The following is a 57,671-nucleotide window of genomic DNA, read 5'->3' as shown; positions in this document are numbered from 1 at the left end:
GGGTTTTCGAATCGAAACGTCGGTCAGGGGACCCCCCTTCTTCTATCTAAGAAGATTCTAAAGATGAGTTGTTGAAGTGGTTGGCACGTTGGTTGTCGGGATTATGCGGCTCTCCCCGATATGCCAACACGTTGACTCATGGGGAATCGCCGATTCAACGGGATTCGGATTCATGACCCCCGTAACTCACAGACTGTGGAAAAGAATCGGGCCTGTGAGATTCATTGTGGACGAATCATCGGTTATCCACGCGCCTCCCCCCGCTTGGCCGGCCTGCCGAGTTACGCTACCGATTCTTCCCATGTTATCCACAGAGTCATTCCGTTGCCGATGACGACACGGCTCCACCTCCACCTTTTGTCCGATTCCACGGGCGAGACGCTGGAGAACATCGCCAAGGCGGCGCTGGCCCAATATGACGATGTGGAAACCGTCCGGCATTTCTGGCCGATGGTCCGCACCGAAAGCCATTTGGAGCGGATCCTTCAGGAGATCGCGCAGAATCCGGGGCTGGTGATCTACACGCTGGTCAACCCGACGACCCGGCGGGTGCTGGAGAGCCGCTGCCATGCGCTGGGCCTGCCGACGGTGGCGCCGCTCGACCCGGTCAATGCCGCGCTGTCGGGGCTGCTCGGCGTCCAGGCCAAGATGCGCCCCGGTCGCCAACACGTGCTCGACGCCGCCTATTTCGCGCGGGTCGATGCGATCCAGTTCACCATCGCGCATGATGACGGCATCGCCTGGGAGGAATGGGAAGAGGCCGATATCGTGCTGGCCGGGGTCAGCCGTTCGTCCAAGACGCCGACCTCCATCTATCTCGCCAATCGCGGGTACAAGACCGCCAACATCCCCATCGTCGTCGAAAGCCCCCCGCCCCCGTTCCTGTTCAGCTTGAAAAAGCCGCTGGTCGTCGGGCTGACCACCAGCGCCGATCGGCTGATCGCGATCCGGCGCAACCGCCTGCTCTCGCTCAACCAGGCGCCCGACACCGATTATGTCGAGCAGGAGGCGGTGAACCGCGAACTCACCTATGCGCGGCGGATGTTCGCCGACAATGACTGGCCGGTGATCGACGTCACCCGCCGCTCGATCGAGGAAACGGCGGCGGCGATCATCTCGCTCGTCAATCAAAGAAGGTCCGACCCATGATCATCCTCGCCTCGCAAAGCGCCTCGCGTCGGGCGATGCTCGACGCCGCCGGCGTGGCCTATGAAGCCCTGCCCGCGCGGGTCGATGAAGCCGGCGTCAAGGCGGCGATGGCGGGCGCCTCGCCCCGCGACCTGTCCGACGCGCTGGCCGAGATGAAGGCGGTGAAGGTGTCGGCGGGTGCCGGGCCGGTACCGGTGCTGGGATCGGATTCGATCGTGGCGCTCGCCGACGGCACGCTGCTCGACAAGCCCGAAAGCCGCGAACAGGCGGCCGATCATCTGACCCGGATGAGCGGCGGGAGCCACGAATTGTGGAGCGCCGCCGTCATCGCCGAGCATGGCCGCCCCGTCTGGCGGCATGTCGAGCGGGCGAAACTCCATGTCCGGCCGCTCTCGCCGGCGTTCATCGATTCCTATCTGGCAAAGGAATGGCCCGCCCTATCGGGCTGCGTCGGCTGTTTCCGGATCGAGGGTCCGGGCGTCCAGCTCTTCTCGCGGATCGAGGGGAGCCATTTCACCATTCTCGGCATGCCGCTGCTCCCCATATTGGGCTATTTGCGCGAGCGCGGCTGGATGCCCGCCTGACAGGAATTATCATGACCAAGCCCTATGCACCCCTCCCTTATGCCGAGGTGATTGGCGACCCGATCAGCCATTCCAAATCGCCGCTCATCCACAATTTCTGGGCCAAAGCGCTCGGCCTCGATGTCGATTACCGCGCCGTCCACGTCACGCCCGAGGGGCTTGCCGCCTATTTCGCCGAGCGTAAGGCGGACCCGAACTGGCGTGGCTGCAACATCACCGTGCCGCACAAGGTGGAGGCGCTGGCGCATGTCGAGGATCGTGGCGACGTCCGCGCGACGATCGGCGCGATCAACACCGTGATCCGCGCCGAGGATGGCGCACTGGTCGGTACCAACACCGATGCGGCGGGCTTCTATGCCCCGCTCAGCGGGCTCGATCTGGCGGGCCAGCCGGTGACGGTGATCGGGGCAGGGGGTGCGGCGCGCGCCATCCTGTTCGCGCTGTCGCGGATGAGCGTCGGCCCGGTCACTGTGTTCAACCGCAATGTGCTCAAGGGCGCAGCCCTGCTCTCCTCCTTCAAGCTGAAGGGCCAGGCCTTGCCGATCGGGGCGGCGGTTCCGCCCTCGGCGCTGGTGGTCAACGCGACCAGCCTGGGCATGACCGGCCAGCCGCCGCTCGACCTCGACCTGTCCGCCTTGCCGGAGGACGCACTGGTCTATGACATCGTCTATGCCCCGCTGGAAACCGGGTTGCTGGCGGCGGCACGGGCGCGCGATCTCGACACGATCGACGGGCTGGAGATGCTGATCGGCCAGGCGGCGGTGGCGTTCGAACTGTTCTTCGGCGCCGAGCCGCCGCGCGACCGTGACGAGGAATTACGGAGCATCCTGCTCGGATGATCGTGCTGGGGCTCACCGGCTCGATCGGCATGGGCAAATCGACCGTCGCGCAGATGTTTCGCGACGAAGGCGTGCCGGTGTTCGATGCCGATGCCTGTGTGCATCAGCTGCAGGGATCGGGCGGGCGGCTGGTGTCCGCGATCGAATCGGCCTTTCCCGGCACCACCGGCCCTGCGGGGGTGAATCGCGCCGCGCTGGGTCAGGCGGTGCTGGGCGATGATGCGGCGATGCGGCGGCTGGAGAGAATCATTCATCCGGCCGTCCAGGCGGAACGCGCCGCCTTCCTCGACTCGCATGCCGACTCTCCCCTGGTCGTTGTCGACGTGCCCTTATTGTTCGAGACGGGCGGGTATAAGGCTGTGGATAAAGTGTTGGTGGTATCAGCAGAACCCGCCGTGCAGGAGGCGCGGGTGTTGGCAAGGCCGGGCATGACGCGGGAGAAATTTGCCGCGATTCTAAGGCGTCAGCTGCCCGATGCCGAAAAGCGCGCCTGCGCCGATCATGTCATCGCGACCGATATTCCCTTGGACGAAACAAAGGCGGCGGTTCAGCGGCTGATCGCTTGCATGCGGGGCAGCGAAGGCCGATAGTCCTCTTATGAGAGAGATCGTTTTCGACACCGAAACGACAGGGTTCAAATTTTCGGAAGGCGACCGGCTGGTCGAAATCGGCTGTGTCGAACTGGTCAACCGGGTCGAGACCGGGCGCACCTATCACGCCTATTTCAACCCCGAACGGTCGATGCCCGCCGAGGCCCAGGCCGTGCACGGGCTGTCCGACGCGTTTCTGAAGGACAAGCCGGTCTTTGCCGAGGGCGTGGCCGAGTTTCTGGATTTCATCGGCGACGCGCCGCTGATCGCGCATAATGCGACCTTCGACTTCGGCTTCATCAATGGCGAGCTGGGCGCGCTGGGCTTTCCGCATGTCTGCGAAAAGACGCGGATGGTCGACACGCTGGCGATCGCGCGCAGCAAGCATCCGGGTGCCAAGCACACGCTCGATGCGCTCTGCTCGCGCTATGGCATCGATCGCTCGCACCGCGTGCTCCACGGCGCGCTTCTCGACGCGCAGCTCCTGGCCCAGGTCTATGTCGAGCTGATGGGCGGGCGGCAGATCGGCCTGGGTCTGCTCGCCGATGATGCAGGGCAGGGGACGCAGACGATCACCGTCACGCGCGCGCCTGCAATCGTGCGCCCGCCACGGGTTTTCCGCCCCAGCGATGCGGAACTTGCCGCGCATGCCGCGTTTCTAAAGGGGATCGCCGATCCGATTTGGGGGGCCGAGGCGTCCGGTTGACGCCACGGGACAGGCCAAAAGGACCGTCCCAGTCGAGTAGTTGAGGAGAAAGTGATGGATATCCGGATTTCTGGTCATCAGGTCGAAACGGGCGACGCACTGCGGACCCATGTGACGGACCGGCTTCAGGGTATCGCCGAGAAATATTTCGCCCGCGCCATCTCGTCCGAGGTGACCTTCGGCAAGGGTCCGCACGATATCGGTTTCAAATGCGATATCGTGATGCACGTGACCCGGGGCCTCGTCCTGAAGGGCCGCCATGATGCGCAGGATGCGCATCTTTCCTTCGACGGTGCTGCCACCAAGATCGAAAAGCAGCTCCGCCGTTATTCCCGCCGCCTTAAGGACCGCAATGCGGGCCAGGCGATCGAACTGGCCGAGGCGGGCGCCTATGATGCGGGCTATACCCTGTTCGCCGAGCAGATTGATGAAGACGAGGCGGGCGATGCACCGCTGATCATTGCCGAAACCCGCGTCGATATTCCCGATGCCAGCGTGTCGGATGCGGTGATGATGCTCGATCTGCGCAATACCGCAGCGCTATTGTTCAAGAATTCGGGCACCGGCTCGTACAACATGGTCTATCGCCGGGGCGACGGAACCATCGGGTGGGTTGAACCACAACGGGGCGCTTCGGAAGTATAAGCCCTATCGTTCTTCCGCGCAGGCCGCTATTGGCGCGGCTTGCGCGGGGGCGCATCGGATAACGAGCATGAATGATTTCAGCGACCTGTTGCGCCACGATACGGTGCTGGCCGGCGTTTCGGCGGCCAACAAGAAATTGCTGTTCCAGACCATCGCTTCGGCGGCGGCTCGCGTGGCGGAGCAGGACGCCAAGACCCTGGCCGATGTCCTGATCGAGCGCGAGAAGCTGGGTTCGACCGGTTTCGGCGGCGGCATCGCCATCCCGCACGGCAAGGTGCCGGGGTTGAAGCAGATCGTCGGTGTCTTCGTGCGTCTGGCCCAACCGGTCGATTTCCAGGCGGTCGACGACATGCCGGTCGATCTGGTCTTTGCGATGTTCTCGCCCGCCGATGCCGGCTCGGCGCATTTGAAGGCACTGGCGCGGGTATCGCGGCGGCTGCGCGACAAGGGCTTTGTCACCAAGCTGCGCGGCGCCGGTTCGCCCGACGCGATCTGGGCCTTGCTGACCCAGGACGAGGCGCGTGACGCGGCCTGAAGGCGAGGCGGCGCATTTCCGGGCCCTCGAGGCGCTGTATGCCGAGGCGCCGATCAACCGGCTGTTCGACTCGACGCTGGAAATTCCCGAGACGGGCGTCGCACGCATCCGTTTCCAAGTCGACGAACGCCATTATCATGCCGCCAGTGCCGCGCACGGTACGAGCTATTTCAAGATGCTCGACGATGCAGCCTTCTATGCCTGCAACAGCCTGGTCACCGATCGCTTCCTCCTGACCACCCAGTTCAACCTGCTGCTCACCCGCCCGATGAAGGCGGGCGCGGTGGTGGCGGAGGGGCGCTGGGTCAGCGGGCGGCGGCGGGTGTTCGTCGCCGATGCGCGGTTGATCGATGCGAGCGGCGAGGAAGTCGCGCGCGGCACCGGCACCTTCATGCGCTCGCAGATCGCGCTGGCCGGGCTGCCCGGTTATCGGACCGCCTGACGCCATGGACGGCCGTCTTCCCAGCGGCATGCTGGTCACCGCGTTGTTGCGCCGGATGAACGATAGCGGCGGCATGGGCATGGTGCTGGCTAAGGGCGATCCGCAGGGTGGCGGCATCCTGGTGATCGTGATCGATGCCGATCGGCGCGAGCGTGTGCTGGAGCGGGGTCTCGGTCTGGACGGCCGAACCGTGCTGATCGATTCGACCCCTGCAAACGATATTTTAGGCTATTGGCAGCGGCGCCGCGCACGCGATCCCGATCTATGGGTGATCGAACTGGATGGCGCTGCGGCAGAACGCTTCGCCGCTGAAACGATCCTGCAACATTGACGAACGCGGCCGGATCGGCCACGAGCGCCCCGTCTTAAATTCGCGTTGTGCTTATCGGGTGCGATCCGATCGGTTACGCAGTCGGGGGGAAGCCCGGACGAGCGCCTTTCCGGCAATGCTCGGGTCCGTGATCCAACCGCATGTCTGTTTGTATGGATGACGGTTTTCAAGCGAGTCGCGGCGTCTGCGGCCATGGCTCTTTCTTTGGCGGGTCTTCTCGCCACCAGCACCCCGAGCTTGGCGACCAATACCGCCAGCGGTGCTGTCCCAGCCACCATGATGGCTGTTTCCGGAATCAACGCCGCCGATCTGGCGATGGTTCCCCAGAGCGCCCGGGCCACCATGTCCGCGCTTCCCAATTTTTCCCAGGTTTCCGAAACGCCTCAGGCTTTTGAATCGGATGAGGACGGCGAGTATGAATCGCTGGCCGATGCCGTGGCCGCCCAGGACGACATCGCGTCGAGCGAAGAGCTTCGCTGTCTGGCCGGTGCGATCTATTTCGAATCCCAGGGCGAACCGCTCACCGGCCAGCTGGCCGTCGCCCAGGTGATCCTGAACCGCACCAAATCGGGCCGTTTCCCGACCGGCGTGTGCGACGTCATCAAGCAGCGTGGCCAGTTCAGTTTCGTTCGCCACGGCCAGATTCCCTCGGTCAGCCCGTCGCGCAGCGCCTATCGTACCGCCGTCGCGGTGGCGAAGGTCGCCTTGGCTGAAGCGTGGGACGGTCCGGCCGGCAAGGCGCTGTTCTTCAACACGCCCGGCAATCGCCCGGGCGTGCGCGTGCAGAAGGTCGCTGCGATCGGCAATCACATCTTCTATCGCTGATGGCATCGGTCCCGCTATTGGCGGGGCTTTGCGTTTGTTCGTCAAATGTTCTAAGCGGGTGGCATGTTGGACATGCCGCCCGCTTCGTGTGTCGAGGACCCCAGCTCTCCGCTTTGCGCCGCCGATGTCGCGCGCGGCGTCACGCGGATGCTGCTCCGCCACGATCTGATCACCATTCCCGAAGTCCCGTTGGAAGGCGGCCGCCGCGCCGACCTGATGGCGCTGGATGCGCGGGGGAATATCGTGGTGGTGGAGATCAAGGTGTCGCGCGCCGATATGCTCGGCGACGGCAAATGGCCCGATTATCTGGCGCATTGCGACCGCTTCTACTGGGCGGTGCCGGCGGGGTTCGACTGGTCGCCGCTGGAAAGCGCGGCTTTTCTCCCTGAGCGGACCGGGATCATCGTCGCCGATCGCTACGACGCCGCGATCGTGCGCGAGGCGCATAGCGTGCCGCTCCCGGCGCATGTGCGGAAAAAGGCGACGCTGAACTTTGCGCGGCGGGCGGGGCGGCGGATGATCGGGCTGACCGATCCGGATGCGGGGATGTGAAGATGGTGGGCCCGGCAGGACTCGAACCGGCAATTTAGCGGTTTGAATAAGGTTTCCCTTGGCCTTCGACTGCGCTCAGGCTGAACGGAGGTTGGTATAAGCCCGAGTTCCCCCAAACGCCGTTCAGCCTGAGCGAAGTCGAAGGCCACGACCCTCACCGCGTCAGAATCAACGTCACGATCGACTGCGGCGGTGCGACCTCGCCCGCCATCACCGCCGCCTTGTGCATGGCATCGGTCACGATCATCTGCCGTCGCCAAGGCCCCGGCACCGCGACGCTCAGCGGTCGCGGTGACAGGCCCGGATTGACGTGCACGAGCACCAGCCGCCGTCCATCGGGCGACAATGCCCCTACCGTGTCCATGTCATCCACAGGCACCAGCCGATCGCCCGGGCGGATGTACCGGCTGAACTGCGCTATCGCCCAATATTTGCCGGTGACATGGATCGCATGGGGCTTGTCCACCGCGCCTTGCAGATCGGCCTTGACGATGCCCCAGTTGGAACCCTTCTGGCCGCCGCGTGCGCTCAGATCCTCGACCGCCTGCCAGAAGACCCAGGCGGCGGGCTCCAGCCGCTTGAGATCACCGACCACATGCTCGGCAAAGGCCAGCGGCGTCGCCATGCCGGTGAAATCCTCCGGATCCTTGGACAGCGGCGTATCATTCTCGCTCATCCACAGCCGGATGCCCGAGGCGCGAGCGATGTCGCGCACCGCCGTCTGGTGGACGGTGCCATAGCTATGGACGTTCAACTGCCCGATTGCCCCGCGCGTGGCCGGCGGATAGGCGGCCCAGTCCTCGACGAACAGGTGGGAGGCGGTTTCATCCGGTGCGGCGATCACCGTCGCGAGCCGCGCGGCCTTGAGCGCGGCGGCGGTGGCGTCGATCATCTGCGCCTGGCGGGCGGGGGACCAATGCGCGCCCTCCTGCGTGTTGGCGGCGAACCAGTAATCGGTGTTGGGCTCGTTGACCGGCGACAGGGTGCGGAAGGTGATGCGATGCCGCCGCTGCAACTCGTCGGTGACCCGGACCAGATAATCGGCAAAGGCCTTTTCCTGGCCGGGGCGCAGATTGTCGTCGGTGCCCTTTTCCGCCCCCGATACCCGACCGCTGACCGTCATGAACCAGGGGGGCGAGTTGGAGAAGGCCTCGAAGATCGGCTGCTTCACCCGCTTGGTGATCGCATCCAGCCACCAGCGCTGGTTGGCGTCCTGGCTCCAGTCCCAATGCCGGGGATTGTCGGCGCGCCACCAGTCCTTGCCGCTCACCCCCGCCGGCTGCCGCCAGAAACCGGGCACGGCGCGCCCGACCTTCATATAAGGCGGCGTGTCGGCGGCATTGCCCCCGCCGATATTGTAGCGGGCGATCGTCCAGCCCAGGCCGTCGGCGCCATAGAAGAGATCCGCCAGCCGCGTCCGCTCCGCCTCGGGCCAGCCGCCGGTGACATGCGCGAACCAGGCGAGCGCGGTGCCCCATCCTTCGAAGACGGTCGCGGGGCGATCGATCGCCGGTCGCAGGGTCACCGGTACCGGCCGCTCGACGGGAGCAGAGGGCTGGGCGACCGGAGCCTGCGCCACCGCCGCGCCGCCCAGGGTCAGCCCCGCGATGGCGGTCAGTGTGCGCCAATGACGGCCGATCCCGGCGGAAGTCCGATTGCGCCCCATCCATCCTTCTCCCTGCCAAGCGCGCTTGGGCGTCGCCAAACGTCAGACTATAATCGCAGGTCGGATCGCGCCGTCAATCCGCCGAACATGATGGAATGGCCTGTCATTCGCCAAGCCGAGGCCGGCCCTCTCGCGTTAATTTGCCCTTGTGACGGAAAATTCATCTGCCTATAAATCAGACAAAAGATCGGCGGTCTCGTGCAGGATCGTGGACAGGATAAGGGGATGGGCGATGAAGTGGCAATGGATGACCGGTGCGGCCGCGATCGGGCTGGCGGCGGCGGCTTCCGCGCAGGATTCGGGCCCGCGCGTCGCAGCGGTCCAGGTCGATCCCAGCCGCCCGGAATGGGAAAATCCCGCGATCAACGCCCGTGGCACCCGGCCTGCGACCGCCACCGCCTTTCCCTATGAAAGCCGCGCGCTGGCGCTGGCCGGCGATCGGTCGCGGTCCAGCCGCTATATCAGCCTGGACGGCCCCTGGTCCTTCGCCTTCTCGCCCTCGGTCGATGGCGCGCCCAAGGGGTTCGAGCGACCCGATTACGACGTGTCGAAGTGGAAGACGATTCCGGTCCCCGCGATGTGGCAGGCCGAGGGCTATGGCCAGCCCAAATACAACAACATCACCTATCCCTTTCCCGCCAATCGTCCGCTCGTCCCGCATGACGACAATGAGACCGGTTCCTATCGCCGCGACTTCGATCTGCCTGACGGGTGGCGCGGCCAGGATGTGATCCTTCACATCGGTGCGGCGGGATCGGCGTACCGGGTGTGGATCAACGGGCAGGAGGTCGGGTACGCCGAGGACTCCAAGCTGCCGTCCGAGTTCGACATCACGCGGTTTCTGAAGCCCGGCCGCAATGTCGTGGCGATCCGCGTCCATCGCTGGTCGGACGGCAGCTATCTGGAAGATCAGGATTTCTGGCGCGTCTCGGGGATCGAACGCTCGGTCTATCTGCGCGCCGTACCCCAAGCGCGGATCGATGACCTGTTCGTCCATGCCGGGCTCGACAAGGCCTATCGCGACGGCACGTTGTCGACCGAACTGACACTGCCGGCTTTACCCCAGGCGATGACAGCGCGGATGACCTTGCTCGATGGCGAGCGGGCGGTGGTGACGCGCGAGGTCGCGCTGGCCAAGGGCGTGACCTCGGCTAAGCTTGACGCGACGGTGCCGGGCGTGCGCGCTTGGTCGGCGGAGACGCCCCATCTCTATACGTTGCTGGTCGAACTGGTCGATGCGAATGGCCAAGTGGTACAGGCCACGCCACAGCGCATCGGCTTCCGCACCGTCGAGATCAAGGACGGACAGGTCATGGTCAATGGCCGCCGCATCATGATCCGCGGCGTCAACCGGCACGAGCATGACCCCGTCACCTTCCACGTCATCTCCGAAGAGTCGATGCGACGCGACCTGGAGCTGATGAAGCGCAACAACTTCAACGCGATCCGCACCTCGCACTATCCCAACGACCCGCGCTTCCTGGCGCTGGCGGACGAGTACGGCTTCTACCTGATGGACGAGGCCAATATCGAGAGCCACGCCTATATGGAGCAGGGCAACCGCCACGCCGCCGAGCGGGCCAAATATCAGATCGGCTTCGACCCAGCCTGGGAAAGCGCGCACGTCTCTCGCGTGATGAACATGGTCGAGCGGGACAAGAACCATCCCTCGATCATCTTCTGGTCACTGGGCAACGAGGCGGGGATCGGGCCGAACTTTGAGAAAGCGGCGGCGGCGATCCGGCGGCGGGATCCGGCGCGGCTGATCTCCTATCTCGGCTGGGGCACGCTCGACTGGAGCCACCAGCCCAATAGTTATGTCGACATCTATGCGCCCATGTATGACGACATCGAGAAGATGGTCGACTGGGCCGAAGACCCGACGCGCACCCAGCCGATGATCCAGTGCGAATATGCCCATATGCAGGGCAATTCGGGCGGCAATTTCAAGGATTATTGGGACACCATCTACGCCCATCGCAAGCTGCAGGGCGGCTTCATCTGGGATTGGGTCGACCAGTCCATGTATCGCTATACCAAGGACGGACGACGTTATTGGGGCGATGGCGGCGAATATGGCCCCAATCCGGGCGGCGATATCGAGTTTGGCGACGGGCTGAATCAACCCGACCGGACGCCCAATCCGCAGCTTTACGAGGTGCAGAAGGTCCAGTCGCCGATCCGCTTCGATAGTTATGATCCGAAGACGGGTAGGCTGACTGTGCACAACCGTCATGACTTTATCGATCTGTCGGGTTTCACTTTCGACTGGGTCGTGGAGAAGAACGGCGTCGCAGTCGCGTCCGGCGCTTTACCCTCCCTGACCACCGCCGCCGGGCAGGTGCAGACGGTGGCGCTTACGCCCAAATTCACGCGCGAGCCGGGGGCGGAATATCTCCTGACCGTCCGCGCCCATGCCAAGGAAGGCACGATCCGCGCGGTGCCGGCGAACTCTGTCATCGGCTGGGAGCAATTCGCGCTCAGCGACGCACCGGCCCTGCCCAGTGCGGCCAAGGGCAAGGTCGCGGTCGTCGATAGCGCCGACAACGTCACCTTGTCGGCAAATGGCGCCGAACTGGTCATCGATCGCAAGACCGGGCTGGTCGAGCGCTATACCGCGGGTGGGCGTCTGCTGGCCAAGGGCGGCCAGCCCAATTTCGTCCGCGCCGAAACCGATAACGACACTGCCAATGGCACGGTGGCGCAGCAGGGGCCGTGGTTCACGATGAACGGCCGCTATCAGGTGCGCCGCATTTCGGTCGGTCCCGACCAGAGCGTGACGGTCGATCATGAAATGGGCGCGGGCGCGGCGCGCTTCGTCACCCGGTATGAAATGGCGGGCAATGGCGCGGTCGATGTCGACGGGCAGTTCGTGCCGCTCAAGACCGACCTGCCGCCCCCGGTTCGCATCGGCCTGTGGTATACCATGCCCACCGCCATGAAGACGGTCGAATGGTATGGCCGGGGTCCGCATGAAAGCTATGTCGACCGCAAGAGTTCGGCCGCGATCGGCTTGTGGCGCGGGGCGATCGCCGAGCAGAATCACGATTACATGCGACCGCAGGATACCGGCAACAAGGTCGATGTCCGCTGGATGGAGCTGTCGGGCCAGGGGGCAGGGCTGCGGGTTCGTGCGGACAAGCCCCTGATGATGCAGGCCTTGGCCTTCCCCTATACCGATCTGTATCGCCGCGCGCCCGGTACCTGGAAATCGACCGATATCGTGCCGCATGGCGAGACGACGCTGATCGTCGATGCCGCTCAATGGGGTGTCGGCGGCGACACCACCTGGAGCCATGTTGGCCAGCCGCATATGAAATATCGGACCAGGCTGGAGCCGACGCGCATCGCTTTCCGCCTGGAGCCCTTCACCGGGGAAGGGACAACCCCCGACAAAGCGAAGCCCGCTCGCGCGACCGAACCGCAATAGGGCTATTCTTTACTCGGACAATAAGCCATCATGCCGCAACAGGCAGAGGAGAATCCATGAAAAGGGCAACCAAATTTCTGATCGCGGCGGCCGCCGCCACGCTGTTCGCCGGAACCGCGACGGCGCAGACCGCGCCCGCGACCAATGGCGATACGGTCGCGGTGCATGGCGACCGTCCGGGTCCCGTCTATAACCGCCACATCTTCGGCCAGTTCGCCGAGCATCTGGGTACCGGCATCTATCCGGGCATCTGGGTGGGCAAGGGCAGCAAGATCCCGAACATCAACGGCTATCGCCGCGACGTCATCGACGCGCTGAAGGCGATTCGCGTGCCGGTGATCCGCTGGCCGGGCGGTTGCTTCGCCGATGAATATCACTGGCGTGAAGGCGTTGGCCCGCAGGCCAAGCGCCTGACCAAGGTCAACACCAACTGGGGCGGCGTGACCGAGGACAACAGCTTCGGCACCAACGAATTCATGAACTATACCGAACTGGTCGGTGCCGAGGCCTATGTCTCGGGCAATGTCGGCTCGTCCGCGCCGTCCGAAATGGCCGAGTGGGTCGAATATATGACCTTCCCGTCCAAATCGACCTATGCCGAGGAGCGGCGCAAGAACGGCCGCGACAAGCCGTGGAAGCTGGCCATGTTCGGCATCGGCAACGAGCTGTGGGGCTGTGGCGGCAATATGCGCCCCGAATATGCGGCCGATGTGACGCGGCGCTATTCGACCTTCCTGAAGGTGCCCGCCGGCGAGCGCCTGATGAAGATCGCCAGCGGCGCGAACAGCGACGATTACAACTGGACCGAAGTGATGATGCGCGAGGCCGGCGGCGCGTTCGACGGTATCGGCGTCCATTATTATACCATCCCCGGCGACTGGTCGCGCAAGGGCGCGGCCACGGGTTTCGACGAGGAAGCCTGGGCGCGGACGCTCTCCAAGACGCTGAAGATGGAGGAACTCCTCACCCGTCACTCGGCGATCATGGACAAGTACGACCCCAACAAGCGGGTCGCGCTGCTCGTCGACGAATGGGGCACCTGGTATGATGTCGAACCCGGCACCAATCCGGGCTTCCTGTTCCAGCAGAACTCGCTTCGCGACGCGATGGTCGCCAGCCTGAACCTCGACATCTTCGCCCGCCATGCCGACCGCGTGCGCGGTGCGAACATCGCCCAGATGATCAATGTCCTTCAGGCGATGATTCTGGTCGATGGTGCGCGCATGGTGAAGACGCCCACCTATTGGGTGTTCGACATGTACAAGGACTATCAGGACGCGACCGTCCTGCCGGTCGATGTCCAGTCGCGCTGGTACAATAAGGACCAGTGGACCATGAAGGCGGTCAGCGCTTCGGCGGTGCGGGACAAGGCGGGCGTCGTCCATGTCGGCCTGACCAATGTCGATCCCAACCAGCCGGCGACCGTTTCGGTCAAGCTGGACGGGGTGACGGCAGGTCAGGTGTCGGGCCGTATCCTGACCGGTGCCACGATGGACGCGCACAACACGTTCGATGCGCCCAACCAGATTGCGCCGCAGCCCTTCCAGGGGGCGACGCTGTCGGGTGGCACGCTGACCGTGCAGATCCCGGCCAAGTCGGTCGTGATGCTGGACCTGCGCTGATGAAGACCCGCGTCGGGGCGCTGCTCGCCGCCGTTCTCCTTGCCGGGGCGGCGGGGTCGGCCGCGCCCCGGCGCGACATGATGTGGAACAGTCCGGGGGCGGGCAATCCGCTGCTCCCGGGCTATTTCGCCGACCCCTCCATCGTGCGCGATGGGGGGCGTTGGTATATCTTCGCCACGGTCGATCCGTGGGGGGATGACCGTCTGGGTCTCTGGACCTCGGACAATGGCCGCGACTGGACCTTCTCGCAGCCCAACTGGCCGACCAAACAGGCCGCGACCAGCCCGACCTCCGGAGACTCGAAGGTTTGGGCACCCTCGGTCGTCAAGGCGGCGAACGGCCGCTGGTATATGTATGTCTCGGTCGGCAGCGAGGTGTGGGTCGGCTCCGCGCCCTCCCCGGCGGGGCCCTGGGCCGATGCCAATGGCGGCAAGCCACTGATCGCGCGCGACTTCGCCCCGCAATATCACATGATCGACGCCGAGGCGTTCATCGACACCGACGGCCAGGCCTATCTCTATTGGGGATCGGGGCTGAACTGGGTCAACGGGCATTGCTTCGTCGTGAAGCTCAAGCCCGACATGGTTCACTTCGACGGTGAGCCGAAGGACGTGACCCCGGCCAACTATTTCGAGGGCCCCTTCATGGTGAAGGAGAAGGGGCGCTATCTGCTGATGTACAGCGACGGCAACACGACCAAGGACACCTACAAGGTTCGCTATGCGGTCGGTTCCTCGCCGATGGGGCCGTTTACCGAGGCGGCGAACAGCCCGGTGCTGGAAACCGATGCGGTCAAGCAGATCATCAGCCCCGGTCATCATGCGGTCTTCGCGGACAAGGGGCGGTCCTACATACTCTATCACCGCCAGGCCCTACCGTTCGTGATGGGGAGTGAGCGGGTGTTGCGGCAGGTGTCGGTCGACCCGTTGACCGTGAAGGCGGACGGTACGTTGGAAAAGGTTGTACCCAGCCATGATCCGGTGATCCCGGCCTTTGCGGCGCATCGCACGCGCGGCCTGCACTGGACGGGGAAGGGCGCGGCGGCGCTGGCGGCGGATGACAATTATGCAACCGTCTGGCGGCCCGGGGCGGGGCAACCGCCGGTTCTCACCGCCGATCTGGGCGCGGTGCGGGATGTGCGCGAGAGCCGGATTCGCCCGGCCTTCGTGATCCAGCCGCAGGATTTACGGATCGAGGCGTCGCTGGACGGCCGAACCTGGCGCGAGGTCGCGGCGGAGACGGGGGTGAGCGGTTCGCCCATTACTCTGCGCCATCCGGGCAAGGCGCGGTTGCTGCGCATGATGGTGACCGCGAAGGAACCCGCGATCCTGGAGTGGTCGATCTTTTGACGCAGGCCGGGGGCGTGGGCTTCGACTGCGCTCAGCCTGAACGGAGCGTTGAGATGGATCCCTTACAACCGCCGTTCAGCCTGAGCGAAGTCGAGAGCCAAGGGAAGCCCTAAACCCCCTTGGGCAAGGCGAACGCCATGGTATAATCCCCATAACGCGTTCCCAGCGCGCCATGCCCCCCGGCGGTGATGACGACATATTGCCGCCCATCCCGCCCGCGATAGGTCATCGGCGTCGCTTGCGCGCCCGCCGGCAGGCGCGCCTTCCACAGCACCTTTCCGCTCTTCAGATCATAGGCGCGCAGATACTGATCGGTCGTCGCCCCGATGAACACCAGTCCCGAGGCGGTGATGATCGAGCCGCCTAGATTGGGCACGCCCGTCTTGATCGGTACACCCACATGGCTGCCGAACAATCCGGTATCGCGCGCGGTGCCCAGAATCTTTCGCCACACCACCTTCTTGGTGTTGAGGTCGACCGCCGTCAGATGGCCCCAGGGCGGTGCGTTGCACGGCGCGCCGAACACGCCGATCCAGGCGGCGACGACCGCGACATAGGGCGTGTTATACTGGGTCTGGAGATTGGGCTCGCGCGCATTCTCGCCGCCCTTCTTCTTTTCCATATAGGATTTCACGCGCGGATCGTCGCGGCGCATCAGCCAGATCTTGAACGGCATCTCCATCGTATTGACCGTGAAGACCTGCCGTACCGGATCGACCGCGGCGCCACCCCAGTCCGTAACGCCATCGAACGCGGGGTGGCCGATGATCGGCTTCAGCCCGGTTGGTTGATAGATGCCCGTCCCCTGCGCACGGCGGATGTCGATCCGGCAGAAGAGCTGGTCGATCGGCGTCGCGCCCCAGGTCGATTTCTCGGTCGGCGCGGGCGGGGTGAAGGAAGGTAGGCCGACCGACCATGGCTGGGTTGGGGAAACCTTGACCCCCGGCGTCGCGCCGTCCTGCCGCGCGGGCCGCTCGACGATCGGGGTGATGGGGGCGCCAGTGAGGCGGTTCAGGAAATAGACCTGGCCCATCTTGGTCGTCTGGATCAGCGCCGGGATCGTCCCGCCACCCGGCGCGCGATAGTCGAACAGCGAGGGGCCGATCGGGATATCCATGTCCCACATGTCGCGGTGGACCAACTGGCGCACCCAGCGCAGCTTGCCCGTGGCGATCTCCAGCGCGACGATCGCCGAGCCGAACCGGTCGTCGAACGGCCGCCGCCAGCCGATCCAATAATCGGGCGAGGCATTGCCCGTGCCCAGATAGACGAGGCCGTTGGCCGGATCGGCGGTCATCGCGCCCCAGACATTGGGTGTGCCGCGCGTATAGGTCTCGCCCGCCGGCAGCGGTGGAATCGCGTCTTGCGAGCGGCCGACATCCCAGGCCCAGATGCCCGCCCCCGTGATCGGATCATAGGCACGCACCACCCCGCTGGGGATGTTGCGGTTGACGTTGTCGACGATCCGCTCGCCGACGATCAGCCGGCCATTGGCGACGACGGGGGGCGAGGTGCTGATCTGGTCGGCGGGGCCCGACACGCCCATATTCTGCCGCAGGTCGATCGCGCCGTTCGTGCCGAAGCCGGGGCAGGGCTGTCCGGTATCGGCATCCAGCGCCATCATCCGCGCATCGAAGGTCGGTGCGAAGATGCGGCGCGGGCAGGGCGTGCCGGCCGGTGCCTGATAGAAGGCGACCCCACGACAGACGAGATAGCTGTTGCCCTGGCGGCTGGCCTGATCCTTCCAGCTCCACTTGGTCCGCCCCGTCGTCGCGTCGATCGCCTGAACGATCGAATGCGGGGTGCAGGTATAGAGCGTGTCGCCGATCTGGATCGGGGTCGCCTCGGAATGATATTCGCGCTTGTGCTCGACCGACTCGGCGCGGTCGGGCAGGTCGCCGGTCCGCTGGGTCCAGGCGAGTTCCAGCTTCTTCACATTGTCGGGCGTGATCTGCGACAGGGCGGAGTAACGCTGGCCCGACAGGGTACCGCCATAGTCGGTCCAGTCGCCCACCGGGGCTTGTGCTGCGATCGGTAGCGAGGGGTCCTGAGCCTCGGCCGCGCGGGGCCGAACCATGGGCATGGCCAACAGCAAGGCGATGATGCCCAGCGCGGCCGGCACCGCCCGCGACCGGGTCTTGGGCGTGTACATCGCCCGGCTGATCCAGGGCAGCGCGACGAGGATCAGCAGCACCGTCGGCGCCACCACGCGTGGCACCAGTTGAAGCCAGTCGAACCCCACTTCCCAGATCGCCCAGACCAGGGTCGCGACCCAGATCGCGACATAAAGCCAGCGCCCGCGCGGATCGCCACGCCCGATCAGTGCGCCGGACAGGATCATCGCCAGACCGGTCAGGACATAATAAGGCGAGCCGCCCAACAGCGCGAGATAGGCGCCGGCCACCGCAAAAAAACCGCCCAGCAGCGCTAATAGCCAGCCCAATATCTTCGCAAAGGCGCGCCCGACCATCGCCGTCCCCGATGTTGTGACAAAAGATTGCTGGCGGATGAACGCGTTTCAAAGGCCTTTTGGTCCATGGCTTGATGGAAGCCCGTGAATTTGGAAGGGAACGGCGTTCGCTTTGCCCGATGCAGAGGATGCGTATGGCCATTTCCCGATCCTGGCCCGCCGATTTGCCGCTCGCCCCCTGGCTATCGCCCTGGGTCGCCCCCGATGGCTGGACGCATCGGCGTTATGATCGGCCACGCGTAGCGGGTACGGTGCGGCGTGGCCGGTTGCTGTTCCAGACCGGACGCGCCGACATGATCGAGAAATATGGCGATGCGATCGACCATTTCCGGGGCCAGGGATGGGATGTCAGCGCGTTCGACTGGCGCGGGCAGGGCGGTTCGGGGCGGCTGGCGCAGGATCATACCGGCCATATCGATCGGTTCGACCGGCTGATCGACGATCTCGCCGCCTTTCATGCCGACTGGATCGCCGAAGGGGAGGGGCCGCATGTCGTGCTCGGCCAATCGATGGGCGGGTTCGTGACGCTGGCCGCGCTGGCGGCGGGGCGGATCGCCCCACACGCGGCAATCCTTGTCGCGCCGATGCTCGCGTTACGCTCGCCGATCGGACAATGGGCGGGCAGCCGGTTCGCGCGGTGGCAGGTGCGCCGGGGCGATCCCTTACGCCCCGCCTGGCAAAGGCTGGAGACCCCTGCCGCCGCGTCGGCGCGGCAGAAGAGGCTGACCCATGATCTGGCGCGCTTCGCCGATCAGCAGGCGTTCCGGCGGCAATGGCCCGATCTGTGTCTGGGGTCGCCCAGCTGGCATTGGGTGGCGGAGGCGTTTCGCGCGACCGCGGCACTGCGCGACGATTCCCGTCTGGCGCAGGTCGAGACGCCGGTGCTGATGCTGGTAGCGCAGGTCGATCGTCTGGTTGACGCGCGCGCCACCGGGCGAGTGGCGGCCCGCTTGCCACGGGCCGAGCTGGTCGCCTTCGGCCAAGGCTGCGCGCATGAAATCCTGCGCGAGGCCGATCCGGTGCGCGCCAATGCCTTTGCCGCGATCGACTCGTTTCTCATGCGGCGGGTGCAATCATAAGGCGGGGTAATCGGCATTTCCCTTATCCTCCCCTGTAAGCGGAGGTGGCAGGCCGCAGGCCTGACGGAGGGTGTCGCCGTTCGTGAGGGAACACCGGCATCGCCACCAAGGATACCTCCTATGGGGGGATATCGCGAATCCGCTATTTTACCGGACACCACAGCGGATTTGCCCGCTACCCTGCTGGAGGATGCGGCATTTGGGCGATCCCTCGACCGTGATCCGGCCCAAACCATTATTGGTGATGGTCGCGCCGTAGCGGGCGTGGGCGCTGATATCCCCCGCACCGTCGAGTGCGATGGTCACCTCGCCCGTATCCAGTCCTGCCGCCGCCGTCACGCCCGGGCCGTTGGCGGTAAGGCGTGCCTTGCCCACCCGGCCGCCGGCAATGGTCAGCTTGGTCGCGCCAAGCGAGGTCGCGGTTAGTTGTTCGCCATCGGCGCGGTCGATCCGGATCTCGCCCGGCCCGTTGATCGCCAGGGTGATCGTAGTCCCGCGCACCGCCTGCGCCGTCACCAGCGCCCCGCTGATCACCGTGATCCCGGACAGTGGCGGGGCGGCGATGGTCAGTTCCACCGGCCCGCTCCCTTCGCGACGCGGCGCTCCGTCGCGGACCGTGCGCACGACCAGGGTGCGTCCGCTGATCGCCGCCTCGGTCTGACGCAACGCCGCCGGATCACCGGTCATGACCCCACGTGGCGAGGGGGCGATGGTGAGATGAACGATGAACGCCCCCTCGACCCGCAACGCCTCGAAGCTGCTCAGGTCGATCCGCCGCTCGGCCGCGCCGGCGGTGCCGCTCAAGAGGGCGCAGAGCAAAGCGGCGGACAAAGAGCGGGTAAGCATGGTCTTATCGTCGCGTCATTGCCGGGGAACGGCAAGCGCGGTCAGCCGCCATGGGCATAGCGTCCGCAACGGGCGCTGCCCGAACCGGTCTTGCCGACGGTGCAGACCGAATTGGGCCCCAGATCCGCGCTTCCCGATCCGGTCAGGCCGACCTGGGCGGGACCATCGACCTGCACCTTTACGTCGCCCGATCCGGTGATGCCGACCTTGGCCTGCCGCGCGCGAAGCCCTGCGCCCTGGATATTGCCTGAGCCCGCCACGCCGACCTTCAGCGTATCGGCCGATCCGCTCGCGGTGATCGATCCCGATCCCGCCACACCGAGATCGGCGTGGCCGACCCGCATCGCGCCGATGACCAGATCGCCCGATCCCGCCACGCCAGCGCGGAATTGCGGCCCCTCGACCCGGTCGACCGTCACCCGACCCGATCCGCCGACGCCCGCGCCGGTCAGGCGTGGCAGCGTGACGGACACGCGAACGTTCTTGCGGTTGCCCCAATGCACGCCCTTCTTCAGCCCGATCACCAGCTTGTCGCCATCGCGCGCAATACGCAGCTGGTCGAGGTCCTTGGCCGCGCCGTTCGCGCGTACCGAGAAATCACGCCCGGTATGGACATCGACCGAGTCGCTGCCCGTCGCCTCGACCGCTGTGAAACCGCGCACGGCATAGCTGCGCACGTCGCCCGAGCCCTGGGGCGCGATCTCCTGCCCTTGGGCGTCGCTTTCGAAGGAGCAGGCGGCGGTGGGGATCGCGAGCGCGACGATGGCGAGCAGCGAGGGAAGAACGATCAACGGCTTCATGAGCGACCTCCTGTGTATTGCGAATACAATACACATGGATGAAGGCTCTACGCAAATGAAAAGGGGCGGCTCCACATGGGAGCCGCCCCTTGTTCGTCTCGGCAAAACCGGACGGCGTCAGGCCGCCGGCTTTTCCTTGTTGTAGATGGCGGCGGCGGCGCGCAGGATTTCCAAGATCTTTTCCTGGGCGCGCTGTTCGTCCACCTCTTCCATCGCGGCGAGTTCGCGGGCGAGGCGGCTGGTCGCCGCTTCGAAGATCTGCCGCTCGGAATAGCTCTGCTCGGGTTGGTCGTCGGCACGGAACAGGTCGCGGACCACTTCGGCGATCGACACCAGGTCGCCCGAATTGATCTTGGCTTCATATTCCTGCGCGCGGCGCGACCACATGGTGCGCTTGACCTTGGGCTTGCCCTTCAGCGTTTCCATCGCCTCGCGCATGGTCTTGTCCGAGGACAGTTTGCGCATGCCGACCGACTCGGCCTTGTTGGTAGGAACGCGGAGCGTCATGCGCTCCTTTTCAAACCGCAGCACATAGAGTTCGAGCTGCATCCCTGCGATTTCCTGCTTTTGCAGCTCGATAACGCGGCCCACGCCATGCTTGGGGTACACGACATAGTCACCGACGTCGAAGTGGAGCGCCTTGGCAGCCATTGGGGGCCTTTCCGGATCAAAGGCCTTCGCACGAGCGCCGGACGAGCGGAAATGGGTCCACTGTTCTCATCGGCCTCGGGAAGGAAGGGTCGAACACATCAAGGCGGGCGGTCGCAAAAACAGCTAAGCCCGTCGCGGAACCATATAGCATGGTCGCAACAAAATTACCAGCATATCCGCGAACATCGGAACCATTCGCCACACCGTGCGCCGGCATGGCCAAAAGCCCTGTGGTCGATCGGCCCCTCGGCCGGCGGGATCAGTCGCCCTTGCCGGGTTCCGGGCTGAAGAACTGTTCGTACTTGTTCTCCACGCCCTTCATCGCGTCGGCGTCGGGTGGCGTCTGGTCCAGCTTGCGGGTGACGTTGGGCCACTGGGCGGAGAAGGTGGTGTTCAGCTCCAGCCACTGTTCCAGCCCGCTCTCGGTGTCGGGCAGGATCGCCTCGGCCGGGCATTCCGGCTCGCACACGCCGCAGTCGATGCACTCGGACGGGTTGATGACGAGCATATTCTCGCCCTCATAGAAGCAGTCGACGGGACACACCTCGACACAGTCCATATACTTGCAGCGAATGCAGGCATCGGTGACGACGTAGGTCATGACAACTCCCAAGGTACGAACGCGTGCTGCTATGCCGCGTGCGGCGATCCGTCAACGCTTGAAACCCGGGAAGTGACCAGATCGCAGTAACAGGCACGCCCCTCGGCCGGCGGACCGCGCCGCACAGGCAGCGATTCGACGCGCAGGACACGCACCTGGCCATGCTGCGCGAAGGTCAGGATGCTGCCGATCCGCACCGGTGCATGGGCGCGATCGATCGCGCGGCCGTCCATCCGGAAATGCCCGTCACATGCCATCGCCTGTGCCGTCTCCCGCGACTTGGCGATCCGCGCCCACCAGAGGAAACGGTCGAGCCGCATCGACTCGAGGGCGGCGGGGGCGCGGGTGGTCATAGGGGCAGGCGGTCCTTTCGGTGTGAAAAACTCATAATAGTTCCACCCCGGCGGAGGCCGGGGTCCAGGCGCAAAATGGCCCGGTGGCGCAGCATGACCGTCACGGCCACTGGACCCCGGCCTCCGCCGGGGTGGTAGCGTAAGTTATGGTCACGGCGTTCGTCCCCAATCGGCGAGCGCGGCGAAGGCGTTGCCGGGACGCGCCTCGACCCGCGGCGCCGGGCGGGCGGGCGGTCGACCGCGCCAGATCCAGCGCACCGCATCGTCCTCGCCAGCCGGCTTGACCTTGCGAAAGCCCAGATCGCCCATCAGCCGGTCGAGCGTCGCGGGCTCCAACCCGATCGAGGTGGCGAGGGCCACGTCGGGGGCAAAGGGGCCGCGTCCCGTTCGCGCATCATGGGTGGCGCGCGCGATCCGCTCGACCAGATCGATCCGCACCGCCTGTTCGCCGAGCGGACGAAAGCCCGACGCCACGGTCCGCCCCGGCTCATCGCGGCGCAGCGTGGTCGCGCCGACCCGCGCCAGTTCGGGGCTCTGCCCCCACAGCGCCATCAGCGTGCGGCGCCAGCCGGCAGGACCGGGCTTGAGCAGCCGGGGGTCGAAGATGTCGAGCGTCCCGATGGTGATCCCCAGCCCGCGCAACCGCCGCCGCTCGTCGGGCGACAGCGCGTCGATCATCAGCCGCAACGGCTGACGCGGCACGATCCCGCCGGCATCCTCCAGCGCGGCGGCGATGGCACGTAGCGCGGGCGACGCCTTGGCCTCCCGCGCCAATTGCGCGAGGCGGACAAGGGCGGGTACCTGCCGATCCAGCGACCGCGCCATCCAACCATCGAGCCGCGCCTTCACCTTTTCGCGCAACGGCGGCGTCAGGCAATCGAGGTCGCGCTCCAGCCGCACCACCGGCCGCCCCAGCGAAGGCCCCGCGACCAGCCGGGCGATACCATGCCCCTCCCAGACCAGTCGATCCTCGACCAAGGCGATCGCGTCATGCTCCGCCGCGATCAGCGCGTCGGCCCGGCGCGCGCGTTCGGTGCCCAGCCGCTTTTCGGCCGCCGCGAGCAGCAGCCGCTTGTCATTGGCGCGCGCGCCCGCCTCGACGGTGAAGCGGAATCCCTCCAGCCGGCCAATGGCATGATCCTCGACCAGCACCTCGCCCTCCGGCCCGATCGTGACGGGCAGGGCACCGGCATCCGCGCCGATGCGACGGATCAGCGCAGTGGTGCGCTTGTCGACGAACCGCTGGGTCAGGCTGGCATGGAGTCCGTCGGACAGCCGCTCCTCGATCTCGCGGGTCCGCTCGGCCCAATGTTTGGGGTCGGCCAGCCAGTCGGCGCGCTGCGCGATATAGGCCCAGCTGCGGATCGCCGACAGGCGACCCGCCAGCGTCTCGACATCGCCCGCCATGCTGTCCAGCCGCGCGATCTCGTCGGCGAACCATTGATGGGGCACATGGCCCAGCCCCTCGGACAGATGGCCGAAGACGCGCGATGCGAACCGCGCATGCGGATCGATCCCCACTTTGCGGAAATCGGGAATGCCGCACGCCGCCCAGAGCCGCGCGACCATGGCGGGGCGCTGTACCCGGTCGCGGACCCAGGGCTCGTCTGCCAGGCGCTTCAATACCTGGAGATCGGTGGCGAGCGGCGCGGCGCGCAATACGCCGGGTTCGGGCTTGCGCTCCAGGCTGGCGATCAGTGCGTCGATGCTCGACAGGTCGGGATCGCCATCGCGCCAATAAAGATGGTCGAGCCGGGGGAAGCGATGCTCCTCGATCGCCAGCACTTCCTCGGGCAGGAAGGCCTCGGGCCCTTCCTCCGCGAGCGCGCCGAAGGTGCCGTCACGGTGGTGGCGCCCCGCGCGGCCGGCGATCTGCGCCATCTCCGCGACGGTCAGGCGGCGGCGGCGACGCCCGTCGAATTTGTGCAGCCCGGCAAAGGCGACATGCGCGACATCCATGTTGAGCCCCATGCCGATCGCATCGGTGGCGACGAGATAGTCGACCTCGCCCGCTTGGAACATCTCGACCTGTGCGTTGCGGGTGCGCGGGGAAAGCGCGCCCATCACCACTGCAGCGCCTCCGCGCAGACGGCGCAGCATTTCGGCGACCGCGTAAACCTCCTCGGCCGAGAAGGCGACGATCGCCGAGCGCTTGGGCAGCCGGCTGATCTTCTTGGCGCCCGCATAGGTCAGAGTGGAAAAGCGCGGCCGCGCGACGATCTCCGCGTCGGGGACCAAGGCGCGGATCATGGGCTTCAGTGCTTCGGAGCCGAGGATCATCGTCTCGTCCCGGCCCCGCGCATGCAGCAACCGATCGGTAAAGACATGACCCCGCTCCAGATCGGCGCCCAGTTGCGCCTCGTCGAGCGCCACGAAGGCGACGTCGCGGTCGGGCATGGATTCGGCGGTGCACAGGAACCAGCGTGCGTCGGGCGGGACGATCTTTTCCTCGCCGGTCACCAGCGCGACCGTGTCCGCGCCCTTGAGCGCGACGACGCGGTCATAGACTTCGCGGGCCAGCAGGCGGAGCGGGAAGCCGATGATGCCGCTCGAATGCGCGCACATCCGCTCGATCGCGAGGTGCGTCTTGCCGGTGTTCGTCGGCCCGAGAACGGCCGTCACATTGCCCGATACGCGGCTGGTCATATCCCTTACATTGGGCTTCGCGCGGGCCGTTGCAACGGCCTGAAGCAAGACGGCTGGCCAATGGCGGGATTCGGCCCGATGCGGCCACGCCCCGTCGCAGCAGGGCGGCTGGAAAGGCCCGCACGGTTTGACTTTGACCCCTTGCGCTTTCACCCAGCATGGCGTGCGCCGGGGGGAATCGGCGACGCTGATCGAAGACATTCACGGACGCACCGATTTTCCGCATGTTCTTGGCTACCGACGACGCTTTGCATATCTCCGGCGGTACCGCCGCGCGCCCGCTTGGCGGTGCCCTTCGGCCGGTGGTGCCGACGGGGCGGTTCGCGACATGGCGTCAGGTCGCGCGAGAGATCGACTGGGTGCCCGATCTGGGCGCGCGGATCGGCAGCCGGGATTGGTGGCGGGGGCTGGCCACCTGCGCCACGCTGTGCGCGACGACCTTGGCGCTGGCGCCCGGCCTGCATCGCCCGATCATCGGCGCCTCGCCCGCTCCCCTGAGCGGGGAAGTACGCAACAATGCCCGGGCCCAGGCGATCGCACCGCTGGCGTTGGGTGCCGATACGGGGCGGCGCATGGCCGCCAACGAGATGGTCGTGCATCTGGCCGAGGCGCCCGAGCGGCCGATGATGGAGCTGTCCGCCACCATCGGTGCCGGTGATCGGCTGGCCCGGGTGCTGCAGCGCGCCGGCGTCGCCAAGGTTCAGGCGAAGACCGCCGCCGATCTGGTCGAACAGGCGGCCGGTGGCGGCGACATCGCTTCGGGCACACGCGTCGCGCTGACGCTCGGCCGGCGGCCCAGCCGGATGGTGGCGCGGCCACTGGAACAGTTGAAGCTGCGCGCGCGGTTTGATCTGGCGGTGACGCTGAACCGCGCCGGCACGGGGTTCACCATGACCCAGCAGCCGATCGCGATCGACCGCACCCCGCTGCGCCTGCAAGGGCTGGCGGGGTCGAGCCTGTACCGGTCGGCGCGCGCCGCCGGGGCGCCCGCCAAGGTGGTCGAAAGCTATATCAAGGCGCTGGCCAGCCGGCTGTCGGTCGGGCGCGACGTCAAGCGCGCGGACAGTTTCGACCTGATCATCGAGCGCGAACGCGCGGCGACCGGCGAGACGCGGCTCGGCCGGCTGCTCTATGCCGGGCTGAACCGTGGCGGCCGTAAGGTGCAGCTGGCGCGGGCGCCCGGCGAGGATGACGGCGAGTGGTATGACGTCAACGGCCAGAGCGAGCGGCAGGGCGGGATGAGCATGCCGGTCGCGGGCCGGATCACCTCCTCCTATGGCAAGCGGATGCACCCGATCCTGGGCTTCATGCGGATGCATAAGGGCACCGATATCGGCGCCCGCTATGGCACGCCCATCCATGCGATCATGGACGGCGTCGTCCAGTTCGCCGGCCGTTCGGGCGGCTATGGAAATTTCGTCAAGCTGGTGCATGGCGGCGGCATCGCCAGCGGCTATGGGCATATGAGCCGCTTCGCCGTCCGCTCGGGCACGCGGGTGAAGCAGGGGCAGGTGATCGGTTATGTCGGCTCGACCGGCATGTCGACCGGCCCGCACCTTCACTGGGAAGTGTGGAAGAACGGCGTCACCGTCAATCCGCGCAGCTTGAAGCTGTCGAGCGTCGCGGTCCTGTCGGGCGCGAAGCTGCGCGCGTTCCGCCGCGAGGTGCAGCAATTGCTCGCGGTGAAGCCGGGGCGCTGAGGCGCCCTTCGGGCCGTTTGAATGGCAATGACGGGGACGGGTTAGCGTCCGCCCGAACGCCAGCGTGCCACGGTCTCGGCCAGCGATCCTTCGCCCGGTGACCGGTCCGCCCAGAGCGCGGTGATCGGCATGTCGGCGGAGGCGGGGCGTTTGCCGTCCTCGAGATTGTCGAAGCTGGCCCGGACCGGAAAGGTCACGCCCTCACCGCATAGGATCGCCTCGCGATTGCGCAGCGCCGACATGGTGTCGAGCAGCCCGCGCCCGCCCTCCGGCATGGCCGAGCGCACCATGGCCTGGTCGCGATCATTGTTCAGCCGCATGGCGATGATGGTGCCGCATTGCGACAGCACGCCCTCGGCCAGGTCGGACGGACGCTGGGTGACGAGACCCAGCGAGACGCCATATTTGCGCCCTTCCTTGGCGATGCGCGACAGGATTCGGCCGACGGCCGAGCTTTGTTCGGCGCGGGCCGGAATATAGCGATGCGCTTCCTCGCACACCATCAGCACCGGGCGGCGCTCTTCGGGTCGCGACCAGATCGCCTGGTCGAAGATCAGCCGCGCCAGCACCGCGACGACGACGCTCGTCACCTCGGAAGGGACGCCCGACACGTCGATGATCGATATCGGCCGCCCGTCGCCCGGCATGCGCAGGATGCGGCTCAGGAACGCGGCCATGGTATCGCCGACCAGCATGCCGGAGAACATGAAGGCATAGCGGGGATCGCCCTTGATCTCGTCGACCTTGGCCTTGATCCGCAGATAGGGGGCGGTGTCGCCGGCGCGCTCCAGCTTGCCCATCTCCTGGCTCAGCGCGCTGGTCAGGTCGGACAGCAGATAGGGAATGGGCGTGTCGACCGTGACTCGCGGCACCTCGGCGGCGGCCCGGCTGCGCAGGCGGGCGGCGAGCAGGCATTTGGCCAGAATGTCGACCTCGATCTGGCGATCGTCGTGGTTCGCCGACAACAGCATCTCGCAATGCTCGTCAAAGGTCATCAGCCAATAGGGCATGCGCAGATTGCCGACGTCATGCACCTCGCCGATGGCGCGGAAGGCGGTCGCATATTCGCCGTGCGGGTCGATCATCACGACATGGCCGCGCGGTGCCAGTTCGCAGATGCGGTGGAGGATCAGCGCGGTCGCGGTCGACTTGCCCGTGCCGGTCGAGCCGACCAGCGCGAAATGCCGGCCGAGCAGCGCATCGACTGTGAGCGTCGCGGGTACGCTGCGCGCCGGATAGACGGTGCCGATCCTGATGCTGGTGCTGGTCGGGCGATCATGGATGGCAGCCAGTTCGGCATTGGTGATCGCATGCACCGTCGCGCCGGGCAGCGGATAGGAGGTCACACCGCGCCGAAAGCCGTGGAGCGCGCCGGTTTCCGCCTCGCGCAGGCCTTCGCCGACCAGCTCGATCTCGGTCTGTATCGCGGAAGGGTCGCTCGACGGGTCGAGCGACAGGGTACGGATCGTGCCGATGATCCAGCGATCCGCGCGCCGGATCTTCACTGGCATCGCCACCTGCCCCGCCGCCGCCAGCACCGGATCGTCCTGACCGGCGAGCGCCGCCACCGCCTCGCGGTCGAGGACGATGCGCCCCGTCGAGCCGCCCACCGCCAGCAGCCACCCGATCACGGGCGTATCGTGCGACGAAGCCAGGGTGTCCGGAAAGACGGGCAGGGGATAGGACATGGATCGGGGCCGTGACGGTCAGGGTTGTCTGACCCCCGCGATAGACGGGAAAACTTAAGGATATGCTGCCGTTACACCCGCCGCGCGATCCACCCCGCCGCCCAGCCGAGCAGCACAGACAGCGCCACCGCCGTCAGGCCATAGGGGATGGCGGCGCGATCGGCGGCGCGCGCGACGAAGCGTTCGAACCCCGATTTGCGGATGTCGATATCGCGCACCGCCGCCGCCAGAACGCGGCCGTCGCGGATCAGGAAGGTCTCGGCGGTGAAGCGTCCCACCGGCACGCGCGCCGGGATGGTGACCCGGGCGCGGTACAGCACGTCATCGGTGATCTCGACCGCGTTGGGGGACTCGACATAGAGACCCGCGCGGCGGCGCTGGTCGACCAGCCCGGCCTGGAACCGTGCCTGGACATCGGCCGGCGCGTTGGAAGCGGGGGAAAGCTGCAGACTGTCGAGCCCGAGTTCGTAGATGGCGCGGGTGCGATCGTCGACGATTTGGGTAACCGGCCGTGACGAGGCAATCGCGTAGAAGGACGGTGCGGATTGATAGCGCAGCCGCCCGGCATTGACCCACAGGCCGGCGATCTTCTCCTTCTCGCGGATCAGGATCGACTGGGTCGGGCCCTTGACCACCACGACGATATCGGTCCGCTTGTCATCGCGCGGCGGGCGGCCGCCGGGATAAAGGATCGCACCGAACAGCAACAGTTCGGCGCCGGTGAAGCTGTAGGCGATCTGGATATCCCGTTGCGACACGTCGGGGACCAGCACCGGCTTGGCCTGCGCCATCAACAGCGGCGACAACAGGGTAAGGGCGACCGCGAATATCCTCACGACAGCTGGACCGTGAAGATTTCCTCGGGCCGCCAGACCAGGCCGAGCAGGATGCGCAGGCCCACCAGCAGCACGATGACGGCGAGCGCCAGGCGCAGATATTCAGGTTTGACGTTCGTCGCGAACTTCGCGCCCAGCTGCGCCCCGGTCACCGATCCGATGAGCAGCAGTCCGGCCAGGACGATGTCCACCGCCTTGGTGGTGGTGGCATGGACCATCGTCGCCGCCGCCGTCACGAACAAGGTCTGGAACAGCGAGGTGCCCAGCACCACCCGCGTCGCCATGCCCAGGATATAGATCATTGCGGGCACCAGCACGAATCCGCCGCCGATGCCGAGCAGGATCGTCAGGATGCCGGTGAACATCCCCAGCAACAGCGGCGCCAACGGCGAGATATAGATGCCCGAGGCGTAGAAGCGGGTGCGAAAGGGCAGCGCCGCCACCACCGGGTGGTGCCGCCGCCGCGCGGCTCTTTGCGCCACGCCGCGTCGCGCCGCGATGATCGCGGCCAGCGCCTCGCGCGCCATCACCAATCCGATCCAGCCGAGCATCAGCACATAGATGATCGCGATCACCGTATCGATCTGACCGCTCGCCTGCAGCAGACGGAAGATCCAGGCGCCGATGAACGACCCGACGATGCCGCCCGCGACCAGCACGCCGCCCATCTTCACATCGACCCCGCCCCGCTGCCAATGCGCGAACACGCCCGACACGCTGGCGCCGGTCACCTGGCTGGCGGCCGAGGCGGCGGCGACGGTCGGCGGGATGCCATAGACGATCAACAGCGGCGTCGTCAGGAAACCACCACCCACCCCGAACATGCCCGACAACAGCCCGACGCCCGCACCCAGTGCGATGATGACGAGCGCATTGACCGACAGGTTGGCGATGGGAAGATACAGATCCACGACCGGTGTTATAGCCGCGTGCGCGGGGCCGACCAGTGCGATCCGCCTAGAAATCACCGCCGATCGACAGGGCGGGCCCCGACCCCGGCGCGGCCTGCCCCGCCACCCGCTGTCGCCAGTCTAGCGATAGCCGCAGCCGCCGTCCGGCCACCGGCAGCGCGATACCCAGTGTCGGCCCGATGTCGAGGCGCTGTGCCCCCCGCTGGGCACCGCCCCACAGACCCAGTCCCAGATCCACGTCTTGGGCAAGGGCCGTGGTCGCGCGCATCGCGCCATCGGCAAAGGGCTCGATGGCGGTACGCCCGACGGCCCCCGCTTGCGCATAGCCGGTGAGGGAGATGCCGGGTGCAACGGATCGCGGCCCGAATCCCGAGACGGCCAGCACGGCCGGGCCACCTTGCCCCTCATCCAGGGCAATGCGTTGCTCGACCAGCAGCCGGATGGCCAGGCGGGCCGAGGGGCGCCAGTCGATCCCGACCGCCATTTCGCGCCCCACGCCCTCCAGCGGCGCGGACAGGCGCAAGCTGGCCGACAGCCTCCCGTCGCGGTCGATCCGGCGCAGGATACGTATCCCGGCCTGCGTTCCGCCCAATTGTCCCCCGGGCAGCAGCGCGCTGCTCCCTTGGCGCAGGATCGCCCAGGCGCTGCCGCTCCACCGCGCGGGTGCGATGGGCGGATCGGGCAGGGCCAATAGGGGATCGGGCCAGAACGGGAGCGATGGCGATGCGTCGGGCGGGTTGGCAGTCGACACCGGTTGCAATGGTGCCCGGGCAAGCGGCACAGACTTTGGAGCTATCGGCGGTGATGCCATGGCAGCGGGCGGTGAGGGCATCGCAATGCCGCGCATGGTGATGGGGGCGGCCAATGGCGCGACGGACAGCTTCGGCCTTGGGCTTTTCAACACCTTCGCGACCGATGCCGGTGCGGTCCCGACTGGCAGAAGGAACGCGATCCGCCCGAGCGTCCATAGGCCGATCACGCCGCCCAGGAACCGGATCGGCCGTCCGCTCATGGCTGGGTCGACAGGTCCGGGAAATGATGCCGCGTCTTGTCCCACACCGCCGGTCGGCCGCGCAGCACGAAGACATAGCGGATCAGCGCGCGCGGGGCGGCCGCCAGCGCGACAAAATTGCCGATGACGAAGCGCGGCAAAGACCATAGCGCCTCGCGCCAGCCATAAGCGCGCCCGGTAAAGACCATCCGCATCACCAGTCGCCACCAGAGCAGCATCGTGTTGACCGCGAACAGCCACAACAGAGCCGATGGGATTGGTGGGATCGGCACATCGACGATCCACCGCACGAAAATCGCGGTCGCATCGGCAAACAGCCCCAGATAGGCCGCCGCAAGCACCAGCATGGCGAGCGGCCCGCGCCGATCCCGCAGTCGCCACCAATGGTCGCCCAGCGCCATCGGTCGTGCCCAGCCGGTGCGATCCCATCCGATCAGCGCGATGCCCGTCATCCACCGCGCCTTTTGTCGCACGGCGGATACCAGATCGGCGGGGAAGAAGGCCCGCACCGCCACGACGCCGCCGCGCGTCCCGTCCGCGACCCGCGCGAACAGCCCTTCGCCGCCCAGCTCGGCGATGCGCAGGCCCAGTTCATATTATGCAAACTAAGCCGTTATGTGCAGATCGATTAATAGACCCAACAAGTTCCTTGCCTTTGCTGGCTTTTGGCTCTGCATAATTTGTGGCTTATCGGGTTACTGACGTCACCCAAACTCTTTCGATTTCTTGCAATGCGTGTCTGCTCACGTTGCTTCGGCAGCCAGCGGCGCAGAGCGCTCGGACGGTGCGCACTGGTGATCGTACTGCATAGGGGGTAGCGCCTCGTATCTTGGGCATTGCCCCTTGCGAACCGGCTTGCGCTCTGCAACGCAGCTGACGCGGCATGGTCAATCCCATCCGTGAGGCATGGAAACCTCGACAGTCGCTAGGTCCGGTCAAGTCATTTGGCCGGGCGGCTGTCGCGCATGTCCAAGGCTTGCCCAAAGGCGGCAGCGCCTTGTCCTAGCGCAGGGTTTCCAACGCCCGGCTTACGTCGGGCCGCCTCTAAGTATTTGGAGGGAACACTATGCCAATAAAAGATAATGCGGCAGTTTCTACCATTCAATTGCTCGCACACGCTACGGATATTCTCAACGAGTTTTGTGCATCACAAGAGGTATCTCTTGAGCCAGCTATAGCGATACTAATGACGGCGGCGTATGGTGAGGGGGGTATGGCTATCGTCAATGTGATGAAAAAGACTTGTTCTGTGTTGACTGCAGAGCACGCAAGGGTGCCGACCGATAATCGCCACGAGCGCCGAAAGGCGATGAGAAAGCCGCGAAGAGTGCGCGCAGCTACTAGCCTTTAGGATGAGGATCTGAAGTTTGTGATCGCTTGGCGGTTGTCCCTTGAAGGTCCCAAAAATGTTTCTGCTTTCGCCGACTTGTGGGTCGGTGGTGCTATATCAGGTTTCACAAGGCCAGACGTTGAATTGACAGAAAGCGGGCTTAGCAGCCTATCTTGTAATCTTCGCAGATCGTCCGTCCCTTGCGCTCCCTCGCAGGACATCCCTATCGGGTCAGCTGGAGCGCATCACAGCTGGCAAGATGAGTCTACCGCATCTGAGACCTTGAACGAGGTGCCGTCGCGCAGAATGGCGCGCATGGTGACGGCGAGGCAGGGGCAAGTAGTGCTACCCGAGCCTTTCGGAGCCCACGCCGTTTTGCGAGCAGTATGTCCGCTGTCAGGTACCGATCGCGGAAAGCAGACTTTGGTTCAGTAGGCGGGGCAGGGGCCTCAAGCGTCTGTCGATGGGTGGCAAGCGGACATTTCCCATGGCGCGATCAACAGGCCGCTTTACGCCCATCCGAGCCGCTTGACGGCGGAAATAGCACGCTTTGAAGCGGACGTTCAGATTACGCTGGGTCTGGGACCTTCGCGACAGTCGGGTTTGGATCGTCACGCGGCGAGAGCCGCCGCTTCAGATGTATGATAATCTTTATTTTTCGCCAGAGAATGATTCAATCGAAGCCTTGCCCTGCACTGCACCACCAAAATGCTGCGTCATCGTTTCCTTAAAGGCATTCACTACAAGCTCTGGAGTAGCAGGGTCGCTGTGCTGAAAAAGAAGAGCGTCATGCATCGGAAGCAACATTTCCACATCGTCGTTTTCGTCAACTTTGAGAAGAGTTTTCTTAAATATGAGAGAGCCTTCGCCCTGAACTATCTGGCTTACAGCAGACAGTTTTTCCTTGCGTGTCGGCTTCGATCCCTGATAATAAAAGCGATTGCCAAGACTAGTGGAGACGTATCCCACCTCTTCGAATTCTTCTATACGTGAATTTTTCCATTTTTCGTACACGCCAAACGACCTGAAAGCATCCCTGACAACGGCTCGTTCAAATCCAAATTTAGTGCCGATGATTGGTAAATCATGTTTTTTCATGCCATATGCATACGCCAGAAATAGGATCTTTGCTCCACTTCTGGCACCTTGCCCTCCAAGCTTTGCAATACGAAAACTCTCGTACATATCCTCTTCTGCGAAGAGAGCATGAAGGATTGGATCATTGGAAAGTGCTGCCATGATCCCAACTTCAAATTGGTCAAAATCGACATAACAAAGCGATTTGCCTTGGTCGGGGCAGATCACGTCACGGTAACGTCTGGGAAGGCTTTGCAAGAAGGGTGAGCGGACAGCAATTCGTGATGTTCGGGATCCTTGGGTATCGACAATTGGAAATACTCGCCCGCTTCTTAATGGCATGCCATTAAGAACGTCGCGCGCGAGTGAGAGGTCTCTCACGCGTTTTACCAAATCTGAATACGCCTTCATTTGCGGAAGATAACTCATCGCAAAATCGAGGCTGTATTCCTCTAGGTCCACATTGAGCCGTTGCGCATATCGCGCATGATCCCCTTCAGAAGGGACCTCGAGAGGAATATCAAATTCATCAGATATTTTTACAATGGACTGGTAGTAATCGTGTGCTATCAATTGTCTATTATTAGACACACGCTCACTATTAATTCGCAAGCCTTTACTTGATATTTCAGCGCACAAGTTTGCGCATGGCACTTCAACATCAAAAAATCTGTCGCGCTCTCCGTTAAGAATGGCTCGCCGACAAAGCTCAATATAATACTCTAAAAGAAGCTCGTGAAAATCCTTCTGCACTGAAGCTTCAACTTCAACCTCTTGGTACAGCATTTTTTTATACGGTCGCAGCACATTTTCGCCACGTGAAAAAAAATTCGACATGCGATCAACAATGTCGAATTTTTCTCTCCTACGCCTAACGTCTGGATCGCGAGAGGCGATGATATTTAAATCATCCAAATCAACTATGCTTTTAGGAATATTTCCGCATAATAAATATAAATCTCGCGCGATCATCCAGAAGTCATGGCAGATCAGCAATCCGCTGTGAGCCAAAACCTCAGCAGCCGGCACTTCACGAAACCCGTTACGATCTGTGATGAAAAAGCGAGATTTTTTCTCATCTGAGAAATTTCGGACGAACGTGAACGTGGCGAAAGTCAAGGGTACTCCTTAATATCTTCATAAAGGGCCGCAAAACTTGGTCGCTCGCGCTTGGCAAGCGCTACACCATCTTCGCGATAGGCTTTCTTTGAGCGACGGGACGTTCCCAAAACTTTATCTAGAACGCTGCCATGTAAGGCCTTGTGCTTACTCGCGGAAAGACCAGAAGCGGCGATTAGGAAGTAACGCTGATTTTGATACGGCCAACTTTTGTTAAACTTGTCTAAAATAGCCTCAATGGGGTCCAAAAAGTTGATGGACTGAAGCCAAATCATAACCGCTGAGGCTTCGCCGGTGGTCGGATCCTTATGGAGAATTTCGTGGGCTAGCGACCGAAGTTCCTCAGAATCAAAACGCCTTCCCGCAAGCAGTAGCCATAATTTATGGTTTTGCCAGTCGTGAATACATAACTTGCGATTTTGCAGAAAACTAGAAATTTTATCCAGAAAGTCATCTTCTGGATGAAGCGCGTCGATGAGTTTGCATATCTGATCGGAGGAAACAGCATCTTCATTTAGAGAGTTTAAGGCGTACTGCAACAGCTTAACACCGTCATCACTATCTACTTCGAACAGGCCTGCTTCGACCAACTGGCTCAATCGGTTCACGGCAAATCTAAATGTCCTCGATTGCGTTTCGCCTTCAGAGAGACATTCACGCAGAATTTGCACAACATATTCAACAGATCTTATAAAAACTCGCCGACTGCGAGACTTCCACATGCTTGCTATCGCTAAGACCAACTGATTTTGTGAAGGAAAAAACTTGTCGATCGATGCACTACCGCTATCATGCTTCAAGACGGCGGTTTTAGTGGCATTAATATTCATTCCAACTTCTCGGAGGAGCGAAATCAAGACCTGCAGCGATTTGCGCGCTTCGTGCTCATCTGTACATACGATTCGAATATCGTCGACATATCTGTAATAGTCAAATCCCCTATATTGCATTTCGAAGTCAACTGAACTTAGAAGTACATTGGAGAGAAATGAAGAGCAGTCTCTGTTTTGCGGTAGGCCGAAATGGCCCGTTAGCGTCCAGCGATTAAAGAGCGTCGCAAGTAGACGTGCTGCGGCGCGCATCTGGCCTTTTTTAACCCCAGGCGCATGAACCCTGTCTATTGCAGAATTTATCGATTCTATAACATGAGATGAGGATACATTCTCAAAGAAATTACTGATATCTGTGACCGCAAGAGCGCCTTTATTTCCTACAAACCGGTAGGTTAGCCCCTCATAATCAAGCCACTTGTTGATCTTATTGCGGAATAAGTATTTCTCATCTCCGCCGTCTCGATTGAAACGATAGCTCAAGACCCGGTGCGATAGTACGTGATCGAGCTCTGGGAGCAAAAATGAACAAATGGCTTGATAAACGAATCGATCAAAAAAATCTGTTTCGAGAGAGTATCTCTCTGAGAAATGCTTCTTAGGAATCGGCCTCAAGACCCTCTTGTCGCCGATGTAAACTCCACCCCAAGTGTTTAGTGCGCCCAAAATAACATCTGCGATGTAAATCTGGTCAGAGAAAATATCCGCATACGCTAATGCATCACTATACCAATCGTCCCGCATGTCTTGCTGCAATTGTGAAAGGACGGCTGGAAGGTCCACGGGAAAGCCGAAAACTTGTCCAGTTGCAAACAGCTCTTTTTTCGCTTCTAGATCCATAAGCCCCACGCCGCCGTCTGCCTACTAATGTCCCATAACTCTCGAAGCGTGAATACGGAATATGGAGCTTTTGGTGCGCGTGGAGCTTTTCACACAGCATGCCGATGTTGTTTCAACCATATTGGGGAATGAGTGGCCCGACGGTTGGGATCAGCCGGAATAGCTGACCTTCCGCACCCAGAGAGCTATAGTTGAGTGCTGAGCGTCTGGTTAGGGTCGGCAGCCGACTCCGCGTGAGGGGCAAATAACCTCGCGTCCCAGCTCCAGACCTGAGATTCGTTAATCGGCCATTTCTAGGGCGCGCGCTCGCCAGCTTGGAATGGCCGCAATTGGGCGTAAGCGGCCTGTCCGCTTTGGATGAAAAACGGGTATTGCGGTAACGAAGGGTTCGTCGAGAGCCATCGCTAGCCCCCTCGGCACACCGCCATCCATCGCAATGAAATAGCCGCTATCGATTGGGTAAGGGGGCTGACCGCTTTGGGGAACGCTGTTGGTGGGAGCGGAACGGCCGCTTCCGAGCACCTTAACGGAGCCGTCCCATTGCCGCTGATTGAAAACCCTGAATCGAAAGGGAGTACAGAATCAAACCTCGCTCATCCATCAAGTCAAAGTTCCAGAAAAGTGGATCGCCAGCCTTTCCTAGGCTCTGACCAATCAGGCTTTCTCCAGCGACTCGGGCTAGTATCGCAAGCGCATGTTCAAAGTCAGGCGCTTCGAAAGCATCGGGTTGCTCCGGCCGGTCATCACGTATTTCGATGGAGTATGTTGGCATCGCCATCAAACAGAGTGCCGGACGAACATATCCGCAGATTAATCTAGGTTGACCTAATTCAACGCAGGACTTCTGGCCTTTGGCGGGCACCTTCCATGGTTGCGGTAATGAAGGGTTCGCCGAGAGCCATCGCTAGCCCCCTCGGCACACCGCCATCCATCGCAATGAAATGTCCGCTATTGGTGGGAAGCGGCCTGTCCGCTTTCAGGCGACCCACCGGGGTAAGCTGCCGTTCGTTCAGCGGTGAGGGCAGGAAGCTCGAACGCCCGCCGCTGGTGGGAAGCGGAATGACCGCTTTCGAGCAGCGATCGCGGACAAGCTGACGTCCGTTCAGGCGGTGCGGCATGCTCGACCCCTTTTTGTATTCCTTTACCGACTGATCTCGGTTCCCAGCTCGATTTGGGACGATGTTTGCGGTCGTGAGGCCACGGGATGATTCTCACCTTGCGATTTTGCCAATTTCAGCTGACGGACAGGTCATGGTTCCTCTGAACTGCGAAATACTCGATCTGCGGGCCATCATTGCGATCGCCGATGGGAAAAGCTTTCAGCGCGCAGCGGATCAGCTGAATCTATCTCAGCCCGCGATCAGCCGTCGTATCCAGAAGCTGGAGCTGACGGTCGGCACGGCGTTGCTGGAACGTACGACCCGTAATGTGAGGCTGACCCCAGCCGGGGAGGAGGTCGTCCCGTTATTGCGTCGCTTGCTTGAGGAACTCGACACGTCGCTTCTTGGCCTGATGGCGTTGGGCGAAAGGCAAGCTGGCCGACTGACGATAGCCAGTATCCCGAGTGCGACCGTTCGTTTCTTGCCAGAGGTGCTCGAACTATTCGGACGCGAGTATCGCAATGTACGTGTCCGGGTACTCGATCTATCCGCCACCGAATGCGCCGAAGCGGTTCGGACCGGTGAGGCGGAATTCGGCATCACATTGCTGGTGACATCCGATGGCGACCTTAGCTTCGAGCCTTTGACGGACGATCCCTATGGGCTGGTTTGCCGCCGCGACGATCCGCTTGCGGATCTGCCCGACCCCAGTTGGTCCGACCTGAGCGATTTGCGGCTCGTAACGGTTCACATGGGCAGTGGGAATCGAACGACGCTCGATGCCGGACTGGCGCGTGCCGGCATCGATTTACGCTGGTTCTATGAGGTGACGCGTCTGACGTCCGCGCTCGCACTTGTGCAGGCTGGGCTGGGGCAGTCGGTGCTGCCGCAACTTGCCTGTCAGGGGCCCGATGCGCGTGATCTCGTGTGGCGGCCTCTGAAGGGGGCGGAAGTGGTGAGGACGATCGGCGTATTGCGGCGCGCCGCGGCGCCATTGTCGCCGACGGCTTCGAGGTTAATGGCGTTGCTCGCCGCTGCCTGGGGCAATGGATAGCCGCCTGCCGCTCCACCGGGTAACGAGGAGCGACGCCGCGACGTTGGCCGTTCCGCTCGTCAGGGCCCGAATTTCGGACAGGAAGCGGTCGATCGCGATCAACATCGCGGCGGCCCCGACCGGTATGTCGGGAAGGAGCGACAGGGTAAGCAGCAGCGCCGAAAAGCCACTGCCGGTCACCCCTGCCGCAGCCTTCGACGTGATCAGCATGACACTCAGATAGACCAGGATGCGCTCGGGCGAGAGGGCGACGTTCAGCGCCTCGCCCAGAAACAGGGTCGCGACGATCAGATAGACGGCCGTACCCGCCAGGTTGAGGGAATAGCCGAGCGGTATGGTTAGCCCGACGATACTGCGGGGACAGCCCAGCCCCTCCAGTTTCTCGATCAGGCGGGGCAGAACGACCTCGGTCGATGATGTGCCGAGGACGATCAGAATTTCGTCGCGGAAGGTGCGCAGCAACGTGCCGCCGCTCAGTCCCGTCGCAATCCGCACGGCGAGGATGAGGGCGACGATCAGTCCACCGCATGCCGTCGCGAGCGTGGCCAACAAGAGGCCGAGCGAACCGATGAAGCCGATGCCATAGGTGCCGACGGTATAGGCGATGGCACCGAACGCCCCGACCGGGGCGGCGCGGATCAGGAAGCCGAAGATCGCGAACTGCAACCGCGTCAGCGCCTCTATCCCGCGCACGATCGGCGCGCCGACCTCGCCGATACGCAGCAGCCCGAAGCCGACAAGCCCCGCGACGAACAGCACCGGCAGGACATCGCCTGCGGTGAACGCAGAAAATAGCGTATCGGGGACCATCCGAACTAGGAAATCACCTGGGCCGGTGACGTGCTTCCCCGCGAGTTGGCGCTGCAACTCGCCAGCGGCATCGCCATAAGGTGGAAGGGGGAGTCCGCGACCGGGCTGCATGACCAGCGTCACGGCCAGTCCCATGCCCAGCGCCACAATTGTTATGCCCAGGAAGACGATCAGACTGCGAAGCACCGTCGTGCCGGTGTCACGCGCGGCCCCGTGCCGGACGATCCCCTCAACGACGGTGCAGAACAGGACCGGCGGCACCATCATCCGCATCGCCTTGACGAAGGCGATCCCTAAAGGTCCGAGGTCGCGCCCGAAGGCGGGGGCGAGATATCCGATCGCCGTCCCCGCCATGATACCCAGCAGCATCTGAACGTACAGATGACGGAACAGGCGCACGCTACTCTCCTAATTATGCGCCTAACGCATAAGACGTACCGATCATTGCATTTGATCGGATGGCCACCAGTGATGCTTATTGGCGCGCAAGGCGTGGCGGCTCAAGCCTCCCCCGAACAGAGAACCCGCGTCAAAGCGGGGCGGACGAGAGGTGTTTCGATGAGATTTGAGAGATTTGCGCCCAGGGTAGGGGTTGCGCCATACTGCGTACGACCCTTAGCCCTCCGAACGGCGCTACTGCTAAGCCTTGCGACGCTGACCGGTCCGTCCTTCGCGCGGGATACCAGGCCAGCCGCGGTACATGAGCTTCACGTCGTGACCTCGGGCGGCTTCACCACGGCGTTCGCTGCGCTCGCCAAGCAGTACGAGCGCGAAACGGGCGTCCATATCATTACCGAACATGGGCCGTCGATGGGCGACACGCCGCAGGCGATCCCCGCCCGGCTTGCTCGACATGAGGATGCGGACGTCGTTATCCTGGCGCGCAGTGGCCTCGACAAGCTGGCCCATGCCGGCACCGTGACTGCCGGCACGGTGACCGATCTCGGCCTGTCCAAGATCGCGGTCGCCGTGAAGGCGGGCGCGCCAGTTCCGAACATCAGCACACCGGACGCGGTCCGCGACACGCTGATCCATGCCAAGTCGGTCGCCTGGTCCGACAGCGCGTCGGGCGTCTATATCCAGTCGACGATGCTCGATAAGCTGGGCATCGCCGATCAGGTTCGTCCCAAGGGGCGGATGATCCCCGCCACGCCTGTCGGTCGTATCGTTGCGCAAGGCCAGGCCGAGATCGGCTTTCAGCAATTGAGCGAATTGAAACCGGTCCAGGGCATCCGCATCGTTGGTCTGCTTCCCGCTTCGCTCCAGAAGGTCACGCCTTTCTCCGCGGGCGTCGTCGCCTATTCCCCGCATCAAACCGAGGCCAAGGCGCTGATCGCCTATCTTGCCTCGGCCAAAGCCCGTCCGATGATCCGCGAAAGCGGACTGGAACCCGCATTCCAAAAGGCCAAGCCATGACGCAGGCAATCGCTACTCCGGCCGCTGCTCCCGCAGTGGCCTCCGTTTCCGATGCACGCCGCAAGTCGGCATTCAAGTCGATCTTCATCGTCGCCAGCGGCAACTTCCTAGAGATGTTCGACTTCATGGTATTCGGTTATTACGCCACCTACATCTCTAAGGCGTTCTTTCCGACGGGGAGTGATTTCGCGTCGCTGATGCTCACCCTGATGACCTTCGGCGCGGGCTTCCTGATGCGCCCGGTCGGTGCGCTGGTGCTGGGGGCCTATATCGACAAGCATGGGCGGCGGCAGGGATTGCTGCTGACGCTCGGCCTGATGGCGTTCGGTACGCTCGCGATTGCCGCCACGCCGACATATGCCCAGATCGGTGTCGCGGCGCCGGTCATCATCCTGCTCGGTCGGCTGGTGCAAGGCCTGTCGGCGGGCGTCGAGGTTGGCGGCGTGTCGGTCTACCTCAACGAGATCGCACCGCCCGACAAGAAGGGCTTTTTCTGTTCGTGGCAGTCGGCCAGCCAACAGGCGGCGGTGGTCTTCGCCGCGCTGATCGGGCTCGTCGTGTCGAGCAGTCTCGATCCCGTCACGATGCAGGCCTGGGGCTGGCGCATTCCGTTTATCATCGGTTGCGTGATGATCCCGTTCCTGTTCGTCATCCGCCGTCACATGGAAGAGACCGAAGTCTTCCTGCAGCGCAAGGAGCATCCCCAGCTATCGCAGATCATCCGGACCATCGGCGGCAATTGGGGTGTCGTGCTCCAAGGTGCGCTGATGGCCGTGATGACGACCGTCTTCTTCTACATGATCACCGCCTATACCCCGACCTTCGGCAACAAGGTCCTGTCGCTGACGCCGGGTTCGGCGCTGTTCGTCACCGCATGCGTGGGCGTGACCAACTTCGTGTTGCTTCCGGTCATGGGTGCATTGTCCGATCGGATAGGACGTCGACCGCTACTGATCACCGCGACGGTCCTCGGCGCGTTGCTTGCCTATCCGCTGATGAGCTGGCTGGTCGCCGCGCCCAGCTTCGGACGGCTGCTGACGGTCGAGCTGCTGCTCGCCGCCATCTACGCCACCTATAATGGCGCGTTCATCGTCTATCTGACTGAGGTCATTCCGGCGCATGTCCGTACCGTCGGTTTCAGTCTGGCCTATAGCCTGGCGACTGCGATCTTCGGTGGCTTCACCCCGGCGATCAGCACCGCGCTGATCGGGGCAACGGGCGACAAAGCGATCCCTGGCGCATGGTGCGCTGCCGCCGCCCTGCTGTCACTGCTAGCGCTGATCATCGGATCGCGCCTGATCAGGCGCGAGGCCAACTAAGGGCGTACCGGTCGCCGCGACCCGGACGGGCGGGTGCGGTGACCCAAGATGAGGCGGCGGCCGCGATCCGCACGCCCACCCCAGGAAAGGATGCCATCATGTATCGAGGAGCCATGCTTGCCATGGGCCTGTGCACCGCCATGCCCGTCGCAGCCGAAGAGACGGGACAGGACGATATCGGCAGGCTGACCCGGCTGGTCGAGCAGCAGCAGGCGCAGATCGCACGGCTGGAGGCGCGTTTGGCTGCCGTCGAAGGGCAGGCAGCTGCACCGCCGCCACCTGCCTTGCCCGCAAATTCCGCCAGGTTGACCGTCGCACCGCGACGAGACCCTCTCCCGCTAGGCCAAGCGCTTCCGTCCGAGTCGCATCCCCCTTCGCTGGAAGCCCGGCTTGCCAGGATCGAGCAGGCGCGCAAGGATGAGGTGCACGTCGACTGGTCAAAGGGTACGCCCGAATTCACCAGCGCCGACGGGAAATTCTCTTTCAGGCCGCGCGGACGTATCCTGGTTGACTGGGCGGGTACGACGGGCAGCGCCTTGCCTGTGCGCAATATCGTCGCGACCCAGGCCCGATCATTGCGGATCGGATTCGAGGGCGCGATCGGCAAGCATCTCTCGTATCTGCTCGAGGGGGATTTTGCCGACAATGATCCGGCCATCAAATCGGCCTATGTCGCCTGGACCACCCGGTTCATGGGGCAGCAGGCGGAATTCGCACTGGGCAACCGGCTGAACGATCGCGGACTGGACGGATCGAGCGGAACGATCTCGGTTCCCTTCATGGAGCGGAACTTCGTCGGGCAAGGCATCATCCCCGTTCGCGGCTTCTTCGGATTGGGCGCCGCGGCACGCGTGTACGGCGATGGCTGGCATGTCGGCGTTCAGGTCTCGGGCGACGACATAAGCAACCCCGGCACCCAGAGCGACGGCCTGACGATTGCCGCCCGCGCGCACTGGAACCCGGTAAAGACGGCGGACTGGCTGGTCCATCTGGGCGTGTGGGGCTTTAATGAGAGCATCGCTGCGGACGCCAGCCGCCCCACTCGCAGCATCGCGGTGGGCGGCTTCTTCAACGACAATCTGCGCATCGCGGCGGGATCCTTCCCGAACGCTGCGTCGGGTGATGGATACGGGTTCGAACTCGGAACCCTCCACAAGCAATTCTGGGCCTATGCCGAATACGGCGCGCGGACGCTGCGCAATGTCGCGGGGGCCTCGACCAAGCAGACGGCCTGGGCGGTGCAGGGCGGTTGGTTCCTGACCGGCGAAACCCCGCCCTATCTGACGCGGGGCGGCGTGTGGAGTCGGCCTCGCGTGCTTCGCCCCTTCACCTCCGGCGGTAGCGGCGCCGTCGAGCTCGCCACCCGCTACGAGGAACTGGATTACAGCGACAATCCGACCGCAGGACGCGGTACTGCCCTGACGCTGGGGGTGAACTGGTATCTGAACAACTTCGTGCGCCTGCAGCTCAATGCGATCGATTGGTCGGTCGCCAACCCGGTCGCCGGGCGACCGGTCCCGGATCATGGCCAAACCCTGCTCGGTCGTGCGCAGATCGCTTTCTAGCCATCTCATGACGAATGGAACGCGATGCCTTTGAGAAGTTTGGCCTGGCCCCCGGTGTCGAGGCCGTGACCAGCGGCGCTCCCCGTTCCGAAGAGCCGGTGCATACCCGTGGCTACCGCGTGATCGCGCTCGTCGTAGCTTCCGCGCTGTTCATGCAGCAGCTCGACGGCACGGTGCTGACCGTCGCGCTGCCGACCATGGCGCGCGACCTGGCGACAAGCGCATCCTTGAACGCTTCCAGCCCGCCTAATGCGCAAACTACCTCTGCCATTCAGGATATGTGCAAGCGTGATCGAATTCGACTCTAGCTGAACGAACGTCCGCTTCTGAGAGGCGCTCGTGGTAGCTGCAATGTCCGGAAGTTGGGTCCTCGCGACCGCTGGCTGCCCGGCGGCTAGTGCCCTACGTTCTGTCGTTCAGGTCGATGGCCGAGTTTGCCGATACCTACCGCCCTTCATCCGCGATCGGTCGCCCCTGACTTAGGCGAGCAGCAGCCGGTCGGTGCCGCAGAGACAGGCATGGATCCTAAGGCGACATGAACCCCCTGAATTCGACGAAGGGAAGGCTCGGCGGGTCCGCCCAAGGGCGCGCGCCCGTTGAGGAGGGTTCGAGAGTAGGCGTTCCGCAATGTGCTATGTTCTTATTATCGAAGACGAATGGATTATTGCGGAGCACTTGGCGGGGCTGGCCGAGGATGCGGGGGCCACGTCGATAGAAGTCGCCGCGATAGGGCGCCAGACAGTCGAGGCGGCGCGTGAGCGACGGCTTGACATCATCCTGTCCGACGCACGCCTGCAGGAAGGAACCTGCCCAGCAGCTGTCGCGTCGATCCAGTGCGAGCTTGGGGACATCCCTGCCATCTTCATCACCGGCAGCCCGACGGAGTGTCAGCCTCGTAGTGCTTCGGCCATTGTGCTGACCAAGCTCTTTGACAACGCGGCCATGCTCGGCGTGTTCAGGAACTCGGCGCCGATCTAGGGCCATCCTTGCCGAACGGACCGATCAGCTTCCGGTACTCGGCCTCAGGCTGCCCGTAGCCATCGCCAGCCAGTTCTTCGAGCTTGTGCCGATCCAGAATGCGAACGCGGCCGCGCGTCGATCGGATCATGCCGGCGCCCTCCAGCACGTGCAGCGATACCGTCACGCCGGAGCGCTCGGCGGCAATCATCATCGCCATGAATTCGTGAGTCAGCGGGATCTCGTCGCTGTCATGCCGGTCGTGGCACATCAGCAGCCATCGCGCGAGCCGTGCTTCGATGCGCTGATGCGCGTTGGACACCGCGCTCTGGGCCGTCTGGACGAGGAAGGTCTGGACATAGCGCAGCAGTATCGTTCGCAGGGTGGCGCTTCGATCCATCACCGCCAGAAACTCAGCCGCCTCGATCCTCAGACCGCTATGTCCATTCACCTGGACGAAGATCTCATGCGGCGAGGTATCCGCGCCCAGTAGAAGCGGCACCCCAGCGAAGCCATCGCGCCCGAAGATGCCCACTTCCGTCCGGCCATGATCGGCTGTCATCATCACGACCGAGGTCACGCCACCTTCGGGAAACCAGACCGTCTCGATTGGCTTGCCGAGCGCGACCAGCACCTGTTCCCGGTGCAGCTGCTCGCGCCTCAGATGCGGCTTGAGCAGCGCCAGATCGTCGCCCGACAGGGCGTCGAGCAGGATGTTCGTCGTGTAACGTTCGGCGGGTTGCGACACGCGCACGCTCCGTAGCTCGGGGCGAAAGCGCGATGGTCCTTCAGCCGCTCGCGCCCTGATCGTCGGCGAGCGATGTGGCAGATATAGGAGCGATGTCGCCGCTTACGATCCCCTGGGCGCGGCTTTTGTGGCGTACCGCACAATCGCCAGTCTCGACGTGCCGGGAAGCATGGCTCCGGGCAAAGGAGCACTCGGGCTGAATACCGGCGCGGCGCCTAACCTTTCGCAATCCTGAATGTGGCGCGTCCAACAGAGGGTGGCCGCTCCCCGCGATTACATAGAAAATCCGGACACATCAGCGTTCAGGCGAGCCACGGATCATGACGGACGAGCAGACCTACTATTATCGGCGCGCCGAAGCCGAGCTGGAGCAAGCGCAACGGGCGTGCGATCCACGTGCGGTTCGCGCCCATTATCAGCTTGCTGAAGCGTATCTGGGACGCGTTGCCGCACCGACGCAGGACGCCAGCGAAGGCCGAACGCAGTGAGGTCGGCGATGGCTGATCCCCGGCTGCCGGCAACGACCGGTGACCTGCTGTTGCGAGAGACGCACCACCGGTGCAGCAACGATCTGCAGCTGATCGTGAGCTTGCTGTCGCTGCAGAGCCGTCGCGTGCATAGCGAGGAGGCGCGCGCCGCGTTGAGCGACGCCGCCCAGCGGGTCGCAGTGCTCGCCAGTGCGCGGGCTGCGATGTTGAACGGAGGGTTACCAAGCTTGGAGGCCGCGCTAGGCCAGCTGTGCGAAGCGCTGCACTCCCATGCTGAGGCGCGCTCGATCCTCGTGACGTTCCGGGTCGAACAGCCTGTGGGCCGCTTGCCCGCCGAGCGGTTGAACCCGCTCACGCTGGTCGTCAACGAGCTTATGACGAATGCGATGAAGCACGCCTTTGAGGAAGGCACCTCCGGACACATCACGGTGACAGTTGGCCGCAGCGCTCAGGGCGACGTGATGGTGACCGTCGACGATGATGGTCTGCCGTTCCCGAAGTCATCCGCGCCAGACGGTAGCGGAATGGGGCTCGGTCTCGCCAAGCGACTGATGGCGTCCATCGACGGCCTGCTGATCGCGCCGACCGGACCGTCCAAGCTCTTCGAACTCAGGGTCTCGAGCGAACACAGGCAGGTGCTGGCATGACCAACGATGGCCACCGTTCGGCCCTGCAAGGCACGGCGTTCGTCAGGACGCGGCTGTTATCAGCCGAGGATCGGCAGGCACTCGTCGAAATCGCCACAGCGCCACGTCAGTTCAAGGGCGGTGCCAGCCTGGTGTCCGAAGGTGTTCGCACGGACGCCATATTCGTCGTCACCGAGGGCTGGGCGTGCCGTTACAAGATGACGCGAGATGGCGCCCGCCAGATTACCGGGCTCGTGGTGCCCGGCGACGTGTGCAATCTTGACTCCTTCATGCTTCCTCAGGTGAATTTTGGCGTGAGGACGCTGACAGCGGGAGCTGCGATCGGGCTCCCGCGCGAGCGCGTGCAAGCGCTCGCGGCCGAGCGTCCCGCGATCGCCCGCGCGTTCACCTGGTTCACAATCGTCGAGAATGCGGTTCTGAGCGAATGGGCGCTGTCACTGGGCCGGCAGTCAGCGCGCGAGCGGCTGGCGCACCTGTTGTGCGAACTGGCCGTGCGTCTCGGCGGCACACGCGGGGACGCGCCCAGCTACGAACTGCCTGTCACCCAGGAGCAACTGGCCGACGCGCTCGGCCTTACGTCGGTGCACGTTAATCGAACCCTGAAGCAGCTTCGGGCGGATGGGTTGGTCGCGATCGAAGCCCGGCGGGTCACCTTGCCGGACCTGGCGGCGCTGCGGAGGGTCGGCGACTTCGACGGCGCGTATCTGCATGCCGAAGTGCCTTAAAGCCCGAAAGGGAGCTGGGCGAGGCAAGCCATCTAAGTGACGCGAGATAGATCCCTTCACCAAAGGGCAGCTATTCATTTCAATGTGCCGACAGCTGCTGGGAAAAAACGCTCGCAATCTCCGTCGCTCCGCGATGATGCTGGCCCCAATTCAAGCGGTCGATCCGATAACATGAACGAACGGCAGGTGTCGGGCCGCCGAAAGCGGCGCGTGAATGGCCGGGATTGGGTCGTCGTGACGGAAGGGTAGGGCGGCTTCCGCTCAATTGCGGACATTCTCACCTCATGGCAGCGCAGCCGGATGTTTGCTCTCTGGTTCCTGCTGCTCCTTGTTTTACCCGTGTTGATCCTGTGGTCGCGCGTATTCGCGTGAGCTGGCCCCCGTTTTGACCGGACGAATTTGAGCCTAAGAAGAAGACTTGGGACTATCCCCTGAGAATAGGCTTATGTCCAGGTCCAAGATCGTCACCGACGGCGGTCGTCGCCGTCACTGGAGTACGCCTGAGAAGCTGAGGATCGTCGAGGAAACGCTCGATGGTCGATCGCTTCAATCTCCAACCCCCGCCGCCCCAGCTGGCCGTCAACTCGGCCTCCTGATCCGTACTAAGGCGGCGGCCCACTCATACGCCCCTTTGGAAATTATTGCGCGGGCCATCCATCCTATCACGATGCTTTGCGCTTCCGTGCCAAGTGCAGCTGTTCTAGTATCCCAGGCGCCCGCTGATCAAACCTGCCCGGCCTAATGCCCAGTCCGGCGTGGGCTGTCATGGTCTCCAGCTTCTCCTCCGGATCAGCGTGTAGGTACGTCTCGATGCTCTGAAATCCCACATGGCGAAGCTGACGTGCCGCCTTCCGTGGGTCCTTAGTCGCCTTCAGGATGGCCATGGCGCAGGAGTGCCGGAGGACATGCGGGGTTACGCGCTTCCGCGCGATTGAGGGCACCATGCGCGCGGCGATGCCAGCGTACCTGCTCAGGACATATGCGAAGCCATCGCGAGTCAACCGTCCACCGCCTCTGTTGACGAACACGTTTTGCGACGAGGTCGTCGGCCTTGCGTCGAGCCATGCCCTGAGTACATCGACATGCCCGGGCAAGAGCGGCATCTGGTCCCGTTTGCCGCCTTTGCCTAGGATGGTCATGTTGGGGCTTCGCCCGAGCCACAGGTCGCCGGTTCCAAGCTGCAGCGCCTCCGACACGCGTAGGCCGTACGCGTAGGTGATAAGGAGCATGGCCCGATCCCGTAATCCGAAGCGCGTGTGGGGATCGGGGGCGTCTAAGATCGCCGTCACCTCCTCAAGTGTCAGGTAGGAGATCACGCCCTTGCTGTACCGCTTGCCCGGGATCAGCTTAAGCCTCGAGACTTGATCGAGGAGCACCGGGTTCTTGAACGCCGCATAGTTGAAGAATGATTTAAGCGCAGACAGGCGAAGATTGCGCGAGCGTGTTGTGTTGCCGCGCTGCTCCTCAAGATGGGCTAGGAACGCGAGCACGGTTTCGGGGTCCAAGTCGGCGAAGTGTAGGCGGTCGGCTACCATGCCCTTCGCCTCGCACGTGTATCGTAGGAAGAGAAGCAGGGAGTCCGCATAGACCTCTTGTGTCCTCGGACTCAGTCCGCGGTCGCGGACAAGGTGCTGGTCGAGATACCCCGACACGAGCGTCGGCACGTCACTTGGCGTGCGGTTGCGCATGACGCATCTCCTCCATGGCATTAACGATGGCGAGCTTGGTCTCGGGTAAGAGGCGAAGGTACCAGTATGTGTCCCTGACGCTTACATGGCCGAGATAGGTGCTCAGCGCCACGATGTGGTTGGCGACGCGCTCCTCGTCGTGGGCGCACTCCGCCAGCGAGTTGATCGCGAAGGTGTGCCGCAGGTCGTGGATGCGAGGCGGCCCGCTCCCGTCTCTGCCTTTCATCCCGAGATGGTTGGTACACCGGCGAAATACCTGCTCTACCAGGAACCGGCTGGGCGTGCGGTTCGTCCAGATCACGAACAGCTTGGGCGCGTTCAACCCCCGTGGCCTGAGGGCCAGATACCCGTCGAGTGCACGGATCGTGGTTTCGTCCACCACGAGTAGCCGATCCTTGTTAAATTTGGTCTGCCGGATGAAGAGCTTGGTCCCATCAACATCGGTGAGGCGGAGGTTGAGCGCCTCGCTTACCCTCATGCCTGTCGCCGCGATCAGCCCGATGATGACGCGATAGGTGAGCGCATCATAGGGATGCGACAGACCTAGCGAGGCGAATCCCTCCATCACGCTGAGGATTTCCTCCACGCTGTACACGAAAGGTATGAGGCGGTCGCGACACCCCAGCCTGGAGGAGTAGCGTGGCGGCAGGGCCTCGTGGGTGTCGTCTTCGGCGCGCAGGAACGCACCCAGGTTGCCGACCCAGTCAACACATCGTCGCCGGACATGGGCGCTCCCCATGGGCTCGATCCAGGCCAGGACGTCCTCGTTGCGCAGGTGGACGGCTCCCCGCGCCGCGGCGAACGCGGCAAACCTCCGCAACCCACGCCTGAGGTCGCTATCCTGATAGCCGAGCTCCGCGCGCAGTTCGAGGTAGCGCTCTACGGCGGCGATCATCGCCCTGCTCCCGGCCAGGGACGGGCGACGCTTTTAAGGCCGGCCTCATCCACCTTGGCGTAGATCATGGCGGTGTCTAAGGTCTGGTGACGGAGCACGCCAGCGATCGCCGGCAATCCGACGCCCTCCTTCAGGAGTTTCCTTGCCAGGCTGTGCCGGAACAGGTGCGAACCTCCCACGCGAATGTGTCCGGCTCTCGCCAATGCGCGACACACGATGTCGGCGACCCCGCCCTGGGGTCTGATCCCGACGCACGGGGTCCTTATGCGCACGAACAGCGCCTCATCGTCGGTCGCTGGCCGCGCCCGCGCAAGCCAATCCAAGATGGCGTCGCCGCTGTCCTGCGTCAGCGGCATAATCGAGGCTCGACCTCCCTTGCCCCTTACGGTGATCACGGCCCGCTCCCAATCAAGGTCCTGGAGTCGGAGCCTGGCCACCTCGATGCCCCGCATGCCGGTCTCGAGAAGTAAGGTTAGCACCGCCCTGTCGCGGATTCCTGCAGCGCTGTCCGGGTCGCACCCGGCGATCACCGCCCTGAGCGTCTCGAAGGGAAGGCTGCGCGGCACGGTGCCCAGGCTGTAGGTGGGCCGCGAGATCAAGGCGTCGGCGAGTGTCGGTGCACAATCGCCTCGTCCCGCCCTGAACCGTAGGTAACTCCTGATCACCGTGATGAAGCGGCTCTGCACAGTCGGGGATCGGCCCTCCAACCGTTGCCTGGCCAAGGCACGAACTCGGGCCGCGGTGTACATGCCGGCATCCTCGCCGAGCACGGCCTGCCATTCGAGGAGTTCGTTCATGTACGTCTCGACCGTCGACGTCGCTAGGCCGCGATGCCTGATGAGCCAATTGCGGTAGGCGGCGACGCTCTCGGCGGCAGGCTTGCGCAGCGCCCGATCCGCACGGACGACGGCGCGGTCCACCACGAGGGGATCGGCACCGTCCATGAACCTTAGGAGGCGGACCGCCGCCCTGCGCCGCATCTGCCGCAGGTTCGGGTTGATAATTCTGCTAGCGTTGACGAGTCCGCAGTGACAGCGATGAGTGGCAAAGCGGGTGATCGTATCCTCACCCAACTCCGTCGGCTTGATGCCATGAAGGCGAGCCCAGATGATAAGATGTGCGCCATGCAGGCCATGCCTGTTCGCGTTAAAACGAGTCAGGCCGTGGGCGAGCAACGCGGTATGGAAGCGGATGCAGAGATCCGCATCCTCGCCGCCCCAGCCGAATGACGGGCGGAGGCCTTGATACTGGAGGTACAGCAGCAACCGGGCTAGATTGCCAATGGCCCGCGTGCGATAGTCAGCAACGTGCGCTACGTCGGCAGGCAGACCGAGGACGTCTACGCGATATCGGTCCAGCGTGTCGGCGTCGGCCGCGAGCACGGCCGCAGGGTCCTCGCCGAGCCATAGCGCGAAGCGGTTCACGGCCGGCCTGATATCGAGGAGCGAGCCTGAGCATCGGGTTGCGTTCAGAAAGCGGCGGAGGAACGGCTCGGACGTAATAGGCAGCGGCGGGGGTGTTGACGCATCGATGGCGGCAAGGCTTTTCATGAGACGGACCGCCGACTCGAAGCCATTCTTGTTACTGTCGATTCGCGAGTAAGGGGACATAATGTGTTTTCCCGGCACGGTGCATCGATGGGCGGCACCGGAGCGCCGTCCGCGATTGACAAAGAAATCAAAATGCCGAAGATTAGATCTCGGTTGAGAGAGTATCTTCACGAGCCCCAGGCGTTGGAGCGCTTTGGGGCTCGCTGCATTCTCGGTGGGTGAAGGTTGGTCGTCAGGTCATGGCTCGCCTCCTTTCGCTCGGGTGCGAAGGTCGTGCAGCCAGTCAGCCACGTCGCAGGTATAGGCGAACAGGCCTCTGCGCGCGGGCGCCAAGAAGACTGGCACGCCGACGCGCTTTTGCCGTCTAGCTTGGCGAAGTGCCTCTATGCTGTCGAATCCCAGCGCGCGGACGAGTTCGCTGCCTTTCAGCACAGGTCCGAAGGCCGCGAGCATAGTGTTGCGTACCTCAGCCCGATCTGGGGTCAGCGATTCGGCATCTTCGAAGTCGGTCACCAGAGTACCTCCTCAGCCCGTGATCACGACCAGTTGCGTAATTCGGGCTCGAGAATACACTGGCAAAATAGATTTATCGTTTTGTGGGAGGCGTGGTGGTCGACGGTCGACGACAGGATCCGATCGACAAAGTGAAGATCAGGGTGACAGTGACATACTGGCACTCGATGTCGCGCATCGGCAGAACGGGTTCTCGGCCAACCAATCGGCCCGCCCAACACCCACTCTTCAAAGAGTACGAGAAGGGCATACACGTCCCCCGCGATCATCCGGGCGGCGTCATTGACCAAATGGATGAGGTGGTGCCGGGCACCGCCGCGTTGTTCCGGAGTCTCGTCTGGGCGATTCTGAAGGGGGTGCCGCTTCGAGCCTCCGTCCTTCGTGAACGACTGGGTCTAGACGCATTCGATGTCATGCAGGTGAGCCCCACCGCGAGCACATTTGCAGACCTAGAAGCGCTGCTGATGTGGGTGGAACTGGCAAAGGCAGAAGGGAGGCACGACGCGTTCGCCTCCGCAGTGGCGGGGGTTGAGACGGTGATGCCGCAGGTTCGTTTCATCATCGAGCTGACGCAGGAAGCGGATGCATTCTCGGCCTTTCTCACCGATCGACTGCGTGTTTGGCAGGCTGACGTAGAAGAAAGACGGGTACGAGGGCTGTTGAGCCCCCCTGCTTACGCTCAAGCCGGCTTAGACCCGGCGAACCGCCAAAATGGCGGCCACCTCGTCGCCCAACTAAGTTCGCAATGGAAGCACGCCGCGGCAGGCCTGGTGTTCCTTGCAATCAGCGCGCTAACGCCCGACCATTTCTCGCGCATCGCCGCCATGATGATGTGCGCTACCTTCACTGTGTGCGCCTACTCTGCGGCGGCAAGCGGTCCAAACCGCTGATTGCAGCTTGAGGCTCACAATGTCCCCTTCCTTATGGTAGCAGCGGCACACCTGATCCTGGTTGATGATCATCAAGACTAGCGCACTAGTAGTGCATGCGCGCCCGTACTTAATCCCCCCTTACCTACACATGCAGAACGGGACATTTCGCCGGTTTGGCGAATGGAAGCACGAGCGTCGTGTACGGCGTTACCAGCCCAAGAATGACAGACGAGCAGGAGAGGTGGCGGGGTAAAGCCCGGCGGTGAAGCAAATTGCAAGTGAGCCAACCCGAATTCTACTCAAGGCCGCCAGTCAAGCGTAGGCCCACGAAATCGTTATGCCGAGTGGTATACTCAGCGGCAGCGCTATTGACCGCACCTCCTTCGGAACAGTCTGGCTAATTTGAGACTCAGCATAAGACGAGTTATTCCGAACTCGGCGTAATTCGTAATCCTCGGTCAGGCTGGTCGCATCGAACGGGTCGCCGCCTCGCGCCGCCGCGATCGCCGCCAGCATGGTGGGCGCGATCGCGCAGCCGGTCCCCGCCAGCGGCATCCCCGCCCCGATCCAGGTGCGGACGACCAGCTGCTTGTGGTGACTCTCGGCAAATTCGTCGGCGTAATGGCCCGACACCAGCCGCGATCCCGGCACGACTAGCGGCAGCACGGGGATCTGCACCACCGCACGCCCCTCGATCAGCGAATCGAAGACGGTCAGTTCGGCGGGATGCACCACATCCTCGGCATCGTGGAGCACGATCGCCTTCACCGCGAATCCCTCCGCCGCCCGGTCACGGGCCAATGCATGCCACAGGGTATTCAGGCAGTCCGCCTTGGTCGTCGGCCCCGCCTTTGATCCGATGACCAGCCTCACCCGGTCATCGCGCTCGGCCACTTCGGCGGCGGCGGCGATGGTTGCGGAGTCGTTGGGGTAGAGCCCGACATAGAGGCGGTAATCGGCATGATCGATCCGCCCGAGCGCGGCCGACAGCATCTCGCCGATGACCGCCGACTCGTCCCACGCCGGGATGAAGACGATCATCCGTCCGGTCTGGGTGGGACACGGCAGAGCATCACTGCGAATCGGCGGCGTGCGGCCCCGGCCAAGACGTCGCACCAGATAGAATAGGTCGACGAGCAGATCGTCGAGCCCGCCGATCAGCAACCCGGCCGCCGCGAACAACGACAGTTCGCGCACGACGACATCGATCCCCCCGATGATCCCGTCCATCCGGCTTGCTCCCCCTCGCCGACCCATCCGGTCTGATGGGGGGCGAGCCCGGATTCAACGGGATTCTGAGGGTCAATTTGAAACAGCGGCGGCAACCGCAATATTGTCTTGAGGAATCAATAGGCGCGGATGGTTGCGATCGGTGCTGCGGTGCAACATATTATGTCCGAAAGGACTATCTGTGGCCAAGACATTTTCCCCGGGCGTCGTTCATGCCGCGCTGGCCGTTGGTGGCTTTGCGATCGGCACGACCGAATTCGCCGCGATGAGCCTGGAGCCCGATCTCGCGCGCGGGCTGGGCATCGATGCGCCGACCGCGGGGCATGTCATCAGCGCCTATGCGCTGGGCGTCGTGGTGGGCGCGCCGATGCTGGCGGTGCTGTCGGCCAAGCTGGCGCGGCGGACGCTGCTGATCGCGCTAATGCTGATGTTCGCGCTGGGCAACGGATTGTCGGCGATGGCCCCCAACTATCACTGGATGCTGGTATTCCGTTTCCTGAGCGGCCTGCCGCACGGCGCCTATTTCGGGATCGCGGCCTTGGTCGCCGCCTCGCTGGTCCCCGATGAGCGCCGGACGGTTGCGGTCGGGCGGGTCATGCTCGGGTTGACGGTGGCGACCGTGATCGGCGTGCCGTTGGCGCAGATGCTGGGCCAGTGGCTCAACTGGCGTTGGGTGTTCGGCGTGGTTGCGGGGCTGGCGTTGCTGACCACGACCCTGGTCGCGATCGCCGCACCGCATGACCGGCCCGATGAGGGTGCCAGCGTCCGACGCGAGCTGGCGGCCCTGAGCCGGGGGCAGGTCTGGCTGACGCTGGCGATCGGCGCGATCGGCTTTGGCGGCATGTTCGCGGTCTACACCTATCTCGCCGCGACGCTGACCGAGGTGACCGGCGTGTCCGAGCATCTGATCCCGCTGGTCCTGGCCGTGTTCGGGCTGGGCATGACGATCGGCAATATCGTCGTGCCGCGCTTTGCCGACCGGGCATTGATGCCGACTGCCGGGGGCCTGCTGCTCTGGTCGGCGGCGATGCTGGCACTCTATCCGCTGGCGGCCGGGAGCATGTGGACGATCCTGCCTAATGTCTTTGCCATCGGCTTGGGCGGGGCGCTGGGCACCGTGCTCCAGACGCGGCTCATGGACGTGGCGGGTGAGGGGCAGGGGCTGGCCGCCGCGCTCAACCATTCGGCGTTCAACACGGCCAATGCCATCGGCCCCTGGGCGGGCGGTCTGGCGATCGCCAACGGGCTCGGCTGGACCTCGACCGGCTATGTCGGCTGTGGGCTGGCGCTGGGCGGCTTTGCCATCTGGCTGATCGCAATGCGGGTGGCGCGCGGGGAGGTCAGCGTGCCAGCGGATCGATCGAATCGTCCGGTGCTGTCGCACTGAGGCGTTTCGCGACGGCTTCGACCTTCGCCATCACGCGCAGGATATTGCCGTTGGTGAGGTTTGCGAGGTCCGCATCGCTCCACCCGCGCCGGACGAGTTCGGCCAGCACCAGCGGATAGCCGTCGACGCCCGCCATCCCCTCCGGGCCGGTGCCGTTGATCCCGTCATAATCGCCGCCAAAGCCCACCGCGCCGCGCCCGGCCACTTGCGCGATATGCTCGATATGGTCGGCGACCATTGCCGGCGTCACGCGCGGGGCGGGGTTTGCCACATCCCAGGCGATCAGCGGTGCAGGACTGCGTGGGCCATAGACATTGGCTGCCACCCCGACCAATTTCGCATAGGCCGTGCGCTTCGAATCCCAGGCCCGCCAGTCGCTCGACAGGAAGGCGGGATAGACATTCACCATCACGACGCCCCCCGCCGCCCCGATCCGGCGGAGCAGCGCATCGGGAATGTTGCGCGGCGCATCCGCCAGCGCTCGCGCGTCGGAGTGCGAGGCGATGACTGGTGCCCGACTGGTATCCAGCGCCGCCGCCATCGTCGTATCGGAGACATGCGCGACATCGATCATCATGCCGATGCGGTTCATCTCGGCGACGACGGCGCGGCCAAAGGGGCTGAGGCCGTTCGCGATGGGAGCGTCGGTCGAGGAGTCGGCCCAGGCCAGGCTGCGGCCATGGGTCAGCGTCAGATAGGCGGCGCCCAGCGCCCTATACTGGCGCAGCATCGACAGCCGCCCGTCGATCTGATGCCCGCCCTCGACCCCGATCAGCGAGGCGACCCTGCCGGAGCGCACGATCCGGCGAACATCATCGGCGGTTCGGGCCATGGCGAGTCGGTCGGGATGCGCGGCGACCAGCCGATGGACGCGGTCGATCTGCTCCAGAGTCATCTCTACCGCGCGCGGGCCGGTGACGTCGGCGGGAATCCACACCGACCAGAATTGCCCGCCAACACCGCCGCGTCTCAGCCGCAGAAGGTCGGTCTGGAGCGGATAGGGCAGGGTGGTGGTGTCGGTGGCAAGTGAGGGGGACTCGGGCGGGACGTCGGTGTCGCGTAGCTCCCAGGGGAGGTCGTTATGCCCGTCGACGATCGGCGCACGGGCGAGGACCGATTCGATTCGGCGCGTGATGGCTGGATCGGCCGCCTGGGCGAGCAGGAGCGCGATCAGCATGTCAGTCGCTGCTCGAAGCGGGTGAGGGTGGTGTCGATCGGCTGCTCGGTGGCTTCTACTTGATCGACTCGGGCGTTGGGTGGCCCCGATCCCGCCTCGGCGATGATCTGCACCACCGCATCGTCGGCCCCCTGGACAACCGCCTCTACCGAACCGTCCGCGCGATTGCGCACCCAGCCGGTCAGCCCCAGAGCCTCGGCGTGGCCAAGGAACCAGTAACGATACCCGACGCCCTGCACGCGCCCGGTGATGCGAAGATGACGGCCGATCATGCTCGCGACTGTCGCGCGGGTGGGCAGGAAAGGGAAGTTCCTATTCCTCCCCGGCACGGGGAGGGGGACCGCCGCGAAGCGGCGGTGGAGGGAGCGTGCCGCAAGGGATACCCTGTGTGGAAGCCCCCCTCCGTCAGCGCTGCGCGCTGCCACCTCCCCGTGCCGGGGAGGATTTTTGGTTCGCGCGGATGCGCAAAGATCGCGGAGGAGACGGAATCTTCTCTGCGTCCTCCGCGCCTCTGCGCGAACGAGCCTTAGACCTTGTCGGTCAACTCCGGCACGACGGTGAACAGGTCGCCGACCAGGCCGATATCGGCGACCTGGAAGATGGGGGCGTCCTCATCCTTGTTGATCGCGACGATGACCTTGGAGTCCTTCATCCCCGCCAGATGCTGAATCGCGCCCGAGATGCCAACCGCGACATAGACTTCCGGAGCGACGATCTTGCCGGTCTGCCCGACCTGATAGTCGTTGGGGGCATAGCCCGCATCAACCGCCGCGCGGGAGGCACCAACGGCGGCGCCCAGCTTGTCGGCGAGCGGGTCGATCAGCGCGTGGAACTGCTCTTCCGACCCCAGCGCACGACCGCCCGAGACGATGATCTTGGCGCTGGTGAGTTCGGGCCGGGCATTCTCGGCCTTTTCCGCGCCGACGAAGCGGGACTTGGCGGCGTCGCCGGTGGCGGCGACCGCCTCGATGGTGCCCGAACCACCCTCGGCCGCCGCCTTCTCGAAGGCGGTGGTGCGGACGGTCAGGACCAGCTTGGTGTCGCTGGTCTTCACGGTGGCGATCGCGTTGCCCGCATAGATCGGCCGGGTGAAGCTGTCCGGTCCCTCGACCGACAATATGTCGCTGATCTGCATCACGTCGATGAGGGCCGCGACACGCGGGGCGATGTTCTTGCCGGTGGTGGTCGACGGCGCCAGGAACGCGTCGTGATGGCCCATCAGCTCGGCGATCAGCGGCGCGACGTTTTCCGCCAGCGCATTGGCATAGGCCGCATCGTCGGCGACATGGACCTTGCCGACGCCCGCTATCTTGGCGGCGGCCTGCGCCACGTCGCCCACGCCCTGCCCCGCGACGATCAGGTGCACCTCGCCCAGCTTGGCCGCCGCCGTGACGGTCGCCAGCGTGGCATCCTTGACGGACCCGCCGTCATGCTCGACCCATACCAGCGTCTTCACTTGGCCACTCCCAGTGCTTT

At 63.9% G+C, this 57,671-nt stretch carries 54 protein-coding genes (1 of these 54 running past the window's edge); 27 read left to right on the top strand and 27 right to left on the bottom strand.

The annotated features are described in order from the left end of the window. Positions 1–12: the beginning of a uroporphyrinogen decarboxylase gene (gene hemE, locus SP6_RS17030; protein ID WP_037568784.1), read on the bottom strand. It extends 1,011 nt beyond the left edge of the window; 12 of the gene's 1,023 nt are visible here — the first part of the coding sequence; its start codon is at positions 10–12; its stop codon lies off the left edge, out of view. A gap of 318 nt (positions 13–330) precedes the next feature. Between hemE and SP6_RS17025 the strand changes: the two genes are divergently transcribed. The 11 genes from SP6_RS17025 (at position 331) to SP6_RS16975 (ending at position 7,198) form a co-directional block, all read left to right on the top strand. After that, the gene (locus tag SP6_RS17025) at positions 331–1,149 is read left to right on the top strand and encodes a pyruvate, water dikinase regulatory protein (RefSeq protein ID WP_007405266.1); all 819 of its coding nucleotides are present in this window, start codon (positions 331–333) and stop codon (positions 1,147–1,149) included. After that, positions 1,146–1,733 carry a Maf family protein gene (locus SP6_RS17020; protein ID WP_007405265.1) on the top strand — a complete coding sequence of 196 codons (588 nt, stop codon included), beginning with the start codon at positions 1,146–1,148 and terminating at the stop codon, positions 1,731–1,733. Before SP6_RS17025 ends, SP6_RS17020 begins: the two co-directional genes overlap by 4 nt. Before the next feature lie 11 nt (positions 1,734–1,744). Next, a complete protein-coding gene (gene aroE / locus SP6_RS17015; protein ID WP_007405316.1) occupies positions 1,745–2,572 on the top strand; it encodes a shikimate dehydrogenase in 828 nt (275 codons plus the stop codon). Further along, positions 2,569–3,162 (top strand): dephospho-CoA kinase, encoded by a 594-nt coding sequence (coaE, locus tag SP6_RS17010; RefSeq protein WP_007405320.1) that lies wholly within the window; start codon positions 2,569–2,571, stop codon positions 3,160–3,162. Before aroE ends, coaE begins: the two co-directional genes overlap by 4 nt. A 7-nt stretch (positions 3,163–3,169) precedes the next feature. Beyond that, a complete protein-coding gene (gene dnaQ, locus SP6_RS17005) occupies positions 3,170–3,868 on the top strand; it encodes a DNA polymerase III subunit epsilon (protein WP_007405222.1) in 699 nt (232 codons plus the stop codon). Between the two features lie 54 nt (positions 3,869–3,922). After that, positions 3,923–4,513, top strand: a complete 591-nt coding sequence (gene hpf / locus SP6_RS17000; RefSeq protein WP_007405247.1) for a ribosome hibernation-promoting factor, HPF/YfiA family — start codon at positions 3,923–3,925, stop codon at positions 4,511–4,513. 67 nt (positions 4,514–4,580) lie between these two features. Then, the gene (gene ptsN / locus SP6_RS16995) at positions 4,581–5,048 is read left to right on the top strand and encodes a PTS IIA-like nitrogen regulatory protein PtsN (protein ID WP_007405236.1); all 468 of its coding nucleotides are present in this window, start codon (positions 4,581–4,583) and stop codon (positions 5,046–5,048) included. Then, positions 5,035–5,490, top strand: coding sequence for a PaaI family thioesterase (locus SP6_RS16990; protein WP_007405342.1), 456 nt, complete (start codon positions 5,035–5,037; stop codon positions 5,488–5,490). Before ptsN ends, SP6_RS16990 begins: the two co-directional genes overlap by 14 nt. Before the next feature lie 4 nt (positions 5,491–5,494). Next, a complete protein-coding gene (locus SP6_RS16985) occupies positions 5,495–5,821 on the top strand; it encodes a DUF1491 family protein (RefSeq protein ID WP_007405287.1) in 327 nt (108 codons plus the stop codon). A 279-nt stretch (positions 5,822–6,100) separates the two neighbouring features. Then, a complete protein-coding gene (locus SP6_RS16980) occupies positions 6,101–6,646 on the top strand; it encodes a cell wall hydrolase (protein WP_233419835.1) in 546 nt (181 codons plus the stop codon). A 63-nt stretch (positions 6,647–6,709) separates the two neighbouring features. Further along, positions 6,710–7,198, top strand: coding sequence for an MmcB family DNA repair protein (locus SP6_RS16975; protein WP_007405283.1), 489 nt, complete (start codon positions 6,710–6,712; stop codon positions 7,196–7,198). A gap of 154 nt (positions 7,199–7,352) precedes the next feature. Here the strand turns inward: SP6_RS16975 and SP6_RS16970 are convergent, their stop codons facing one another. Continuing rightward, entirely contained in the window at positions 7,353–8,864 is a 1,512-nt protein-coding gene (locus SP6_RS16970) for a glycoside hydrolase (RefSeq protein WP_007405205.1), read from the bottom strand. A 232-nt stretch (positions 8,865–9,096) separates the two neighbouring features. On the opposite strand from SP6_RS16970, the gene SP6_RS16965 reads away from it, so the two are divergent. The 3 genes from SP6_RS16965 to SP6_RS16955 are packed head-to-tail and all read left to right on the top strand — an operon-like array spanning position 9,097 to position 15,265. Then, positions 9,097–12,294, top strand: coding sequence for a glycoside hydrolase family 2 TIM barrel-domain containing protein (locus SP6_RS16965; RefSeq protein ID WP_007405280.1), 3,198 nt, complete (start codon positions 9,097–9,099; stop codon positions 12,292–12,294). Between the two features lie 56 nt (positions 12,295–12,350). Beyond that, entirely contained in the window at positions 12,351–13,916 is a 1,566-nt protein-coding gene (locus SP6_RS16960; RefSeq protein WP_007405212.1) for an alpha-N-arabinofuranosidase, read from the top strand. After that, complete coding sequence (locus SP6_RS16955) at positions 13,916–15,265, top strand: family 43 glycosylhydrolase (RefSeq protein WP_007405348.1); 1,350 nt, start codon at positions 13,916–13,918, stop codon at positions 15,263–15,265. Before SP6_RS16960 ends, SP6_RS16955 begins: the two co-directional genes overlap by 1 nt. Before the next feature lie 109 nt (positions 15,266–15,374). Here the strand turns inward: SP6_RS16955 and SP6_RS16950 are convergent, their stop codons facing one another. Continuing rightward, a complete protein-coding gene (locus SP6_RS16950) occupies positions 15,375–17,735 on the bottom strand; it encodes a membrane-bound PQQ-dependent dehydrogenase, glucose/quinate/shikimate family (protein ID WP_007405242.1) in 2,361 nt (786 codons plus the stop codon). A gap of 134 nt (positions 17,736–17,869) precedes the next feature. Between SP6_RS16950 and SP6_RS16945 the strand changes: the two genes are divergently transcribed. Further along, the gene (locus SP6_RS16945; protein WP_007405193.1) at positions 17,870–18,814 is read left to right on the top strand and encodes an alpha/beta fold hydrolase; all 945 of its coding nucleotides are present in this window, start codon (positions 17,870–17,872) and stop codon (positions 18,812–18,814) included. Between the two features lie 147 nt (positions 18,815–18,961). On the opposite strand, the gene SP6_RS16940 is transcribed toward SP6_RS16945, so the two are convergent. The 6 genes from SP6_RS16940 to SP6_RS16915 form a co-directional block, all read right to left on the bottom strand. Continuing rightward, positions 18,962–19,660, bottom strand: coding sequence for a GIN domain-containing protein (locus tag SP6_RS16940; RefSeq protein ID WP_007405323.1), 699 nt, complete (start codon positions 19,658–19,660; stop codon positions 18,962–18,964). Positions 19,661–19,701: 41 nt separating this feature from the next. Next, a complete protein-coding gene (locus SP6_RS16935; protein WP_007405213.1) occupies positions 19,702–20,460 on the bottom strand; it encodes a head GIN domain-containing protein in 759 nt (252 codons plus the stop codon). Between the two features lie 117 nt (positions 20,461–20,577). After that, positions 20,578–21,111 (bottom strand): CarD family transcriptional regulator, encoded by a 534-nt coding sequence (locus SP6_RS16930; protein ID WP_007405211.1) that lies wholly within the window; start codon positions 21,109–21,111, stop codon positions 20,578–20,580. 259 nt (positions 21,112–21,370) lie between these two features. Then, entirely contained in the window at positions 21,371–21,712 is a 342-nt protein-coding gene (fdxA, locus tag SP6_RS16925) for a ferredoxin FdxA (RefSeq protein WP_037568754.1), read from the bottom strand. 29 nt (positions 21,713–21,741) lie between these two features. Then, entirely contained in the window at positions 21,742–22,065 is a 324-nt protein-coding gene (locus SP6_RS16920) for a S4 domain-containing protein (protein WP_007405327.1), read from the bottom strand. A 150-nt stretch (positions 22,066–22,215) separates the two neighbouring features. Further along, the gene (locus SP6_RS16915) at positions 22,216–24,711 is read right to left on the bottom strand and encodes a helicase-related protein (RefSeq protein WP_007405216.1); all 2,496 of its coding nucleotides are present in this window, start codon (positions 24,709–24,711) and stop codon (positions 22,216–22,218) included. A gap of 224 nt (positions 24,712–24,935) precedes the next feature. Here SP6_RS16915 and SP6_RS16910 point away from each other — a divergent pair, with 224 nt between their 5' ends. Further along, positions 24,936–26,411 carry a M23 family metallopeptidase gene (locus SP6_RS16910; RefSeq protein WP_042469387.1) on the top strand — a complete coding sequence of 492 codons (1,476 nt, stop codon included), beginning with the start codon at positions 24,936–24,938 and terminating at the stop codon, positions 26,409–26,411. A 41-nt stretch (positions 26,412–26,452) separates the two neighbouring features. Here SP6_RS16910 and SP6_RS16905 read toward each other — a convergent pair whose 3' ends face one another. The 8 genes from SP6_RS16905 to SP6_RS21065 all read right to left on the bottom strand — a co-directional run bounded on the left by SP6_RS16905 (position 26,453) and on the right by SP6_RS21065 (position 37,172). Further along, entirely contained in the window at positions 26,453–28,099 is a 1,647-nt protein-coding gene (locus SP6_RS16905) for an ATP-binding protein (RefSeq protein ID WP_007405209.1), read from the bottom strand. A gap of 71 nt (positions 28,100–28,170) precedes the next feature. Next, positions 28,171–28,890 (bottom strand): TIGR02186 family protein, encoded by a 720-nt coding sequence (locus SP6_RS16900; RefSeq protein ID WP_170170810.1) that lies wholly within the window; start codon positions 28,888–28,890, stop codon positions 28,171–28,173. Between the two features lie 41 nt (positions 28,891–28,931). Continuing rightward, positions 28,932–29,846 (bottom strand): sulfite exporter TauE/SafE family protein, encoded by a 915-nt coding sequence (locus tag SP6_RS16895; protein WP_007405261.1) that lies wholly within the window; start codon positions 29,844–29,846, stop codon positions 28,932–28,934. A gap of 46 nt (positions 29,847–29,892) precedes the next feature. After that, positions 29,893–30,597 carry a hypothetical protein gene (locus SP6_RS16890; RefSeq protein ID WP_130120054.1) on the bottom strand — a complete coding sequence of 235 codons (705 nt, stop codon included), beginning with the start codon at positions 30,595–30,597 and terminating at the stop codon, positions 29,893–29,895. 257 nt (positions 30,598–30,854) lie between these two features. After that, on the bottom strand, positions 30,855–31,373 hold the full coding sequence (locus tag SP6_RS16885; RefSeq protein WP_232254018.1) for a glycosyltransferase family protein: 519 nt from the start codon (positions 31,371–31,373) through the stop codon (positions 30,855–30,857). A 1,466-nt stretch (positions 31,374–32,839) separates the two neighbouring features. Next, positions 32,840–34,384 carry a DNA polymerase gene (locus SP6_RS20535; protein WP_156146126.1) on the bottom strand — a complete coding sequence of 515 codons (1,545 nt, stop codon included), beginning with the start codon at positions 34,382–34,384 and terminating at the stop codon, positions 32,840–32,842. Further along, a complete protein-coding gene (locus SP6_RS20530) occupies positions 34,381–36,054 on the bottom strand; it encodes an RNA-directed DNA polymerase (RefSeq protein ID WP_082052550.1) in 1,674 nt (557 codons plus the stop codon). The genes SP6_RS20535 and SP6_RS20530 overlap by 4 nt, the downstream gene beginning before the upstream one ends. Positions 36,055–36,884: 830 nt before the next feature. Continuing rightward, entirely contained in the window at positions 36,885–37,172 is a 288-nt protein-coding gene (locus SP6_RS21065; protein WP_128130686.1) for a hypothetical protein, read from the bottom strand. A 133-nt stretch (positions 37,173–37,305) separates the two neighbouring features. Between SP6_RS21065 and SP6_RS16875 the strand changes: the two genes are divergently transcribed. Beyond that, on the top strand, positions 37,306–38,208 hold the full coding sequence (locus SP6_RS16875) for a LysR family transcriptional regulator (protein WP_042469385.1): 903 nt from the start codon (positions 37,306–37,308) through the stop codon (positions 38,206–38,208). Here SP6_RS16875 and SP6_RS16870 read toward each other — a convergent pair. Then, entirely contained in the window at positions 38,170–39,417 is a 1,248-nt protein-coding gene (locus SP6_RS16870) for a cation:dicarboxylate symporter family transporter (protein ID WP_128130685.1), read from the bottom strand. The genes SP6_RS16875 and SP6_RS16870 overlap by 39 nt on opposite strands. A 315-nt stretch (positions 39,418–39,732) precedes the next feature. Between SP6_RS16870 and SP6_RS16865 the strand changes: the two genes are divergently transcribed. From SP6_RS16865 to SP6_RS16845, 5 genes are all read left to right on the top strand, one after another. Further along, positions 39,733–40,434 carry a substrate-binding domain-containing protein gene (locus tag SP6_RS16865; protein WP_232254016.1) on the top strand — a complete coding sequence of 234 codons (702 nt, stop codon included), beginning with the start codon at positions 39,733–39,735 and terminating at the stop codon, positions 40,432–40,434. Then, positions 40,431–41,753 (top strand): MFS transporter, encoded by a 1,323-nt coding sequence (locus SP6_RS16860; protein ID WP_232254014.1) that lies wholly within the window; start codon positions 40,431–40,433, stop codon positions 41,751–41,753. Before SP6_RS16865 ends, SP6_RS16860 begins: the two co-directional genes overlap by 4 nt. A gap of 98 nt (positions 41,754–41,851) precedes the next feature. Then, on the top strand, positions 41,852–43,318 hold the full coding sequence (locus SP6_RS16855) for an OprO/OprP family phosphate-selective porin (protein WP_042469382.1): 1,467 nt from the start codon (positions 41,852–41,854) through the stop codon (positions 43,316–43,318). 14 nt (positions 43,319–43,332) lie between these two features. After that, on the top strand, positions 43,333–43,626 hold the full coding sequence (locus SP6_RS16850; RefSeq protein ID WP_042469381.1) for a hypothetical protein: 294 nt from the start codon (positions 43,333–43,335) through the stop codon (positions 43,624–43,626). Between the two features lie 319 nt (positions 43,627–43,945). After that, the gene (locus SP6_RS16845; protein ID WP_042469380.1) at positions 43,946–44,296 is read left to right on the top strand and encodes a response regulator; all 351 of its coding nucleotides are present in this window, start codon (positions 43,946–43,948) and stop codon (positions 44,294–44,296) included. Here the strand turns inward: SP6_RS16845 and SP6_RS16840 are convergent. Then, positions 44,274–45,023: a Crp/Fnr family transcriptional regulator gene (locus SP6_RS16840; RefSeq protein WP_042469379.1), complete on the bottom strand. Its 750-nt coding sequence runs from the start codon at positions 45,021–45,023 to the stop codon at positions 44,274–44,276. The genes SP6_RS16845 and SP6_RS16840 overlap by 23 nt on opposite strands. Positions 45,024–45,343: 320 nt before the next feature. Between SP6_RS16840 and SP6_RS21290 the strand changes: the two genes are divergently transcribed. From SP6_RS21290 to SP6_RS16830, 3 genes are read left to right on the top strand one after another with little or no spacing between them, the layout of a single operon-like run. Beyond that, positions 45,344–45,511 carry a hypothetical protein gene (locus tag SP6_RS21290; RefSeq protein WP_167541263.1) on the top strand — a complete coding sequence of 56 codons (168 nt, stop codon included), beginning with the start codon at positions 45,344–45,346 and terminating at the stop codon, positions 45,509–45,511. Between the two features lie 8 nt (positions 45,512–45,519). Next, complete coding sequence (locus SP6_RS16835) at positions 45,520–46,158, top strand: sensor histidine kinase (RefSeq protein WP_042469378.1); 639 nt, start codon at positions 45,520–45,522, stop codon at positions 46,156–46,158. Next, positions 46,155–46,883 (top strand): Crp/Fnr family transcriptional regulator, encoded by a 729-nt coding sequence (locus SP6_RS16830; RefSeq protein WP_042469377.1) that lies wholly within the window; start codon positions 46,155–46,157, stop codon positions 46,881–46,883. The genes SP6_RS16835 and SP6_RS16830 overlap by 4 nt, the downstream gene beginning before the upstream one ends. Before the next feature lie 662 nt (positions 46,884–47,545). Here SP6_RS16830 and SP6_RS16825 read toward each other — a convergent pair. The 4 genes from SP6_RS16825 to SP6_RS20520 form a co-directional block, all read right to left on the bottom strand. Beyond that, on the bottom strand, positions 47,546–48,571 hold the full coding sequence (locus tag SP6_RS16825) for a tyrosine-type recombinase/integrase (RefSeq protein WP_042469376.1): 1,026 nt from the start codon (positions 48,569–48,571) through the stop codon (positions 47,546–47,548). After that, positions 48,549–49,466 carry a tyrosine-type recombinase/integrase gene (locus SP6_RS16820; protein ID WP_045078429.1) on the bottom strand — a complete coding sequence of 306 codons (918 nt, stop codon included), beginning with the start codon at positions 49,464–49,466 and terminating at the stop codon, positions 48,549–48,551. Before SP6_RS16820 ends, SP6_RS16825 begins: the two co-directional genes overlap by 23 nt. Then, a complete protein-coding gene (locus SP6_RS20170) occupies positions 49,463–51,016 on the bottom strand; it encodes a tyrosine-type recombinase/integrase (protein WP_167541262.1) in 1,554 nt (517 codons plus the stop codon). Before SP6_RS20170 ends, SP6_RS16820 begins: the two co-directional genes overlap by 4 nt. Positions 51,017–51,253: 237 nt before the next feature. Then, on the bottom strand, positions 51,254–51,529 hold the full coding sequence (locus SP6_RS20520; RefSeq protein ID WP_197913063.1) for a hypothetical protein: 276 nt from the start codon (positions 51,527–51,529) through the stop codon (positions 51,254–51,256). Positions 51,530–51,624: 95 nt separating this feature from the next. Here SP6_RS20520 and SP6_RS16805 point away from each other — a divergent pair, with 95 nt between their 5' ends. Next, a complete protein-coding gene (locus SP6_RS16805) occupies positions 51,625–52,419 on the top strand; it encodes a hypothetical protein (protein ID WP_128130682.1) in 795 nt (264 codons plus the stop codon). A gap of 294 nt (positions 52,420–52,713) precedes the next feature. Here the strand turns inward: SP6_RS16805 and SP6_RS16800 are convergent, their stop codons facing one another. Then, the gene (locus tag SP6_RS16800; RefSeq protein ID WP_082052544.1) at positions 52,714–53,631 is read right to left on the bottom strand and encodes a glycosyltransferase; all 918 of its coding nucleotides are present in this window, start codon (positions 53,629–53,631) and stop codon (positions 52,714–52,716) included. A 181-nt stretch (positions 53,632–53,812) separates the two neighbouring features. On the opposite strand from SP6_RS16800, the gene SP6_RS16795 reads away from it, so the two are divergent. Beyond that, positions 53,813–55,018, top strand: a complete 1,206-nt coding sequence (locus SP6_RS16795; protein WP_007405233.1) for an MFS transporter — start codon at positions 53,813–53,815, stop codon at positions 55,016–55,018. On the opposite strand, the gene SP6_RS16790 is transcribed toward SP6_RS16795, so the two are convergent. The 3 genes from SP6_RS16790 to SP6_RS16780 all read right to left on the bottom strand — a co-directional run bounded on the left by SP6_RS16790 (position 54,972) and on the right by SP6_RS16780 (position 57,651). Continuing rightward, on the bottom strand, positions 54,972–56,195 hold the full coding sequence (locus SP6_RS16790) for a dipeptidase (RefSeq protein WP_007405332.1): 1,224 nt from the start codon (positions 56,193–56,195) through the stop codon (positions 54,972–54,974). The two genes, SP6_RS16795 and SP6_RS16790, sit on opposite strands and share 47 nt — an antisense overlap. Then, positions 56,189–56,467 (bottom strand): acylphosphatase, encoded by a 279-nt coding sequence (locus SP6_RS16785; RefSeq protein ID WP_007405260.1) that lies wholly within the window; start codon positions 56,465–56,467, stop codon positions 56,189–56,191. The genes SP6_RS16790 and SP6_RS16785 overlap by 7 nt, the downstream gene beginning before the upstream one ends. 254 nt (positions 56,468–56,721) lie before the next feature. Then, entirely contained in the window at positions 56,722–57,651 is a 930-nt protein-coding gene (locus SP6_RS16780; protein WP_007405276.1) for an electron transfer flavoprotein subunit alpha/FixB family protein, read from the bottom strand. Positions 57,652–57,671: the final 20 nt, after the last annotated feature.

This window comes from Sphingomonas paucimobilis NBRC 13935, assembly GCF_000739895.2.
Taxonomy (GTDB): domain Bacteria; phylum Pseudomonadota; class Alphaproteobacteria; order Sphingomonadales; family Sphingomonadaceae; genus Sphingomonas; species Sphingomonas paucimobilis.
The sequence above is the reverse complement of the archived record's forward strand: the minus strand, read 5'-3'. Positions and strand labels throughout refer to the sequence as shown.

Bases quoted from the DNA above. Each gene is read 5' to 3' on its own strand.
- SP6_RS16835 (WP_042469378.1), top strand. From the start codon at position 45,520: ATGGCTGATCCCCGGCTGCCGGCAACGACCGGTGACCTGCTGTTGCGA.
- SP6_RS16900 (WP_170170810.1), bottom strand. From the start codon at position 28,890: ATGGCGCAGGCCAAGCCGGTGCTGGTCCCCGACGTGTCGCAACGGGAT.
- SP6_RS20170 (WP_167541262.1), bottom strand. From the start codon at position 51,016: ATGAAAAGCCTTGCCGCCATCGATGCGTCAACACCCCCGCCGCTGCCT.
- SP6_RS16850 (WP_042469381.1), top strand. From the start codon at position 43,333: ATGGAACGCGATGCCTTTGAGAAGTTTGGCCTGGCCCCCGGTGTCGAG.
- ptsN (WP_007405236.1), top strand. From the start codon at position 4,581: ATGAATGATTTCAGCGACCTGTTGCGCCACGATACGGTGCTGGCCGGC.
- SP6_RS16930 (WP_007405211.1), bottom strand. From the start codon at position 21,111: ATGGCTGCCAAGGCGCTCCACTTCGACGTCGGTGACTATGTCGTGTAC.
- SP6_RS16955 (WP_007405348.1), top strand. From the start codon at position 13,916: ATGAAGACCCGCGTCGGGGCGCTGCTCGCCGCCGTTCTCCTTGCCGGG.
- coaE (WP_007405320.1), top strand. From the start codon at position 2,569: ATGATCGTGCTGGGGCTCACCGGCTCGATCGGCATGGGCAAATCGACC.
- SP6_RS17020 (WP_007405265.1), top strand. From the start codon at position 1,146: ATGATCATCCTCGCCTCGCAAAGCGCCTCGCGTCGGGCGATGCTCGAC.
- SP6_RS16985 (WP_007405287.1), top strand. From the start codon at position 5,495: ATGGACGGCCGTCTTCCCAGCGGCATGCTGGTCACCGCGTTGTTGCGC.
- SP6_RS16910 (WP_042469387.1), top strand. From the start codon at position 24,936: ATGTTCTTGGCTACCGACGACGCTTTGCATATCTCCGGCGGTACCGCC.
- SP6_RS16915 (WP_007405216.1), bottom strand. From the start codon at position 24,711: ATGACCAGCCGCGTATCGGGCAATGTGACGGCCGTTCTCGGGCCGACG.
- SP6_RS21065 (WP_128130686.1), bottom strand. From the start codon at position 37,172: ATGCCGCACCGCCTGAACGGACGTCAGCTTGTCCGCGATCGCTGCTCG.
- SP6_RS16785 (WP_007405260.1), bottom strand. From the start codon at position 56,467: ATGATCGGCCGTCATCTTCGCATCACCGGGCGCGTGCAGGGCGTCGGG.
- SP6_RS16825 (WP_042469376.1), bottom strand. From the start codon at position 48,571: ATGCGCAACCGCACGCCAAGTGACGTGCCGACGCTCGTGTCGGGGTAT.
- SP6_RS16830 (WP_042469377.1), top strand. From the start codon at position 46,155: ATGACCAACGATGGCCACCGTTCGGCCCTGCAAGGCACGGCGTTCGTC.
- dnaQ (WP_007405222.1), top strand. From the start codon at position 3,170: ATGAGAGAGATCGTTTTCGACACCGAAACGACAGGGTTCAAATTTTCG.
- SP6_RS16920 (WP_007405327.1), bottom strand. From the start codon at position 22,065: ATGACCACCCGCGCCCCCGCCGCCCTCGAGTCGATGCGGCTCGACCGT.
- SP6_RS16950 (WP_007405242.1), bottom strand. From the start codon at position 17,735: ATGGTCGGGCGCGCCTTTGCGAAGATATTGGGCTGGCTATTAGCGCTG.
- SP6_RS16845 (WP_042469380.1), top strand. From the start codon at position 43,946: ATGTGCTATGTTCTTATTATCGAAGACGAATGGATTATTGCGGAGCAC.
- aroE (WP_007405316.1), top strand. From the start codon at position 1,745: ATGACCAAGCCCTATGCACCCCTCCCTTATGCCGAGGTGATTGGCGAC.
- SP6_RS16820 (WP_045078429.1), bottom strand. From the start codon at position 49,466: ATGATCGCCGCCGTAGAGCGCTACCTCGAACTGCGCGCGGAGCTCGGC.
- SP6_RS16855 (WP_042469382.1), top strand. From the start codon at position 41,852: ATGTATCGAGGAGCCATGCTTGCCATGGGCCTGTGCACCGCCATGCCC.
- SP6_RS16970 (WP_007405205.1), bottom strand. From the start codon at position 8,864: ATGGGGCGCAATCGGACTTCCGCCGGGATCGGCCGTCATTGGCGCACA.
- fdxA (WP_037568754.1), bottom strand. From the start codon at position 21,712: ATGACCTACGTCGTCACCGATGCCTGCATTCGCTGCAAGTATATGGAC.
- SP6_RS16790 (WP_007405332.1), bottom strand. From the start codon at position 56,195: ATGCTGATCGCGCTCCTGCTCGCCCAGGCGGCCGATCCAGCCATCACG.
- SP6_RS16860 (WP_232254014.1), top strand. From the start codon at position 40,431: ATGACGCAGGCAATCGCTACTCCGGCCGCTGCTCCCGCAGTGGCCTCC.
- SP6_RS21290 (WP_167541263.1), top strand. From the start codon at position 45,344: ATGACGGACGAGCAGACCTACTATTATCGGCGCGCCGAAGCCGAGCTG.
- SP6_RS16905 (WP_007405209.1), bottom strand. From the start codon at position 28,099: ATGTCCTATCCCCTGCCCGTCTTTCCGGACACCCTGGCTTCGTCGCAC.
- SP6_RS16800 (WP_082052544.1), bottom strand. From the start codon at position 53,631: ATGGACGGGATCATCGGGGGGATCGATGTCGTCGTGCGCGAACTGTCG.
- SP6_RS16945 (WP_007405193.1), top strand. From the start codon at position 17,870: ATGGCCATTTCCCGATCCTGGCCCGCCGATTTGCCGCTCGCCCCCTGG.
- SP6_RS20530 (WP_082052550.1), bottom strand. From the start codon at position 36,054: ATGGATCTAGAAGCGAAAAAAGAGCTGTTTGCAACTGGACAAGTTTTC.
- SP6_RS16960 (WP_007405212.1), top strand. From the start codon at position 12,351: ATGAAAAGGGCAACCAAATTTCTGATCGCGGCGGCCGCCGCCACGCTG.
- SP6_RS16980 (WP_233419835.1), top strand. From the start codon at position 6,101: ATGGCTGTTTCCGGAATCAACGCCGCCGATCTGGCGATGGTTCCCCAG.
- SP6_RS16935 (WP_007405213.1), bottom strand. From the start codon at position 20,460: ATGAAGCCGTTGATCGTTCTTCCCTCGCTGCTCGCCATCGTCGCGCTC.
- SP6_RS16965 (WP_007405280.1), top strand. From the start codon at position 9,097: ATGAAGTGGCAATGGATGACCGGTGCGGCCGCGATCGGGCTGGCGGCG.
- SP6_RS17025 (WP_007405266.1), top strand. From the start codon at position 331: ATGACGACACGGCTCCACCTCCACCTTTTGTCCGATTCCACGGGCGAG.
- SP6_RS16875 (WP_042469385.1), top strand. From the start codon at position 37,306: ATGGTTCCTCTGAACTGCGAAATACTCGATCTGCGGGCCATCATTGCG.
- hpf (WP_007405247.1), top strand. From the start codon at position 3,923: ATGGATATCCGGATTTCTGGTCATCAGGTCGAAACGGGCGACGCACTG.
- SP6_RS16975 (WP_007405283.1), top strand. From the start codon at position 6,710: ATGTTGGACATGCCGCCCGCTTCGTGTGTCGAGGACCCCAGCTCTCCG.
- SP6_RS16940 (WP_007405323.1), bottom strand. From the start codon at position 19,660: ATGCTTACCCGCTCTTTGTCCGCCGCTTTGCTCTGCGCCCTCTTGAGC.